This window comes from Bacillus sp. AR8-1 (assembly GCF_008042345.1).
Taxonomy (GTDB): domain Bacteria; phylum Bacillota; class Bacilli; order Bacillales; family Bacillaceae_G; genus Bacillus_A; species Bacillus_A cereus.
In genome coordinates, this window is sequence record NZ_QNUB01000021.1 from 173,014 (window position 1) to 216,640 (window position 43,627).

Consider the following 43,627-nt stretch of genomic DNA (forward strand, 5'->3'; position numbering starts at 1 on the left):
TCCGCTTCTATATTCATCATGTTGATAAATAAATTCTACTTCAATTCCAAATGCTTGAAGCGATTTTTCAAACTCTTTTTCAAAATGCTCCGCATACGAGTTATGACATCCATACGGATCTGGAATATCACAGTATGGCATACCAATATACTTTGCAAAAGATGGATCAATATTTTTTGGAACTTTTCTAAACCTATCATAATCATCCCACGAAAATATAAAACGAGTCTTTTTCCCTAAATCTTGAAGTGCTCTTACTACGAAATAAGTCGTTACGATTTCACGAAAGTTCCCAATATGAACAGAACCTGACGGACTAATTCCAGATGCACAAACAAACATTTCTTTATTTGGATGTTTCCTAATTAATTCATGTGCTACTTCATACGCCCAATGCATATATTACTCACCTCAATTATTTTTTGTTTCTCATTTCCAGTTTTATGCAACAAAAAAACTCCCACCCCCAAGATTATTCATCTTGAGGACGAGAGTTGTTAGCTTCGCGGTACCACCTCAGTTTGTTAATATGTCACCATATTAACCTCTTCAGGTACGGCAAAATATGCTTATACCCTATCTCTATAACGGGAGAACCCGTCGCACCATCCCTAAATAAATTAGTTCCTTGCGCAGCTCCAAGTCTTTTTTCATTAAGATGTATACCGCTCTTTCTCAGCTACCAGAGCTCTCTGTACGTATTCTTTCTTAACTACTCTTCTCTTCTATGCCTTAAATATTAGTTTTTTAATATGATAATTTATAACACTTTTATTGTCAAACTTTTCCGAATCGAAATCGTAAAATTATCTAAAAAAATTCTTTATCGCTTCTAATTGAATTTTGTGGCTACACTCATCACAACAATATGCCCCTTTTGGTTTCTCTTTAAATCGCTTATATTTTTCACTACCTTCGTAAACACGAAATATATTCTTACAAGAAAAGCAAACAATCTCATAAAACATCATATGCATTTTCCCCTCCGTGTTTATAAACCTTTTAATCACTTGAGAAGATTAGTTTTCTAGAGCACAAATCATAATATCCTCTGACTAAAAGGTTTACCTCTATTCTTATCGAATTATATTAATATCTTATAACGCGAGGTGAACATCTTGTTCAGTAATATAGACTTAGCTTTAAATGTTAAAGCAAGTTTAGCTGAAGGACCATGTTGGAATGAAAAAAAGCAACTTTTATATTGGGTTGATATTATGGAGAAAAAATTATGCATATATAATCCTACTACCAATACGAACCGAGTAATCGCTCTCAATCAACAAATTGGCTGTGTTGTTCCATATTTAGAGGACATATTACTCTTAGCTATGGAAAACGGCTTTTATTCTATTAATTTAAATACAGAAAAACTGACACATATTTTTGACCCCGAACCTCATTTAATAGAAAATCGTTTTAATGATGGAAAATGTGATCCAGCTGGTCGTTTCTGGGCAGGTACTACAGATACATACGGTATGAATGCTGCAGGTTCCTTATATTGTTTACATAATAATTTGAGTGTAGAGAAAAAAGTTTCACATGTAAATACTTCAAACGGAATCGCTTGGTCACCTGATCATACATCCCTTTACTTTATAGATACACCTACTAAAAAAGTGGTTCGCTATCAATATAATATACGTACTGGAGACATTCATAATCCAAGTGATGTAATCATTTTCTCTGAAAATGATGGTCTACCTGATGGTATGACAATTGACGAAGAAGGTTGTTTATGGATTGCACATTGGGGAGGTTCAAAAATAACTAGATGGAATCCCTCTACTGGAGAACAAATATTAAGTATTCCAATTCCTGCGTTATATGTAACATCATGTACATTTGGTGGACCTAACTTAACTGATTTATATGTTACAACAGCCAGAACAAGAATGACGGATGACGAATTAAAAGAGTATCCACATGCTGGTGGTATTTTTCGAATTCAAACAAATGTTAAAGGCTGCCCCACCTATTCATTTTGTAATAAAAATATTGGAGCTGAAACAATATGAACCGTATCGATTACATAAGACAAGAAGAAAAGAACTATCACGATCTTTGCTATGAACAATATAAACTATTTGAAACTGGATCTTGGCTTCACAAGCCGGTTAAAACAGTTATAGATTTAATGGACTACTTTGAAGAGAAAAACAAATTACAAGTGCTTGACCTTGGCTCTGGCGTCGGTAGAAATAGCATTCCAATTGCACAAAAGATTAAAAATGCTAGCGGAACTGTTACATGTGTTGATTTACTTAATTCCGCTTTAACAAAGCTACAAATTTATAGCAAAGAACATGACGTATTCGAGGTTATAAAAACAGAACAAGCAGCAATTGAAAACTATCATATTAGACCTAATACTTATGACTATATCGTTGCAGTATCAAGTTTAGAGCATGTTAAATCAGAAGAAGATTTAAAAAACGTGCTCCAATCTATGAAAAGAGGTACAAAAAACGGTGGTATTAATTGTTTAATTATTAACTCTAACATACAAGAAATTGATTTAAAAACGAATGAAGAATTAGAGGCTTTAATTGAAATTAATCTCCTAACTGAAGAAATGATACGCCTATTAAAAAGTATTTATAAAGGATGGAAAGAAGTAAAAGTTGAAATAAAAGAATTAGCTTATAATATAGTTCGTAATGAAAGACACATTCGATTAAAAACAAATGCCATTACATTTGTCATTCGGAAATAATACTATAAAAAGTAAGGATATTTCCTCATATATTCATAGGAATACCCTTACCTTTTATTTTCATAAAATTATTTTGTTATTAGTTTTCGCATCATTTAAAATATAATTTTCTTTCGACATACTACTCAGCTATTAATTGAATTCATTAACTGGAAGAAATATTCTGCTTCATGAGTCTCATTCAATTTATACCATGAATGAAGTGTATCCGGCGCAAATACATCTAATTTTTTCAGTACTTCCATGGCAAATTCTAGAGGCGCTACACCCGATGCAGTAATAAGGTTTCTACTAGACGCTACAGGTCCCACTTCATAAAAATTTTCTCCTTTATAAGTAGGACAAACCATTTTCATATACTCTAAACTATTACTTGTGTGATTTATAGAATCCAAGTAACCGTAATTTGCAAGACCTATAGTTGCACCGCAAATTGCTGCTACAATTGTACCAAGTTTTAAAGCTTCACCAACTGTTTTCAAAATAGGTTTATGTATTTCTTCACTCCAAGTATTCCCTCCAGGTAAAATTAATAAATCGTTACTCTCAAGGATACATTCATCTAGGGAAATATCCGGCTTTATATTCAAGCCCCCCATTGAAATAATCGTTTCTCTATTTATTCCAACTGTAACTACTTTAAAAGGCGCTACATCTTTTTTGAAATATCTCCCTGTATTAAGTTCAGCAATTAAATGTCCGTATTCCCAATCAGACATCGTGTCAAATACATATAGATAGGCTTTTCTTGTTTGCATTCAATAACACTCCATTCATATACTACACTCTTAATTAAAACAAGTGCTCTTTTCAGTTTAACATTTTATTCAATATTTATGGTTTAAAATTCCAAATAAAAGAGCACTTGTTTCCGCAAGTGCTCTTTTGGGGATTTTGAGATACCCTATTAACGAAAGTTAAGGTTACTTAAAGTTAAAAGGTATTTATATTATATGCTTGTCCTTTTTATTTGTGCATAATCAATATATAAACATCTTTAATCATTCTTAATAACTTTTAGTTATCGTTCTTTCTTACATTTTATCATTAAGAAATTGATTGAAGGTTTATTTGCCATGTTCTTATTTGGTTCATCAATTTCCGAAACTTTTACTAATCTATATTGATTAAAATCTTTTTTTATAGATTCAGAATCATAAAAGAACATTTTTACACCTTCCATTATCTCATAATAATCTTTATCCAACTGTTTTCCTTTTCCGTACATGGGAGCTTTTTTAGAAACAGTTGTAAAAACCATATATCCGCCTGGTTTTAACTGATTATAACAATCTTCAATAAATTTCTCTCTTTCCTGTTCATTCAACAAATGAAGAAGTGCATGACTAAATATCCCATCATACAGTTTATTATCAAAAGGCATTTCGTTTACTGAACCGTGATACATACTAACATCTTCTAGTCCGTTTTCTCTTGCTAAATCGATCGCTGTTTTCGAAATTTCAATACCTGTTACATTTATACCATTATCGATAAAAACCTTTGCATTTCTTCCATATCCAATACCCGGAACTAATATATTCTTAACGTTCTTTTCAAGAAAAAAATCTTTTGTCAAAATTGCAGATTCTGTAGGTTCAAATCCCCACATCGTTTGTTTTTCGATAAAACTTGATTCCCAAAATTCCATTATGTATCTATCTCCTTATTTTCAATCCATTTTTAGTATCACATTAAAAACTTATAAATTTTAACGCTGCGTCTACCTATGCCAAATTAGTTTTTTACCACATTCACTATAAGTCCATTGAATATAGCACAATTATAAGCCTATATCTATTATAATGATTGGTTTAAAATCCACCCTATTTTATTAATCCTTACGTTTGTAGAAAAATAAAAAAGCCAATACTTCCGTTATAGTATTGGCTTTTTCTCACGAGAAATTATCTTTTTATATTGTACCGATCTAATACTTTTTCTAACATTTCTAAAGTTATTGGTTGTGCTTCTTTTATTAATTGATAACCAATACGACCATTCGGTTCCGCTGTAACTTGCTGTAAACTCTTTACGTCATGAATCCCTTTTTCTCTTAATTCCATATAAAGTTGTTGTTCCGACATTTTTGCCTGCATCAAATTCTCTTTTACAATCTCTCCGTTTTCAACAATTATAATGCTACTTCCATTTAAAAATTGTTCCACCTTCCTTGATTTCAATTCAAAGAAATGAATGATAAGTAATATGCTTGCAAATATGATAGCCGCAAATATAGATGGGACTACTTTTCTACTTAATACAGGTTCTACAATAATACGGCCAATTGATACAACTATAATGATTTCAGCTCTTGTCATTTGGCTCACAGATGTACTACCTGTCATTTTCAAAACAATTATTCCAGTAAAAGTTAATATAATACTTTCCAAAATTATATTCATAACTACCCAATCCTTTAATGGTGTATTTTACTATCATTCCCATCAAAGGTGTGTTTTACTTACCTATTAAGTTGTTAAATCCTTCAGACCATGATGGAAATAAAGGTGTCCATCCATACTCTTTACGTGCCTTATTATTGGAAGCTCCTCTTTCCCAACTATTTTTCCCATCTTGAACTTTAGGCTGAGGTGCCCCTATCGCTGCTGCATATATTGGTAACCATTCTTTACTAGTTGCTGGATAATTATCTACAATATTTACGATTCCTGAAGGCCAATTAAGGGCTAGCATAGTAGCTCTTGCAGCATCTTCAACATGTATAAACGAGCTTATCCCGTCTGATGCGATAATTTCATTATTACGAACTTGATTTGCTATTAATCCGTTTTCCGCATACCATGTTCCTGGTCCGTATAATGTGCCGTAACGAAGTATAACCGATTCAGGTAACTCAGTAACAGCTTTTTCTAATTTCAATATGCCATTAACAGTGACTTGCCGAGGCATAGAAGCAGTAATATGTAGTGAGTCTTTTTCAGTCGCAAATGTATCCCCTGATTCATACGCCCATGAAATACTTTGAGCGATTATTTTCTGTACCCCTACATTTTTAGCGGCATCGACAAGGTTACGAGTGCCTTTTGTTCTAATTTTTGCATTATCCTCAAAATTCCATGAAGACAATGACGTTAATTGATGAATAACTACATCGGGATTTGTTTCTTCTAATACAGAAAATACAGCCTTTCTATTAAATACATCAGCTATTACTGGTATGGCACCAATCTTTTTCATTGCTTCTACTTGCGAAGTATTACGGATCATCGCAAAAACTGTATGCCCATTTTTTATTAACATTGGCAATAAAGAACGTCCTATTACACCAGTTGCACCTGCTACAAATATTTTCATATATGTTCCTCCTCATTTAGTAATCATAAATGTGACGAAACATTTGTAAGGTATGTGACAAATATTTGCTTATTTTTTTCGTTATTCATATGAAACATATACTTTTAATGGTTTAATTATCCCTAAACTCAATTCATCAAAGCATTCTATGAGTGAAGTATAATGTATTTCATGTTGAAAGATCTCTTCTATAAATGGTGTTTTTCCTATTTCTTTAAAAAACCAATCTGCATGCTTTTGATAATCGTATCCGTCACTTGATCCAATGATTTGCAATTCTTTCTGATAAAAGTTAGCAATTAATGTTAGTTCTTCTATATTACCATCAGACAGTATACATATTTCACCATTAGTTTTAAGAGCTTTTTGCAAAGTATGGAACCCACTATTTGTAGCAGAACATTCAAAACCATAATTATATGTTTCTATTATTTTCTCTTCTGAATCATATATGTTTTTCGCACCAAACTTCTTTGCAAAATCTTTTCTATTTTTATTAGGCTCAACAACATCCACGTGCTCAACGCCTACATAGTATTTTAAGAAATAACAAGCGAGTAAACCAATAACTCCCATTCCAGTTATAAGTACTTTTTCATCCTGTCGCGGGTTTAGTTTCAATACTCCTTTAGCGGCATCACACGAAAGAATAGATAATAAAGCAACTTTAGGTTGTATAGAACTAGGCACTCGAATTACTTTATAACCCTTAACTATCCCTATCGTTTCATGTCCATAAAAAGAAACTACTTTATCGCCTACGTTTACATGTGTTACTTTATTACCAACTTGAATCACTTCACCATAACTTTCATATCCAGTTTTTCTTGGATAAAAAGGATTCGTATCTGTAACATCGGATCCATTATACTGTGGTAACTCGGCCCCAATGCTTATCGCTCCTGCGATTGTTTTAACGATAATTTCATCGTCCTGTATGTCCTTAATTTCATTTGTTTCCCACTCAAGTTGTTTAGGCCCTTTTACAATTAACTTATATTGTTCCATTTATATCCTCTCTTTTTATAAAGATGTTATAAGTAATATTGTTATCCATCTAGATTTCGACTAAATTTATTTACCTAATAGATGATAAATTACCCTTGCCCAAGTTTATACCTTTAATGCTCCTGTACATTTCTGTTCAGCGTCTAATACTTTAAAATTACTATTCTGATAACATTTTAAGAAAAGTTGTTGCCGCCCAAATGAAATACGCAAGTTGTGTCACGATATACATCGTAATTTCAAAACCTGTAAGCTTTCTTTCCCTTTTTATTTTCTTTAAATATCTATAAAAACAAAATGAACATAAAATCAGTAAAACAATAGACATTTGATATAGATTTTCCACTAAAAGAACTGCCATTTATTTCATCACCTTTCCAATAAAGTGAAACTTTAATCAGTGGGGGTTTTGTTCATCCTTCACTGATTATCAGCCCTCACCAGTCGGGATTTAACGGGATAAAAAATATATAGTTCAAGCATATCATTTTAACGGAACGAATTACCACAATTTTCAAATTGAATAAACTTCCTAAGTAAAAGAAGTCACTTTTTGGAAATGTTTCAATACAATATTATGTAATTCAATACTCACTATATAATATTAGATTAGGTTTTCTTTTACTGTACATGCTTAGGAGGAAGTTTTACATGCAATTGATTCATAACATACAAAAAACGTTTAATAACCTATGTAACTACGATACGGTCAATTTAATACACGCTATTCAATCATTAAATATTTCACTTCATAAAATATCTCCTTTTATTACTTCACCAGTTAATCTTGAATACGGAAGGAACGTTATCTATCAGTCTGAATTTGTAGAGATTTTAGTATTAAAATTCCCCAGCAAAGCAAAGACTTTTGTGCACGATCACGGAATATCTGTAGGATGTATACTAATAGTCAATGGTACGCTACAAAATATAACGTACGAAAATAATAGCGAGCGGATTGAAGAGTTTACAGAGGGAAATATTTTCACAGTAAAAAAAGATACTGTGCATAAAATGTATAACGCTACAGATTCAACAGCAATAACATTTCACGTATATTCCCCACCATTAAAAGATGTACAAATATATGAGTAGCCTTTAAAAGGAGGAAATATGCAAAATTTGAAGGATTACTATATAAAGAGCTTACAAGATGGTCGTAACGTTTGGCTCTATGGACAAAAAGTAGATGTAACTACAGACAAACATTTTGCAGGTACATTAAGTACCATTTCTAATTTATTTACATTGTTTGATGACCCCATACGAAGAGATTCTATTGGATATGTGAGCCCAAAAACGAAAGAATTTGTTCATACTGCATTTTTAGTTCCGAATTCCTATAATGAATTATTAATGAGAAGAACTGCATTTGAAACGTGGAGTTATGCTACAGACGGTGTAATGAGTAGATTATCTGATTATGCAAGATCGAGACTTACTGGCTGGTACGTATCAAGATATTTTTATAAAAAATTCGATGCACAGTTTCCAGATAAAATTACATCTTATTATGAAAAAGCGAGAGATAATCACTTGTTCTTAAGTGTAGTTCAACGTGACCCACAAATAAATCGTTCTACAGAATCAATATTGAATGCAAAAAATTTAGGGTTACTAAGAGTTACGAAGGAAACTTCTGATGGAATTTATTTAAATGGTGCAAAAATGGTAGGTACTGCTTCTCCTTATTCAAATGATTTATTAATCTATCCATTAGCAAAACTGACTGATACTCAAAAAGATTTAGCTCACTTTCTCATTGTGGCAGCCAATTCCCCTGGATTACATATGGTTTGTAGAGAACCATTTGCGAATGCAAACTCAAGTACAGTTGATTCCCCTCTTAGCTCACAGTACGATGAAATGGATGCACTATTAATCTTTGATAATGTATTTGTACCATGGGAACGTGTCTTACTGTATAACAACCCTGAAGCATTATGGAAATTAAAGTCAGATATAGCTTCTAGTAGTTTAGCTTATCATCAAGCAATTGTACGATTAGTAGTAAAACTAGAATTTATAACTGCAATTGCTTGTGAAATTGCTGAAGCGATCGGTGCTACTACTTATTTGCATGTTCAAGAGAAGCTTGGGGAATTAATTATGCAAATCGAAACAATTCGCGCACTTTTAATTGCTGCTGAAGTTGAAGGTACTACAAATGAAACGAAAACTTATTTGCCGAATTTTAAATATATCGAAACTGCAAGGAATCTTGGTTCCAAATATTATCCCCGTGCAATAGAAATTTTACAATTAATTGGAGCAGGTGGGTTCATTCAACTTCCTTCGAGCTCAAATGACTTCCAGAGTCCTATAGCTGATTTATTGAAAAAGTACTTTAAAGGAACTAATATAGATGCCGAACAACGCACAAAATTATTTAAGTTAGCCTGGGATACCATCGGAAGCCCCTTAGGATCTAGACACGAATTGTATGAAAGATTTTATGCTGGAGATCCAATACGAAATACAGCTATGCAATATGTAAATTATGATAAAAATCACTTTAAAAAGATGATAAGTAAATATTTACATTGATGAAAAAGAGCACTCTTTGCTAAGAGTGCTCTTAAAAAATATATAATTATCCAATTACATATATAATTGCTCCGGCCACAACTGCTACTTTTCTCTGTAATGGTTTCATCTTATTCACTTTTATTTTTATAATTCAGCTTTATTACTTCTGGTATATACTTCCTACCATATTTTCTCGTATAGATTTCTCTATCAGGAGTAACTAATTGTAAAACAATCTCACCACAAACCCCATCTAGTATTTCAAATTCACCTTGTGCATTTGAAATACTGCGTTCCTTACTTTCAATTGAATCTTCATATATTTTCACATTAAATATAGGTTCGTTATTTTGATCTACGATAATACCTCTTGAATACTTAGCAACTGCTATGCATTGATCCTCTTTTTTATAATATGTAATCACAACAATTGCACCTGCCACTATAGCGCTACATACAAACAAGAGAATGATTTTGCGCCTCACAACGAACCTCCTAATTCAAATTATTCTTTTCTAAACTGAAAATTAAACTGTCTTAATTGCTTGATTTCCTCAATTACTTTACGAATACCTTCTTCAATCTTATCTTCTTTTACATTCGAAACATTTAATTTTAATAGTTTTTCTTTAGGAAAATTCCTCATATAATTCTTATCAATAGTATCGACACTTATTTGCATGTCACCTAATTTTTGTATAAGTGTTTCTGTAACTGTGTTTTTCTGCATTTCTAAACAAGTGTGTATTCCAAATGTGTTTTGTCTATTATATGTAAATAATGATTGATCTTCATTTTGCACTTTTTCTAATGTTTCTGCTAGTTTTATTGATCTATTGTAGTAGGAAGAATTAATTTTACTTTTATGACGTTCAAACATACCGCTCTTTATATAAATTTCTAAAGCCGCTTGAGAAATCATTGGACTATCAATATCTAGTATCTTTTTGTATGTATAGAACGCATTTGCAATGGATGGTGGGATGACTGCAACTCCAACCCGTAAACCAGGAAAAATAATCTTCGAATAACTTTTCAAATATATGATATGACTATAATTATCCAAGCTATATAACGGATCTGCTTTTGAATCAGTTTCTAAATCTGCTAAATAATCATCTTCCACTATAAATACATTGTATTTCTTAGCCAATAGTGCGATTTTTTCTTTCTCATCTTTAGAATAAGAAGTTCCAAGCGGATGATGATATCTCGGTATCGTATAAAAGAATTTTATTTTTCCAGTTTGAAATATTTGCTCCAATTCATTCAAATCGATACCTTCATTCGTACGTTTAATACCGATTACAGGAACTTTATTTATTTCTAGATAATCAATATATAGATGATATGTTGGCTGTTCAATTAATACAGTTTCATTTCCATTCGGAAATGGTATAGAAGTTAATATAGCAAGCGCCTGCTGCACACCTGATGTTATAAAAATATTGTCTTCTTTCGTGAACACTTGATAATTTGCCAACTGTTTTTGAATGACTGGAATTAAAGATGGTAACCCTTTCGGTGTTCCGTATACGAACAAATCATTTTTATAAGTATCAATAGCCTTATTAATGCAATGCTGAAAATCTAAATATGGGAAAACATCTGGATCTGGTGCTGAAGAAGCGAAATCAATTATCTCGTTATTTTCTATGGTACTCCCAGATTTCTTAACAACGTAGTATCCACTTTGAGGGACAGAATATATAATGTGACGCTTTTCTAATTCATGAAGCGCACGTATAACTGTTGCCTTATTACATTCATATTGCGTAACGAGTGACCGTATAGACGGTAATTTCTTTCCTTCTTTTATATCTCCATTTTGAATCTTATTTTCAATGTCATTTAAAATATGTAAATACTTATACATATTACACCTCCTCCAGCAATTCTATATTTGATTCCATCGGTTTTCTATTCATATAGCATTCATTCCTCAATTAGTTAATTTTCCGATCATCTATATCGTAAATCCCAATAGCATATGAATCATTTTCAATCCATTTCTTTACTGCTTCTGTTTTAAGTACACCTTCAACTTCTTTTTCTATTTTCTGTCCAAGTTCTCTCGCCCCTACTTCATCATCGCTAATCTTAGTTTTTATATCAATGGTAACAGGTTGATTCTTTATATAATTTATTTGCTGAATACTAAACCCTTCATATCCGTTTTTTCTGAATGCGTCATCAAATATATGTCCAAAAACTTGATTCCATCTACTCTCTGCCTTTACAACTTCTCTATTTCTTTGAGTTATATTGATTTTATAAGCCATTACACCTTGTATCGCCAACCTTTTATTAATATCATTTTTTATTTCGTTACTATCTTCGCTATCAGCAATCTCTAAATCTACTATCCTTTCTTTTTCATCTCTTATAGCAGCACTAAAAAAAGATTCCTCCTTTATCGCTGCTGTGGCAATATCCATCACTATAGAATCTTCACTTTTAGCATCTTCAATGTCATTCTCACAGGCACATAATAAAGCAAATGGAAATAATAATACAAGTAACTTCTTTCCCTTTCTCATGTAGCACCCCTCCACACATTTTCATTTACGATATTTTTACTTTGACATATAAATACCTTTTTTAATTATTAAATTTAACATTATTTCACATTTTCCCCACTTAACAAGGGAATTACAATTAATAAATAGAATATCTCCATGAATAAATAAAAAGTGAGGGATATATAATGCAACGTGTAAATACGATTGATATTAGTAATGTACTACAATTGGAAAAAACTCTTTCGACTTTATTAAATAAAATGATTTCTTCAAAACTAGACCTTGAAAATTGGTTAAAAGAGCAGTCAAAAGTAATTTGGGACATCGAAGAACAAGTAAAATCACATTACATCGCCTTTCAATGTAATACGGATGATGAAGAAATAAAGGATACTTTTGAACATGATCAACAATTTGTAAAGCCACTTTTAAAGCGGTACCAAAATTTATTGGATAATAAATATTTAGAGTCACCTTTTCGAATGGAATTAGATTCTAACGTATATGGTTTATTAGATACAAAAATAAAAAATGCTCAAAAGTTATTTTGTGAGGAAAATATCGAATTAGAAATAAAGGAAGACAAATTAATCACAGAGTACTTTGAAATCACTGGAGGATTAAGTGGAATTTGGGACGGAGAAGAAAAAACGATAACAGAATTACAATCCTATTTACAAGATTCGAATCGTGACACCCGTAAAAAGGCAAAAACCATTATTTCTGAACAATTTTTATCTGTTGAAAAAGAACTCCAAAACATATTAAATCAATTAATTGAAATTCGCCATCAAAAAGCAAAAAATATTCAACTAGAGAATTATCGCGATTATATGTTCAAAAAATACGAGCGTTTTGATTATTCAACGAAAGATTGCTATGAACTAGCTGAATCCATACGTAAGTATGTTGTGCCTCTTAAAGATAAAATATTGCTAGAGAAAAAAGAAAAACTGCAATTGGATACGCTTCGCCCGTGGGATGTATCAGCTGTAACTCCAGATCAAAAAGTACTTAAACCTATTGCAAATGAAAATGATTTAATTGAAAAGAGCACTCATATCTTTAATAAACTAGATGTTGAATTTTCAGCACTTTTAAACCGAATGTATAAACACAATTGTCTTGATTTAACAAGCCGCAAAGGAAAAGCAGCTGGTGGCTTTTGTGAGTACTTACCAGCTTCACAATTATCTTATATTTTTATGAACTTAAATTATACACAAGATGATATTGTCACTTTTATACATGAAATGGGTCATAGTATTCATAACGAACTCATAAAACCATTAAAATTACGACAGTATATAGAAATTCCAGCTGAAACAGCTGAGCTAGCCAGTATGACAATGGAGTTATTCTCGCTTCATTATTGGGATACATTCTATACAGACAAAAAAGATTTAAAACAAGCAAAAATTAACTTCTTTAAAGATGTTATTTCATATTTACCTGTTATGCTTATTGTCGATCAATTTCAACACTGGCTGTATGAAAATCCAAGTCATACTTCTGAAGAAAGAAATGAAAAATACTTACAACTTCAAAAACATTATCAGTCTAGCGTCATACATATTGATGGCTACGAAAACTGGATAGCAACGAGTTGGTTACCTGTACTCCATATTTTTGAAGTACCATTTTATTATATTGAATATGCAATCGCCCAACTTGGTGCATTACAAATGTATAAACAATATAAAGAGGAACCTAAGCAAGCACTAGAAAATTATAAAAAGGCATTATCACTAGGAAGCTCGCAATCTATAAAAGAAGTGTATGATGCAGCCGGTATTCGTTTTGATTTTTCTGGTGAAACAATTAAAGAACTAATGCTATTTGTAGAAAAAGAATTAGAATTACTTGAGCAATTATAAGAAGAAAGCTGCACCTATATTTTTGGTGTAGCTTTCTTCTTTATTTTATTAATCAGCTCTATGTACTGAGTATCTCCATATCCGATTGTTGGAAAAAGATAAAACAACTTTATTAATAATTCACGAGTTGATAAATCTTTATTTTTAGAGATGAATTTCATTACTGCATTATCTTCTGTTAACATTTCTAAAAATAAGTCTATAGCCTGATACATTACAGGTGGTACCTTATGAGAGGTCTTTTTATGGTTTACTAATACTTCATTGTATATAGAAGAATAATTCCCCAATTCAAGTTCAATTTGATTTACTTTAAATTCATCCTCTCTAAAGCTATTTAAGTATACCTTCCCTTCATAAGCAGACTGTTCAAGGTGAGAAAGTATGGTAAGTAGGTTCATTTGGCAAAACATATCTTCACCAAACCATAGAACAATACATTTATACTTTTTCGTAAAAAGGTTTTCTAACGGATCTATAACCTTTTTTATATAACTTTCTACTGAACTGTTATGTCCTTTCGCTCTTGTTTTAATAAACTCTTCATTAAAAACTTGAGTAGTAGCCGAGTTCACACACATTGCCTCATTAAATGGTGCATAATCAGAATCACCCATTAGCTTTTCGTTTTTAAATTCTTCATACATAACTTGACCATTTAATATGTTAAGTACCTCTTTATCAAATAGCTCACTCTTCCTATTTCGTAACTGTTCAACCTCTATTTTTCTAGAAATATTCATTTTAAACACCCCTTCTTTATTTAAATTTAGTTTAACAAATGATTGAATAGGCATTTTGTTAAGTTGGTATTCTCTTGGATTCATTCCAAAAACATTTTTGAAAGCTCTACTATAAGCCTCTTGGGAAGAGTAATCGTAATCCAACGCTACCTCAATTATCTTCCTACCTTTCTTTAAATCTTCCGTAGATAAATACAACCTTCTAAGAAGAATATAACGTCTAATACTGAAACCCGTTACTTGATGAAATTTAAAAGAGCAATAATAAGGAGAATACCCCATGTAACGAGATAATTCATCTAATGAAAATCTCTTTTTTAAATTGCTCTCAATCCAATTAATCATCTGCTGTATATGTTCATTCATTTCCTTCACTCCTTATTTAAAAGTATAGGAGAAGTGCGTTTCTTTCTTTTGATATTTCTTGTGTTTTATAACATGAGCCTTTCTCTAAAGTCTTTATAATCTATATATAAGTATTAATTTTATATTTTTTCATCTATCTTATTTTGTCATACCTTCTATTCATTTTTCAATTTAGCGTTAATGAGTATGTTGGCAACACCTTACTAATTATTAAAGGTCAATTTACATCATATTTCATTTTAAAGGATTTCAAAAATTAAACACGAATTTTATAAAATAAAATTCTTTTAATTCCCAAGTTAAAAAATTAAGGTTTGGAAAGGACGTTTCAATGAACAAGCTAAAAAAAGAAATACTTCAATTCATAAATGAACAGTATCCGTTGAATTTTATTAACATTAAGCCAATAACAAATGAGATGTATGAATGTCTTACAGAACAAGGTACATACTTCAGTAGAATTACAAACTACAAAACATATGAAGAACAGATAGAGGAAGTTTTATATACAAATTTTTTATATCAAAATGGTTTAGGTGTTCCACCAATAATCCCTTCATTACAAGGGAATTTTGTAGAAAAATTCACATTAGACAAGGAGATTTTTGCTGTATTATATAAAGCTGCTCCTGGTATACATTTACCAAGGTCTGAATGGAATTCTAATATATTTAAAAAACTTGGTAAACAAATTGGAAAATTACATCGTATATCTAAAAGCTTTGAAAAGATTAAACCAGTAAAACATATAAACGATTGGTATGAAAATGAAGAATATAATTTTCTTAAATATATCCCTAAAGAAGAAAATACAATAAGAGAAATTGCATCTGACGTTTTAACTTCCATAAAAGAGCTACCAAAATCCCCTTCAAATTACGGCTTAATACACGGAGATTTATGGTTAGAAAACATTTTAGTCGAAAATAATTCAAACTTAACAATGATAGATTTTCAAGACTGCGAAAAACATTTTTACATATTCGATTTAGCCGTTCCTATTTATAGTGCGATAGAATATTCATTTGCTGGAAATGGGAATATCGTTGACTATGAGTATTCTATTACAAAAGCACTATTTGAAGGCTACCAAGAGGAAAATGAGCTACCAAAAGAGATGAAAGACAAGTTTCCGTTATTTATTAAATTAAAGGAGATTTTTGAATATAGCTTAATGCATATGTATTGGGATAAAGAAGAATTAACGGAGGAACAAGTACGGATTATGAACCTTTATAGGATGAAGATCGAAAATAAGAATACCTATATCAATATTTAAGAATGCTGTTGTTTAACTGCAAGGAAACTTTGGTTAAACAACAGCATTTATTAATTAGCTGACAACCTTTTTTATGACTTATAAATACTGATTCAATAATCTTCTCAAATACACTTCATTTTGCGGTGATACTTTTTCAGAAAATCTAGCTGCAATAATAATAGGAGCCCATTGAAAAACTTCATCTCTTGATATGCCGGTACGACTGCAATATATATGTAAATACATCTCAGCTAATTCTACCGAAGATTGTGAGTACAACAAGTATGTTCGAAATACATCTGCGCGAATATCACCTGAACTAGCATCTACCCAATCTATAACTTTCACTTTCTCTTCCTTACTCAAAATCAAATTAAATGGATGAAAATCTCCATGACATAGCCTAAAATCAAATGTAATAAAATCTAATTTTTGTAATATATCCTTCTTTTTGCGTTCATCCAATTTATGCACAGATTTAATTTGACGCTCTAACCTTCCCCTCATTAACTCCATTTCATCTGTATTCACATGTATAGCATGGATCTTTTTTTGCTCATTAACACAAAGGCTGATATAACGCTCTGCCTCATTTAAATTATTAAGCAGAAGATCACCAATGTTGTCCCCTTTTACATGTTCCATAATAATTGCCTGTCTATTTTGTATCTTTTTCACTTCAAATACGTTTGGAACTGGCAACCCACATGAATACGCATATTTTTGTTTTTTTGCTTCATTCATAGACTCTGTATCTGGGAGGTAATCTTTCAATAATTTTACAACCTTATCATCAGTTAAATAAATTTCTGCTGTATTCCCTTTTGCAATTGGATTACCTAAAACCACTTTATTTCCCCCCTTAACATAAATTAGAATAACACCTTATACTTCTCTTTAAATTCACTATAATCCTAGCTAAAACCTTCTTCACGAATATACAAAAAACTTATCGCTTTCCATCCTTAAATAGAAAGCGGTAAGTTTAATTGTTTAGGAATATCCGAATGAAACTCTGATGTATGCACAATTGAAAATGTATATCCTTGCTCAATAAATGATACTTCATTACGTTTACATTCAAATGATACACTATTTTTCTTAAAGTTATTTTGGATTCGCTGTAAAAATGCGACGTCTGGTGTTCCGAAAGAAACGTATACTTTCGGTGATAGAGCTTTCATCGCGATTGGAATCCAAGGTCGCTGCCACCAAGTCGCGACGATATATGCAGTGCCACCTATAACAAAGTTAAAAATATCCCCATCTTCCATCGTTTTCATATTTAGATTTGATTTTAACCATTCCGTAAAAACAGGTACACTTTTAACAGGAAGACCAATTTCCCTTACGTATAAAATGTTTAAAGGTGAGTGTGGTACTAATACATCCTCTTTAACATAACTATGTGCGATAATTTCGAGTAGATTTCCATCTCCGTCTTTAAAGTATAAATTGAATAGACCATTCTCTTCACCAATTACATTTCCATTTTGCCATTTTACAATGAGTAATCCAGAGTCCTTTAACCATCTTGCTGTTTCATGGAATTTTGAATATGGGATTTCAAAAGCAAAATGTGCAGGTGCAATTGGTTCATACACTTCTTGAAAACTAATTGTTGTATAAGGTGTTACTTCAAATTGAATGAAGGATGTTGTTTCTTTTTTTATTGGAAAAGATAATATGTCCTTATAAACTTGTTTTACCCCTTCTATGGAAACCGTTTGTAGTTTTATATCTGATATATGTGTAATCACTTTACATTCCCCCTCATTTCTTATTATCTATTCGTATTGTATTACACTTATAAATAGATAAAATCAAACGGAAGGATGGATTTTTCATATAGAAACTACAACTTTAGTATGAATATGTTAGCTTCTTTTATTGCTAGTACACTAACGTTTCAAAACAAATATCCTCCATATTTCGGTTTTTAATTAACACTTTACTTATTTCTATTTTTTCAAATTTCCCCTGCATTGTTTCCATATAAAAAAGCTGCCTTTCCTTAAATGAAAAGCAACTTTTACGATAAAATACATTAAGGTTTTACAGCAATAATCATAAATCTTTTTGAATTAGTACGAATCCCTTTTTCAGAACTATACGTATCAATGAACTTTTGTAAAATAGTAAAATCCTCTTCCTGTTCTCCAAATCTAGGAATAATAGGAGTATGTTTTAATAAGAAAATGAGATCTTCAGACCTACTGTAATAATCAGTAACATCATATTCACGTACTTGCACGAGATCAAATCCTGCACTAATAAGTTCATTCATATACTTTTCTTTTAAAGTACCATCCCGTTCACCTAAGCATTGTCCTCTACCAAATGCTTCTTTCAGGTTTAATTTATCATTCTCACTTACTTGTTGTGTTAAGAAAAAGGCACCCTTTTTCATTACTTTTGCTAACTCAGATGCCAGAAATGGGGCATGACAACTTGAAGTAATATCAAAATGTGCATGTGGAAATGTTAAAGCTTCAGAACCCATTTGAAGAAACTCAACATTTTGTACACCTGATTTTTTCAAGTTAGAATGTGCCGTTTCAATCATGCCGTTAGAATTATCAATTCCAATCAACAATTTAGCTGATGATGCTATGTTAAGTACATTTTCTCCTCCGCCTGTACCAACATCAAGTAAAATATGTGATGGTTTACACCTTTCTTTTACCTCACTATAAAAGTCCCATGTATCTCCTACAGTTTCACATTTTATTTTGCTAAAATCCCATCCATTTAATCTTCCTACTTTATCATAGAAGCTTTTATACTCTAATTCGTTCATCTTATTACTTCCCCTTTGTAAAAATAAATTAAATATGTATAATAACCTACGACACTCCTTAATTATATATTATAAAATACAAATTATTAAAACAATACTTCCCTTCACACTATAATAAGTTTACATAACATTTTTATGGTTTATCTTTATCTATATATTCTAAATGCCCTCTTCCCCAACTACACATACTATCCAAAACAGTACTGACTGTTTTTCCATGTTCAGTTAAGCTATATTCTACTTTAGGTGGTATTTCTTGATAAATTTCGCGTTTTATTAGTTGATCTTGCTCTAATTCACGTAATTGCTTTGCTAACGTCCCTTGAGATATATCTGGTATTAATTTCTTTAATTCACCAAAACGTTTCGTTCCATCTGTTAGCAAAATAAATAAAATGAGTGGCTTCCATTTCCCACCGATTATTTGTAATGTTGCTATTACTCCTTTTAACTTCGGTTCTTGTAAATCCATTTTTCTCACCTCTCCTCAGATATCATAAAGTGAAACTTTAATCAGTGGGGGTTTTGTTCATCCCACACTGATTATTAGTTGAACCAATCGGGCTTTTACGGGCAATTGATCTCTTACCTAACTTCCTTACATTTTCCTAACTTTGAGGTGGGAGTTTTACTGCCCGTTAATGCGGGATAAACCATATTTAGAAATTTTTCCTATTACTTATCCGCATGTATAGCGATTAGTACGAAATTTGCGACTATGTACATACAAAGTGCGTACTTTTCACTTGCTACCTTTTAGCGAATAATAAAAGCATAGCAGTTATATTCTAATTTTTTTATTAAAGGAGTGGCTAAAATATGTCTATTACTACATTAAAAGATAGTCGTATCGTTATTATTGGCGGGAGTTCTGGTATTGGATTAGCAACAGCAACACAAGCAATTAAACAAGGTGCACATGTTATTATTGCCGGACGCTCGGAAGAAAAATTAAAAGTTGCTCGAGAAGTAATAAATAACAATCATCTTCAAACTTATATATTGGATAATCAAAATAAAGAGCAATTACAAAATTTTTTCAAGATAGTTGGGAACTTTGATCATTTATTCACACCGGGAGCCTCTTACACACTTGGACCGATTACCTCTACAGAGGAAATTGCTGAAAGTAGCTTCATCGGAAAGTTTTGGCCTCAATATTATGCCGTAAAATATGCAATTCCTTTTCTTTCAAACTCTGGATCGATTGTGTTAATGTCTGGTGCATTTAGTCAAAGACCACTTAAAGGGGCACCTGCTTATGGAGCTTGCAATGGTGCTATTGAAAGTTTAGGGAAAGCTTTAGCTGTAGAATTAGCTCCTATTAGAGTTAATGTTGTTTCTCCTGGAACAATACAAAGAGAGAATGAACAAAACGAAAATAGACTAGCTGCTTATGAATCTTATAAATCTCTTTCTCTTGTAAAAAGGCCTGGCCATAATAATGAAATTGCACATACTGTTCTATATTTAATGCAAAATAGTTTTACTACGGGTAATGTATTGTTTCCTGATGGAGGGTACACATATCATTAAATTATTTAAGACAAAAGCCCCTTATTACGGCGGCTTTTGTTGCTCATTTAAACATTGCTGAAATTTCCAAATAGATGATTACATTACTTTAGTACCAACTGGTTGGTTTTTAGATGATTCATTACAATCCGCTCATTTTGTACATTTGCAAATAAAATTGTGCTAGTAGTTGACGAATCGAATCTCGAAGTAATTTGTCTTGATATTTATGGATAAGTTTCCAAAGAAAAAAGGCATATAATTAATGCCTTTTTTCTTTATCATTATTTAACTGGATAACAAACTTCTGTAACCCACTTATTAGGATCCGATTCCATCGCTGGGCTCACATGATAAATATTAAACATCGGGCCTGCTAATTTGTAACCTTCTGTCTCAATCCATTTTGCCGCAGCCTCATTTACAGCTGTCATCTGTTCATAACTTCCATTAACTGTTATAGAAGCTACATTGGTTGATTTCATATTTTTAAATGTAACGTCTTTTGTATTTTCGTGCTTACCTAGAATACTTAGCTGTATTTCTATATCTACATCATTTTCTTTGTATTCACGATCATGGAAAACCGCAATACTATAACTCGGATGGGCAATACTAATATTTTTCATTTGAATTTCTTGCATTAATACACTCCATAAATCACCTTCGCAATTATACGATGGAATAATCTTTCTAACACTAGCTACAGTTCTTTCTGGAATTTCTTTTATTGAAACATGATAATTCATCTCAACAACATCCTCTCTCATCGTTTTCATTGAGTCTTCGAGGAGACGTAATTGTTTTTGGAGGTTATTCATGTCTTCTTTAATTTGAGCACTACGATTTAAAAATTGCTCTTTTATGCTATCTACATTATCGCATTCTATTATTTCTTTGATGGTAGCAATATTAAACCCCATAGCTTTTAATGTTTGAATTTGATTTACCTTTTTTAATTGGTCAGCTGAATAAAATCGATATCCACTCTGCTCATCGACTTTTACTGGTTGTAATAATTCCACTTTATCGTAGTGTCTCAACATACGTATACTAATGGAAGATAGTTTCGAAAAATCCCCTATTTTAAACATGATTTCCTCCTATAAGTTACATCTACTTTGAAGCTCAACTTCATCATAAACAATGACATTATGTGAGGGTCAACTATTTTTAACGATTTAAATAACAATTTAACATGTTATATTTATATAATTAAAAACCTATATTCCTGTTTTTATGACTACTGCAATTGACAATCCATCACTAGTTATTTTTCTCAAGACATTCATAAACCGCCATCATATCTCGTTTATCCAACTCACGAATACGATTAAAAATTGGTATTTGCCCAACAGCTTCTGTTAATACGCTTTCATTCACAACATCACTTACTTTTCCAGTTAACCACGTTTGTACATCCACGCCCTCGACAACTTCTTTTAACCCTTCGTCATTAATACCACTTGCATTACAAGTTACACATGGAATTGTTAGTTTAAAGACACCATCATGTAGATTATCTTCGGTTATCACTTTCTTACCTTTACAAAATGGACATGGATTACTTTTTTTAATTTTATTAATTTGGGTAAATATTTTTTTGTATCCAAACGCTTCGTATACATACGTAAGTTTTTTATATTTACCATTTGTGAAATACTTATTTATAATGTTTTCTCTCGTTTCATAAACATTAGGGAAATCACAAACAGTTACTTGATTATTAACACTAATGGATTCGATATTTCCTTTTATTTCACCCCAGAATGGTAAAACATTTTGTAACACCATTTCATAGTTTGAAAAGCTTGCTTGTTCTAATTCAAACATTTTCAATGCAACTTGTGCTTTTCTTGGCAATAAAGAAACATCTTCTGTCAATACCATATCGCCACCAACAATAGATTTCAATTTAACAAGTGTCGGTAAATCACCAACTGTTTTCAATACTTCATTAATAGGCTGATTGATTATTTCACGAATATCTACGTTACCAAATTTAAGTGGTTTATGATGATTTAAAACCGTCCCCTCGCAAATTGGACATTTCATCATTTTTTTTGAACTTTTAATTTCTTCTTTAATAGGTGCTTTTGAAATAACAATATATCCACCAATAATTGTATTAAATCCTACCCATGTTCTGCGTGTCTTTCCTTTTTTATCATAAAATGATTTTTCAAAATACCCGTACCAAAACGTATGCTTTTCTTCTTCTGACATATCATTATAGCTCTTTGACAAATCGTGACCAAGCTCATTTTTTATTTCTTCGAATAGAAATTCTATTTTTTCATGCTGATAAAATTTTAATACCTTCATGATTTCTGGATCGAATAGCCCATCCCAAAATGGAACACTTTTATCTTGAATGGCAATATCTTTATCAAAAACTTCAATTTGAAGACGTCCAGAACAAGATGGACAATGATTGTCCTGTGAATAGAAATCAAAACTTCTCGTATCTTTATTAATTGGATGAGCAGCTACAATATGATTAATTAATCCACCAATCTCATATAAGAAACTATATTGACTATATAAATGTCTTTCAAGATTAATAGCAATAACAGGTGCGATTGTATTAGATTCATATTCACCATAAATTAACCTAGCCATTGATGATAAACTTTTTAAAATACCGCCCTTATAAATATTTTCGGCATTTTTAAAATAGTTAATATGATTTTCTTCTAAATAGTGAACCCCTTTTTTCTGCTTAAGCATTGAAGAGATGTGTATTTTCTCTGTGCTATTCACATTACTTTTTTGACGATAGTAATCCTCATGATTGACAACATCCAAATGCTCTATAGATTCATTCTGCCTTTTTCCAAAATCAACTATATAATCAGAGCTTTCTAACATGTAACGATTATGCTCAATCATAATGATCGAAACTGATTCATCTTGCAGAATACCTCTAATACTATCGATAAATTGATTTAAAATATTTTGTGATAAACCTTTTGAAGGCTCATCAAAAATAAATAATGTATGTGGATTTCTAGTGTTTGCAAATAATTCCGAAACTAAATGAACACATTGAAACTCACCTGTCGATAATGTTTGTGTTTTTCTCTCTAATGTTAAATAGCCAAGCCCTAATTTAATTAGTAGGCTCAAACGTTTATAAGCGATATCTTCATTTGGAAGTTCATCAATAATATCCTCAATCGAGCGCTCAAAAATATCATCAATGTCTTCACTATACTTTGTCAGTTTCTTTTTAATATCTAGGAAAGTTGCTACAGTTGATCGACTTGTAATTGATTGATTTCGGTCTTGTCCTACCATAACTAATTTATCTTTTGGATATCGTTTCAAAAAATCTGTAGCTAGACATTCGTTGACAAGTGTAGATTTCCCACATCCTGATTCTCCTGTAACTGTTACAAGCCTGTTTTTAGGAATTTGAAACTCAGCCATTTGGATATTACGGCAATATAAATCATAGAATGTATAATATTCTGTTGGTATTTCTTTATTTCGATCCCACAGTATTGACTTTGGTCTTGGTGATTCTTCCACAATTTTCCCGCCATATTTTCCGCTACCAGGTCCAAAGAACAATTGCTCATCAGTTGTATCTAGTACTGTATCTGAATGATCAATAAGCCAAATTTGATTTTTACACCCTAATCGTTTAATCTCTTCTAAAATTTGTAATAAAGTTTCATGATCAAGTCCAACTGAAATCTCATCAATAATAATTACAGCATTTTCACTTACTGCCATGAATTCGGCCAAATAAAGTCGTGTTAACTCTCCACCTGATAACGTACCCATAATTCGATTTAATGTTAAATAACCAATGTTCATATTAATAATATTTTGCAGTATATGCTGTTTTTCTTCACTAATATTTAACTCTTTTGCTAGTGAAAGAATAGATTCAATACTTAAATCATTAATATTTGAGATTGAATGTGGCTTGTCCAACAAATCAATTTCATGTTGTTCAATTTCTTCACTATAACGTTTTCCCTTACATTTTTTACACTCAACATTTTTTGTAGTACCACGGCCTTTACAACCAGTACACCAGCCTAATTGATTATTAAATGAAAAGACCTCTGGAGAAAGATTAAATACCTCAGCAAGTTTTTCCCGAACCTCTGTAAAAACACCAGTATGAGTACCAATCGTTGAACGCGGATTAGACGAAATCGATGATTTTCCTAGAAAAAGTACTAAAGGTATTTCTTCCATCTTAATGGCACTAAAATTTGTTTCCATAATGTTAGGAAATAAATATTGATATTCAGCCTTTGGCAATAAAGAAACTAATCGTTTTTTTGATTCTTCACCAATTGTTTGGCAAAAAGTTGTTTTACCCGATCCAGATAAACCAGCAATTCCAAACGATTTATTAAACGGTATAGTTGCATCTAATTTATTTATGTTATTAGCAATTAATTGATTTACTTTCATATTAACCTCTATTCTTATTTATTCACAAAAGCATTTTTACAATATAATAATTACATAATGAATATTACCTATTATGCAATTATCCTCTCACTTCATGAATCTTATCCTTGTATATTTCAAACCACTGTTGCCATTCATCTTTAGAAAATTCTTTCTCTTCTCCTTCTAAAACGTAAGAAAAAAGATTTAAACAAATATGCCAACCAGCTATATCTCTCGGTGTATGATCTGTTAATTCATGAATGTACTCTTTTAGGAATAAAAGAGTACCATTTTCCTCTTTATGTATTTCAAATCGGACACGGTCTTTATCCCAAGTAAATTCAAGTACTGAGTTTAGTTGACACTCTAAAATATCAATGTTTATGAATGAACCGTCCATCATGTCGAACTTTATTATTCCACCAGTTTTAAGGCTTTCAATCTGTAAATTGGACATCCATTTTTTCAGCTTACTGTTTTCTGTTAATACAGACCAAACTTCCTCTACCGTATATGGAAATTCGCGTTCAAATTTTACAATATATCCACCAGTTAGTTTCCCAATTTCAGCTATCATTTTAATTGCCTCCTTATATAGAATATATGTTCTCATCTCATTTTACACGAATATAAATATAAAATAAATATTTATGTCAGCGAAGTGTTAATTTAAAGTGAATGGTGCTGAGAAAAACTTAAATATTTTCTAAATCGAGTTATATAATATTGAAAATTAAATATAGATTTGCGTACAAATAAAAAAGCCGCATTTGCGACTTATGAAATCATAGGATTAACTCCTGTTTTGTTGAATGATTAACGCTTAATCGCATCGACAATTAGCGATGGAAAACCAAGTTTATCGCCTTTATTTCTAGAATCATACCTTTTCGAACGGAAAATAACACCGTCGTTTGCATCCCATTCGTTGTAATAAAACCGACCATTTTCATCACAATATTCAAGTAAAACTACCTCGAATCCAGCAGTTTCAAACATTTTCGTTAATGTTATATAATTATGAACGATTTTATGACTTGCTGCTGGATGATCTTTCGGACCGGGTCCCCCTATTTGAACTATATTTTGATATGCCTCATCCTGAAAGAATGCATCAGGGACTCCGCACCGAATATGACCAGATGGTTTTAAAAATTCATAACAAATTTCAGCTGCTCTTACACCTTCTTCAAAAGTAAGGTGTTCCCATACATGCTCAGCTAAAATAGCTGAAATAGAGTTGTATTCAAATCTTCCTTCCCACGTAGCTTTATCTAGTAAGTTAAGTTCATCTTCTTGCGTTTGAATCCAACCTGGATTATTATTAAACACTCCAGCTCCGACAACTACTTTAATTTCGTCTTGTTTTATCGCCACCATGTTCACCTCTTAAATATTTTAATTCATTAATATATTCTATGTTTACTATTATCCTTCCTCCTTCAAAATTTAGTAACATGAGTCCAGTACAATACCGAACTCACGTCCTAAAAACTCTCTAACGCAACGATCTGTCTAACTCTATAAAATTAGTTCATAATATACGATTTTTCTTACAGAAATATAGCACAGCAAACATTAGCATAATACCAATTACGTAAAAAATTGTTGTTCCGCTCCCACCAGTATTAGGAATTACCCAATTATTCTTCGCATTTTTTACTGTTATTTTTTGTGTCTTTACTGCTTCTGTAATTTCTATTTCTATTGGATCCCTAAGTAACATGTATCCGTTCGGTGCTTTTATTTCTTTAATCGTATACTTTCCAATTGCTAATTGGTTGGAAATTACCTTTCCTTTTTCATCCGTTATTAATCTACTAACTTCTTTCCCTTCTTTATCTAACACTTGAAATACAGCGCCTTTTAGCTTTAATTCACTATCCTTATCATCAACTTTTTCAATTTCAAATTGCCCAGTCGGATCTGGCAATTTCTTATTTTCTATTTTAATTTCTACTACTGTATCTTTTTCTATTTTTACAGTTATTTTTTCTTTTAATAATTCGTAACCTTTAGGTGCTTCTACTTCCACTAAGGTATAGTTTCCTTTTGGTAAGTCTTTTGATATCGCTTCTCCTTCTTCATTTGTTACTAGTTCTCCAACTATTTTTCCTTTTGGATCTTCTATATGAAACTTTGCCCCTGCTAGCTTTTTATTTTTATCACTTATGTCTACTTTCACTAACTTCATTTTTCCCCTTGGATCTGGCAATTTCTTATTTCCTATTTTAATTTCTACTACTGCATCTTTTTCTATTTTTACAGCTATTTTATCTTTTAATAATTCATAGTCTTTTGGCGCTTCTATTTCTACAAGGGTATAGTTTCCTTTTGGTAAGTCTTTTGATATCGCTTCTCCTTCTTCATTTGTTACTAGTTCTCCAACTACTTTTTTATTTGAATCTTCTATATGAAACTTTGCTCCGACCAATTTTTTATTATCATTATTACTATCCACTTTTTTTATTTTTACTTTTCCAGTACTAGGCTTGTTCCAATGTTGCCAGTTAAATTTGAAATTGTGAAATTCAAATCCACCAGTTTGTTGTACCGCACCGACAAATGCTTGTCCATTAATCGAACCGCCTTTTGTTTCTAATACAGCATTGGGGGCAAACACACTACCAACGACACCATATCCCTCTGTTATAATTTTTTTCGCATTTGGAAAAACCCAAATCACTTTCCCATATAGCTCAGTAAACGGGGAATTAGGAGAATATGGTTGTGATGTAGGAACTATATCTGTAGCCCTTCCAATATTGTTCGTGTCATATAGAATAGACCCATTTTTAAATGTAACCTCTGTTGCATCCGAATACATAACAATAAAATCTTTGTCCTTAGCATTTGGTAAAAATACATCTCTTATATCTAAATTAATTTCCCCTGTCAATTCTGATGAAACATAAATATTAGGATTGTTTATATCTTTTCCGATTCCATGACTCATATTTGGAATTGGGGTATTTGTTTTATATTGACCTGCATTTTTACTGACTTGGTTCACTATATTGCGAAATTCATTAAATTTCGCGTCAATTTCTAGTTTTTCTTTATAAACGATACGATCATAAGAGGATTGTATGATGCGATCTGGATCACTCTCTTTTGTCATTACTACTATTCCGTTTTGAATGATAAAAGATTCTTCTCTTGATTTCTTAAATTTTCCAGACAACAACAAGGACGGATATCCCTCATCAACCCATTTTTCACCTACTATATTAGATGTTCCCGCTGCAGCACCTACAATTGTATACCCCGATGCATCCATATCACCTTGAACTGCAGTTGCTCCTTCAATGTCGCCACCTATTGCTTTATGGTTACCAAAGACAACTGCATTATAACGCGATATATCACCTAGACCTTCTAAGTTTGTCGTGGATCCATATACTTCTTTTGGTACATATATGACAAAACTTACACTTAACATTAACAAAACAATAAAATGAATACTTACCAGCTTTAATCGTAGCCTCAATTCCTTTGTTCCCACCTTTACCGTATTTTTTCTATAGTCGAATAAAATGACATATTCACCAATGAGGATTTACTTCATCTTTTATATACTTTATATACTTTCTTTACTTATCTCTGAATTTCCGGTCCCACTTCCCATTAATGCAGGATAAATAAATACATTCTATCGAGTTAACCTTTTCTTATAAATTACGACTAGAAACACACATAACAATAGGATTGGAACTATTACAGTCCACTTATTAAATATAAATATCTCTGTACTCACTTTTTGTTTTTCTTTCTCGTTTAACTCCACACGCACACCTCGAACTAGCAACCTATTGGTGTTTACTCCATAAGGCGTACACGTAATTAAAGTTGTATAATCTTTATTTTCTACAATTTGTAGATCGTCCGTTTCGTGTGGTAACACTACTTTAATTCGATCTACTTTATAAGCAAGAACTTTGTCTAAAGAATGAATATAAAAAAGATTTCCTTCACTCAACTTATCTAAATCTGTAAATAATTTTGCTGATGGTAAACCACGATGCCCTGTTAAAATAGTGTGCGTATTTTCTCCACCTATCGGGAGCGAAGAAAAATCTAAATGACCTATCCCGCGGCTCAATACTTCCTCAGATGTCCCTTGATAGATTGGCAGTTTTATATTAATTTTCGATATTTCAATATACCCCATTACATCTCCTAAATTTAACGCATCAGCATATGCTTGATGATTACTTTTTTTTTCAGAAAATGGATCAGTAAATGTTTTCGTGGAAGTGTGAACTTGTTTATTATATTCGGCTGCTTCTTTTTCCCTACGTTCGACTTCTTTCTTTTGTAATGCTTTGATATTCTTATCGTAAGAGCTAATCTCAGAATAATGTGCACGAGTCGCCAACCAATTACTAATAGTAGGATATAAAAAAACACCTAATCCAAATAAAAAAATACCTCCCAAAACAAGATTTCGTTTCATATTTCCACCTCTGTATATGCTTAAATATCGAAAAGAGGGAAGCATTTTGCTTCTCCCCTTTTCCCATAGTTACATGTTCCTAAAATCTTAATTATTAGCAGACTTTTTTCTAAAGAAAACAAATGCCGCTGTAACCATTAACGTAAGACCTATTACAGTAAAAAGAGTCGTTCCTATGCCACCCGTTACCGGAAGAACCCATCCACTTTTATTATTTTCAATCGTTAATTTAACCGTTTGATTATTTTCGCTAATCTTTACATCAATGGGATCTTTTAATAATTGATAAGAAGCTTTTGTACCATCTTCTTTTGTATATGTTGGAGCTTTCGTTTCGAAAATTTGATAGTCTCCATATGGAATGTTAGACCATTTAATAACACCATTTTCATCTGATACACCTGTTACTTCTTTTCCTGCTACAACAACTATTTTTCCATTTTTATCTTTAAGTACAAACTCTGCACCTTTTAATTTATTCTTATTAGCACCATCAATTTTTGTTAACTCAATTATTCCAGTTGTTGGAACAACAACTACAGGTTTAGATTCCTTTTCTCCAATTACATCATTTTTATTTGTAAAATGTATTTTTGCTGTATTTAAAATTTCCGAACCAGATGGTACTCCTTCTTTTACTTGAGATTTAATTTGCAAATGAAATTCTTTTTTACCATCTAATTTTGTGAAATCTTTTACTGTAGCTGTTACCTTTTGACCTTCTATAGCTACCTCTACAATGCTTGCATTTACTTCTGCTCCATCAATTTTCACGATTGGCTTTCCTTGAATCACTAAACGATTATCCAAAGTATCTGTTACCACATATTTTTTGTATTCCTTAATGTCTTCTGGAATTAATGTTTTAATATCATAATTATAATTAGTTAACGGATTGATTGGTAACGCTTCCAATTTTCCGTTAATCTTTTTATCAATTGTTGGTTCTTCATAGTTTTTCACTTCTAATTTAACTACTGTACCAGAAGTAATAGTTCCATCTTCATTAATTGTTCCGGAGTTCTTAATAAAAAACTCACGTTTAGTTGGATCTATTACATAGCCTTTCGGAGCTTTTGTTTCTTGGAAATAGTATTCTCCATACACCAATCCTTGCACGCGAATATGACCATTAGCATCTGTTACTAACTCTTTTTTCACTTCTGTACCGTCTTTTTTAAATAAAGAGAATACTGCACCTGCTAATGCTTTTTCATTTACACCAGTTTTTATTAAATCCACTGCACCACGTTTAATCTCATTTTTTGGATACATGTGAACATCATAGTTTAGCACCTTACCCTCTTTATTCGTTAATGGAATATCCACTGTATACGTATTGGGATTTAGATTCACATGTGGAGGTCCTGCCACTTCTTTCACCTCATAACGTCCTAGCGGAAGATCTTTTAATACAGCTTGTCCGTTATCATCTGTTACTACTTGATTTGGAGTGGCTCCCATTACAGGTTTCACGTCTTCTTTTACGATTTTCCCATCGTTTGAAATTTTTTCAAAAGAAGCAACCCTTTTTACTTCAAACGTTACACCTTTTAATGGTTTCGCATCTTTTGGCACCTCTTGATTTGCAGAACCGTCACCTTCTAGTCCCTGCGCTCCATCTTTTTCTTGTTCATACTTATGAATCGTTAAAGTACCTTTAGATGGTGAATCCGCCTTTACTAATACACTAGACCATGTAGAAAATGTTAAGAAAAACACTAAAAGCACACTAAATATTCTTTTCATTTCTCTTATCCCCTTTACTACTTCTATCATTTTAAAAATCTCTTTATTACTATTACCTTCTTAAAAGCAATAGTGTGCCAAGTATCAGATTTAAACGAATAACATAAAACATAGTCGTCCAACAATCCATTGTTTACAATCACTTATTCACTTTTCTTATCTTCTATTATTACGTTGTCTCTCCACATGATATATGTAATTTTCTCCCCTAAATTACACTTATATCCCTATTTCAAGAATCATTACATTTGTTACATAATAGCTTTCACTACTAATTTCGACTAGTCACTTACTGTCAATCTATTAATTTCTCACTTCCTATCCCTATTTAAAATCCAATCTTAATCATTTTTTAATACATATAAGTAATAACCAACAAATAAGTGTGACGATTCATATTTTACGCTACTGTCCAAAACTATTACCTGTATATTCAAATAATATGTGCTATTCATGTTAAATTATGGTATTATTCTTAGAAGTTTATAACTTTTATTTATATTTTTTATTAATAAAGGTTTTCCGTTTCTACTTATGAAAAAAGGAATATATGTTTATTTAACTATTACGCATAACTGTAAGGAGGAAGAATATGACTAAAAAGCTCAATCTAGTTGAGATAGAGTACATTTGCAATATGTTTTTCCAATCTTTTGAAATTCCAGTTTGTTTTTTAGATTGTAACAAAAATATTCTTTTAGAATTCACATCAAAAAGTGATTCACATTCGTTGTATACATCAAAAATAGAGCAGTTACATGTGCTTTTTCAGAGAAATGATACATATAATTTCCCCATCTTCAGAACTCACGAACATCTAGGGCACTTCATTTTAATTCACATAAAGAGCGATTATATGGTGAACGGTACTGTTATTATTGGGCCCTTGGCACATGTAAATTTTTCTACAAGTAAAACGGATAGTAACCTTAATTTCATTCCAAATTATAAAAGAACAAGAGACCATTATTTTTCATTGTCAGTCAAAGATCAAAATTTCTTTGTAAATATAGCAATATTGTTCTATAACATTTTCTATAAAAAAAATTCAGATGTAAGCACCTTTTCAAATAACAGTGACTCACTTCATATAAGTCATAGCAGAATCTTAAACGAAGATGTATATATTTCAATGCAAAAAGACGAATCCGTTTATCATAATTTGTATATAGAGCAGCAATTACTTGGTTCTATAGAAAACGGGGATAAAGAAACCGTACTCAAATATTATTACGAATTCCAACAAGAGACTCTTTCATCTTTATCTTCATTCCATCAATTAAGACGTCATAAAAACATTTGTATTTCATCCATCACGCTCGCTACTAGGTATGCGATAAAAGGGGGACTTCCATCTGGGATTGCTTACAAAATTTATGATTTACATATTCAAAGAACAGAAGATTTAAAAGACAAAGAATCTGTTTGGGATTTGTTAAAAAATGCTTTTTGTACCTTTGCAGACCGTGTAAAGGCACAAAAAACACAGCAACATTCACAGACTATCGCTATTTGCAAAAACTACATTTTTAAAAACATTTACAATCCAATATCTGTTAAACAACTTGCTAAATTTGCAAATGTGAATTCAGATTATTTATCTATATTATTTAAAAAAGAAGTCGGTATTTCATTAATTGAGTACATTCAACGTGAACGAATCGAAGAAGCAAAGAAATTATTAACTTTCACCACCTATCCCTTATCAGACATATGCGCTTCGCTTAATTTTAGCGATCAAAGTTATTTCACTAAAATTTTTAAAAAATTCACCAATGAAACACCTGGTAAATACCGGAAATCTCATGTTGTCATTTAGAGTGACACTTCCATTAAAACAAAGTGTTTTCAGTAACTTATCAATGGCAAATTAGAAGTACTCCTATATTCATGAGCTATAGGATTTATGCTATTTTCAAATCAAAAAACACGTTACTATTCTTTTATTTTAATGAGAATAGTAACGTGTTTTATATGTAATATAGTTCTGTAGACAGAATAGTATCCAACTGCAAATTTTTATAAAAGCCAAATGTACCGCTTAACTATTAAAATCTTAATAAGTAAAAAATCCATATTTCGTTTTATTTACTTTCTACTTTATTTCTTTTGAATACTCAACTCTTTTCTTCAAACGAATAATCCCTACTATTATTTTTGTATCTTTCTAAATTTGCGAATCAAAGTGAGTACTGTACCTGCAATAATCATCAATATGCCGATTGCTGCACTGTTAGTTGTACTTACACCCGTCTTTGGCAGCTCCTTATATGTATATTCTTTTTTATCGGTATTACTGTTATTTGAGATATTATTGTTATTTGTCTTATTAGCAAGACCATTAGGTTTGCTAGTTTCTTTATCTTTCACTAATACTTTTTGTATTGTATTTACCTCATTACCCACGGAATCTCTTACACTATATATTATTTCATAAGTACCAGCTTTAGTTGTATCTATAGTTCCTTCATACGCTACTTTAGAAGTAAGGTCACCGTCTTCTTTGTCAGTAGCTGATACTCCTACCAACGGATCAAATTGATCACCCTCAGTAATTGAAGTTGTAGCAGGTACTTTTAGTATTGGTTTATCATTTTTAACTTCTTCTCTAACTTTGACCGTTACAGTTTGCTTCGCCGTTACTTCATGACCTTTAGAATCTGTAACCGTGTACGTTAATATGTAAGTACCGGCTTTAGATGTATCTACTTCACCATCAACTTTGATTTTAGAAGTGAGATCACCGTCTTCTTTATCGATAGCTAATACTTCTGCCATTGAAACAAATGAATCTCCTACATGAATTGTCGCTCCAACAGGCACTGTTAATTTAGGTTCTAAATCTGATGTTTCTCCATTTTTCTCTACAATTACAGTCTGTGTTGCCGTTGCATTCCGCCCTTGAGAATCAACAACCATGTATTCCATAATGTATGTACCTGATTTTGAAGTATCTACATCGCCTTTATGCTTTACTTTATTTGTTAAATCACCATCTTCCTTATCAACAGCTTTTACATTTCTCATTGGATCAAACGTATCTCCTACACGTAGTGTAATGGTAATCGGTACAGTTAACTCTGGAGCTTGGTTTTCTACTGTTTTTTCGTTTTCTTTCACTGTTCCTGTAATTTTTGCCGCATCAAAAGCATTTTGGATTGCTTGAACTTCAATTGAGTTCGTTCCATATTTATTAGTTGCAACTGTAAGGCATGCCAATCTCAATTCAGAGAAATCAGAAGTCATGTTTAATTCATCAGTATTTGCATAATAGAAAATATCAAACATTTTATCTTCACCAATACCATTTACATTTACACCGTTATGAGTACCACCTTGTGCAATTAAATACGCAACTTTATTAATAATACTTGAGTTAAAATGAACGCCTCCATAATCCTCTCCATTTAAATCATTATATTTACTATAATCATCAGGATACGGTAGTCCTTCTGAAAAATTAATTGCAGTTGGATTTTTCATATTACGAAAAGTCGATCCAGTTTGTTCTCCTATTGTCCAGTTAAATTCCCCATTATTTATGTATTTCTCTATAGCCGTTCCCATAATATCAGATAATGCCTCGTTAATCGCCCCAGATTCTCCTGAAAATTCAAGGTTAGATTCGCTTGATGTAACTGCATGTGTAAATTCATGACCCGCTATATCGAATGCTTTTACCATAGGATCTCCATATAAAAGCATACTAATGTTATTAATATTAGTACTAAATGCATTCTCCCAATTTTCAGGATCATTTGTTCCTCCAGAATCCCATGCATGTACAACTGAAACTACTTTTTTTCCTTTATTATCAAAACTATTACGCTTATATTTTTCTTTATAAAAATCGTATACCTTTGTTGCTAAGAAATGAGCGCTTACCGCCTTTGGATCATTAAATGTTGTTGAAACACTAGTTGCTAGTATACCAGGATAATAACTTTCTTCATTTGTAATATCTCTATAATTTACATCATATGTCTCAATTCCTTGTCCTCTTGTGTAATCAGCAAGCGCATAATTCCCACTGGTCTGTTTAGAAATACCAAATGTACGAGTTACGCCTAAATCATCTTTTCCTGTTCCAGTTAATGATGTAAAATTGCTAGTTTTATTTTCCTTAACGGATTCAACATACTCTTCACTTATTTTCAAACTTGATTCTTGTACCATATCTTTTAACATTTCACCATTATGAGCATTCACTAAATAAGTTCCAGATACATAATTTGGTGTTGTAGCAGCAAATGTAACTTGATATGCATTGCTAGCCTGCCCATGATTTTCATCAACAAAAATAACTGCCTTAACTTCTGGCTCAGAAATAAATTTAGTATCGTTTCCGTACTTTTTATAAATATATTGTTTTGCTTCTTCTTTTGATAAATTAATAGGTTTCTTTAAATCTTCTTGTGTTAAATTTTGTGCGCTAGCTCCTGAAATGCTTTTAATAATACCTTTTTTATCTACGTGAGCAGTCAACTGGTGGCCATATACTTCTTTTCCTTCATATATTTGTTGCATGCGCACAAGTGTAGTTCCATTATAAGAACCACGTTTTTGAAGAACCTTGTAATCTACTCCTGTTTCTGCACTAACTTGTTTTGGAGACAAAGCATGCTCCGTATTTTCCTTAAGTGCATCTTTCACTACATTCTCTGGTTCCTTTTTTGATGGTTGTGTCAGATCACCTGTACGGAACGAATCCTCTTGAATTTCAACTTGCATTTGACCAGGTTCCTCTGCATGACCTACTCCATATGGTGTTACACTTGTTAAAACGAATCCTGTTGTTAATGCTACTATAGCTATTTCTTTTTTATTTCCCATGATATTTACCTCGTATAAGTTTCTATTATTTATATGAAACTGCTAAAATGTATACAATCTATTCCTAACATAAAAAGATGACTTTTGTAATCTACAAAAGCCACCTCTTCAATATGTAATATCCCTAAAATGTTTTTAATACATAATTTCTATACAAAAAGAAAAAAGCATTCATTAACGAGCATTTTGCAATACTTTTATTAGGTCATTTATATTTTCAACTTTCTGCTGAAACTGATCAAGTCTGCTATGTAGCGATGAAGGATTTTTATCTTCAGTTGAAATAACTTGTTTTAATTCGTTTTCTAATTTATCATACATATCAAAGAAATTATCAAATTCTACACTTACAAGCTCTTCATTTTCGCGATAGAATCTTTTTGCTTCTATATAAGTCATATATGATTTATTTAAAAATCCTAATGAAATTAAATATTTAGAAGTGTTTTCTTGATAAATAGCAATATCACATGCCATTTTAATATCAGAATAAGTCTTTTGAACGAGACAATGCAATTCAAAAATCTTAAACTTTAATCCATTATTCATTTCATCCCCTCCCATCGTATCTATTCTACATAAAATTAGAATATTATACAAAGAAAATTATTAGTATGAAATTGACAATTTAAAAAATAACTTAAGGATAAACAAAATCCCTCGCATTATAAATTATAGTTACGGAGCATTTACCAACATAACAGCAAAATAAAAAGCGAAAAGAATAAATCTTTCCGCTCTTAGAGTAATAAATACATTTCATATTGTGCTAAAGAATTCTTTTCAAATCTACATTTCTTTAAAAAACCCTCCAGTAAATTATTGTTAGGAAACCCAATTGATAAACTTGATAAATGTAATTCTTCTCTTGCTACTTCTAATAATTTCATCCCAACACCAATATTTCTATAATCTTTATCTACGAAAATAAAACTAATTTTACCTTCTTCATTTACACATAGAGAGCCTTTTAAGTCATTAGTGACATATGCACCATAAAATACATTATTTGTTTTTTCGATATAATCAACATCATTTTGCCAATTTATATGGAAGTTTAACCATTTCTGAATTTCATCTTTAAAAGTTGGAAATTCTAATTGTTTTACTTCAATATCCTTACAATCTTTATTCATTATTTTAGTCAAATCATTTAAATTATAATAAGAAAGATCGTACACTTTTTCATAGCCCAACTTATTATAAAAATGAATCGCTCGGTCGTTTCCTACAATGACTTCGAGAAAAAGTTGCTTACATCCATGTTGAATCGCCTCTTCTTTATGCAGTTCAAATAATTTTTGACTCACACCAATACCTCGGTAATTAGGATGAACCGCTAATGTTCCACAGCGCATAGTCTTTATACTTTCATAATCCTTTATACCACCTAATATTACGCCAACTGATTTGTCACCGTCTAAAGCAAGAAAAGAATGTTCTAGCAAATTACCTTCTGGTCCCAAAAAACGGTGTATAAAATCACCTTTTGAAACTTCCATCTTAATAATATAATCGGAAAATCCATCTTTAAAAGCTTCATATACTAAATCAATATTTACTTCACTACATCTTTTATATTGAATCATATAAAATTGCCCTCCAATTGCTTGTATTAACCGCAACATGTACCCATATAATATATTCCATCTATTATAAATTTCAGCTCTTAATTTGAAATGAACGGACATTTCCCTACATATAACCCACTATTAATTTGTTTTATAACAAACTATCTATTATTTACTACATTAATCTCATAAACACGCAAAAAAGCAATTAAATGCTCACATGCTCTTTCGCATGCTAGCATTTTAAAGATTTTTTGTTCTTCTTTCGTTTTATCATTTGCTTGATCTGAAGCAGCTTTTAAACATAGAAATGGTTTTTTATTTATTTGGCATACATAGGCGAAAGCTGCTACTTCTTGATCAACTGCCAATGCTCCATATACGGTATGGAGTAAATATCTCATTTCTGAACTGCGAATACGTTGATCTCCGGATAAAAATGTACCGAAATGTATTGGATCATATGATCGTATTTTTTTTATTCTTCTTACAAGTGATTTTGTTGTTTCAATAGGTGCTGTTCTACCGTTATATAAATTAAAAACATCTTCCCCTGAGCCAGCTGCAGTAACATCGTGTTGTATTGCGTTTAGTGCCACTACAATATGACCGTTTTTCACCTTATTTGATAAACTTCCGCATATTCCTGTCATAAACAACTCATCTGGCTGAAACTCACTAATTAACAATTGTACACAACTAGCGCAGCTTACTTTACCAACACCAGTAACAACTGATATAATTTCCAGCTCATTAATAGTATGAAAATGAAATTCCCAAGCTGCTCTTTTTTCAACACGTTCACTCGGATAATGTTGATGCAAATACGTCAGTTCTGGTTCCCATGCAGATACTATTGCAATACGTTTCATTACACGCTTCACTTCCCCTATTGTCATTTAAATAAGTTATCTATACTTTCTCGTTCATAATCTGGAATCCATTCTTTGTATTTCTTATATAAATCTCGTATTATTTCTTTATTCTTCGCAATTACTTTACATCCTCTATCATCACACATAAACATGACAATATCTTTCGTTGCATTTATGAGAAATACATCTGGATAAGAAATTTCTTTTTTTCGTCCAAATCGAGGATACAGAGCAGAGAAATCCTCGTGATTAGCAGCTTGTATAAGCAATTCATACTTAATATCTTCCGCAAGACATTTTAAAGAAAAATGATATGTACAATATAAATCTGCTTCTTCATCTTCAAATAGAAACGGTAACGTTTCTTGTCTTATATGAAATCTTAAATCTCTTTTCTTAATATATTTATTGTATACATTTATTTTCTGTGGAGTTTTTATGTTTTCCTTTTTAAATCTATAAACATTTGTCACTACAAACACTACATCTTCTTTTGAAAATATGTCTTCAAATAAGAATTTATTATATGTATATAGTTGAGAAAAGTATTCCATATTTAAATCGTCGGTTCCTTCTACAATTTGATATTTATCTTTTCCGAAATCAAAATGTAAATGATTTCCCCACTGAGAATATAAGTAGGGTCCTAATGTAACTCCTGGAAATGTTTGATTCATATATTCTTTTAATTGCATTTCCTTGTCCTTTCTACTGTAAAATTCCTTTTAAATCCCAGTATGCTTCTTCTAGCCACGGATGTATAACTTTCAATGTATCTTTCCTTTCCCACAAATATGAAATATATACAAAAGCTGCTTTTTCCAAAGATTTTTCCAATCCTTTTTTTATTTCTATTAAATATGGTGGTGTCCCGTTTTGATCCCATTCTATTTTATCTGCAACAAATAATACTAAATCCATCTTCGTTGCATGTTTACGCAACGTTGTATGGCAACAAATTGCATTTAAAATTTCTTCATTTTCTACTTTAAATATTTCTTTTGCGATTACTCTCGATAATTTTTGATGAATAATCATAGGAAACTTTTTTCTGCTTCCACTATCTCTACCCCAAACTCTTCAGCAACTGCAATCCTCTCCTCGTTCGGAAAAATGCCACTAATATCATGTAAATATCCTGCAATTGCTGCTTTTTCTTTATCTACGTGAAACTTTTCTGCAATCTTTTTTGCCTCATTTGCCACACGAATTGAATGTTTATATGTAAACTCTTTATTATATTTTAGTAGAAAGGCTTTAATATCATTTTCTATTTTTCCAGTTGGAGTAAATGAATATATATCACTATATAACATAGAAAATCCCCCTTATAACTAACTTACATTATAATGTAGAATCTAAATATCCTTTTTATTTTATATTCGATATTAATCTTTTTACTCCTTTTTAATACGTTACATGAAATTTTATACAAAATCATCGCTACAAGTACATAAATGTTTGATATTATAGTAATGTTGATGATTTGTAAGGAAAGGAACTACACAATGAATAAAAACATATTAATTATTGATGATGATAAAGAAATTGTTGAATTACTTGCTGTTTATTTGCGAAATGAAGGCTATAACATTTATAAAGCTTATGATGGCGATGAAGCATTGCAAAAGGTTTCTACATATGAAGTTGACCTTATGATTTTGGATATTATGATGCCAAAACGAAACGGATTAGAAGTTTGTCAGGAAGTACGTGAAAATAATACTGTACCAATTCTAATGCTTAGTGCAAAAGCAGAAGATATGGATAAAATATTAGGCCTTATGACAGGTGCCGATGATTATATGATCAAACCATTCAATCCATTAGAATTAGTAGCTAGAGTGAAAGCTTTATTACGAAGATCCTCTTTCCAAAATGCTACTTCGCAAAAGAATGAAGATGGTATTATTCGTATTCGCTCTGTTGAAATACACAAACATAATCATACAGTTAAAGTAAATGGAGAGTATATTAAACTAACCTCTATTGAATTCGATATTTTATATTTACTTGCGAGTAATACAGGAAGAGTATTTAGTTCAGAAGAAATTTTCGAACGCGTTTGGAATGAAGATGGTTATGGTTCAAATAAGACGGTAATGGTCCATATTAGCAACTTACGAGATAAACTTGAAACAGTAATGAATGGAGAAAAATTGATTCATACTGTTTGGGGAGTTGGCTATAAAATTGAGAAATGAAGCATTTGATATATTAAAAGATATTCCTAAATGGAAACTTATTTTTTGGCTTTTATTAGCTATCACACTCACTCCTATTACTGAACTAATTATTTATCGCCTCGTTACGAGTGTAATTGAGAGTTCACTTACTCTAACTGAACTCGGTAAAGAATTCATTCGAATTTTTGGTTATGAAAAGTATAAAGGGATTAAAGAGTCTTTATGGATGATGATTGTATCTTATTTGTTTTTATTTTCTATTTTTTCATCCTATCTTTACATTTTTTATCGTCACGAGAAAAAACTTTATTATGAAACTTGTATAAAAAAAATGATAGAAGAAATTCGTTATATTGCAAATGGAAACTTCAATCATAAAGTTTCTATTGTAAATCATAATTATCTAGAAGAATTAGCAATCGGGGTCAATGAAATTGTTGAACAATTAAAAGTCTCCATTGATGAAGAAAGACAAGCGGAACAAGCAAAAAGTGAACTTATTACAAATGTATCACATGACTTACGCACCCCTCTTACTTCTATAGTTGGATACGTAAATTTAATCCATCATGATAATTATAGAGATGAAGTGGAATTGCGATACTATATTCAAGTCATTTACGATAAAGTAACTCGTCTTAATGCATTAATGAATGACTTGTTCGAATATACACGTGTTCAAAATAAAGAATTAAGCTTGTATTCTGTTCCTATTGATATTGTAGAGTTACTTGGACAATTAACTGTTCAATTCCGCATACAGGTTCAAGAAGCTAATATAGAATGTCGGCCTTCTTTCCCGTCTCAAAAGCTTATGGTATTAGCTGATGGTGACAAATTAGTGCGTGTGTTTGAAAATCTTATTATAAACGCTATCGCTTATGGAAGCGAAGGTCGCTATATTGACCTTACTGCTTATGAAAGCAATAATATGATTACAATTGATATAACAAATTACGGACAACCTATTCCTAGTACGGATTTACCTCATATTTTTGAACGTTTTTACCGCGTTGAGAAATCTCGCTCTACAAACACTGGTGGATCTGGACTTGGATTAGCAATTGCAAAAAGTATAGTCGAGTTGCATAAAGGAACAATTGAAGTATATAGTGATGACGAAAAAACAACATTCACTGTAAAACTACTTCCATACAAATGTTAATATTACAAATAAAAAGTTCAATTTCTTATCATATAAGAAATTGAACTTTTTCTATTATTTCCCTAAATTTAATAATCCTTTATAATTCTTTAGAAATTCTTTACCTTTTCTTTCTTCCTAATTAAGCATTCCTTTTTACAATACTATTATTGATGTCATAATAGGAGGATCACTTATGCAATTCTTAAAAAAATTCGCTATTTTATTATTATCTTTTTTCATTACTGCACTTATCGTTTTATATTTTTATCTTTATGTAAATGGTCCGATTATTCAAGCTAAATCAGCTATTTTAATAAATGCTAATTCAGGTGAAATTGTTTATAAAAAAAATGAAGAAACCCCAGTACAATCAGCTACTTTATCTAAATTAATGACGGAATATATCGTATTGGAACAACTAAATGATAGAAAAATACAGTTAGATGACTTCGTACAAATAAGTAACGAAGTTTTCCGAGTAGAAACAAGCCCTATACAAGTAACATCGAATGATAAAACAACGGTTCGTGATTTACTTCATGCATTGCTACTGGCAGGGAATAATCGTTCTGCACTCGCTCTAGCAGAACACATTGCTGGAAATGAAGATAACTTTACAATATTAATGAATAAAAAAGCAAAAGAACTACAGTTATTACAACCATCTCCATTTCTAAACTCTACTGGAATTAATCATGATACAAATAAACAATCAACTACAACAGCAATAGACGCAGCTAAACTAGCTGCACGATTAGTAAAAGATTTTCCAGATGTATTGAATATTACGAAACTAACCTCTTACCAATTTACCTTCAAAGATTCCCAGGTTTTCAATACGAATAAAATGATATATTCCCTTAATGAAAACATTAAACTTCAAGGTGTTGATGGCTTACAAACTAGTTTTTCAACTAACGGTAATTATAGTTTTGTCAGTACAGCAAAACTAGGAGATACTAGACTAATTTCAGTAATATTAGATGCAGATGAAGAAAACATCTCATTTATTGAAACAAAAAAGTTGCTACAGTATGGTTTTGATCCTTCCTCGTACTCTGCACTCCAAGCTTTTAAAGACACCCTTACATCTTGGACAATATTGCTTCAGTTTAAAAACTTAATTATACAAACTATAATGATTTTCTTAATCATTACCACCTTAATGTTTTTACATATACGTCAGAAAAAATCCGAGGATTTCAATTAAGAAATCTTCTTATATATAAAAACCGACTTGCGCTTGAGATGCAAGTCGGTTTTTAATTCTATCATCCTCGTCCAATCAAATTTGCTGAAACTGGTTGCAAGTTTAACTCCCTCGCCCATATAGATAGCTGACCAATATGATAGATTTCATGTACGATTACATGTCTTAAAACCTATGTTTTTTGAGGCATACATCCATCTCTGTTTCCTTTCGTTGTATTCGTTTGTTTAGTTTAAATGGGTTAATCTATTAATTCTATTAAATCCAACAATTGAACTATTACACTTTAAAGTTCTATTCATATACTATAGTAGATTACTAGAAAGGAGGTTTAACTATGGATAGTTGCGTTGTATTTGTAAACGGACAACCTTTTTTAGTTCTTTCAGTAGCTGGTATTGAAATTGCTAGATTAGAGATTTCCCTTCAAGTAGCATTAGCTCTAAGAGTGCTTGGGATACCAATCTGTGATTAATTACCAAATTAATAAAAAAAGAGGGCATTTGGTCATCTCCCTGTCAAG

General features: G+C 31.4%; 40 protein-coding genes, 2 pseudogenes and 1 other annotated feature (1 of these 43 cut by a window edge). Of the genes and pseudogenes, 12 read left to right on the forward strand and 30 right to left on the reverse strand.

Features of this window, described 5'->3' with window-relative positions:
- A protein-coding gene (gene lysS / locus DN400_RS17605; RefSeq protein ID WP_098256093.1) for a lysine--tRNA ligase crosses the window boundary here: on the reverse strand, nt 1–399 show its 5' portion. 1,155 nt of this gene lie to the left of the window's left edge; only the first 399 of its 1,554 coding nucleotides appear in the window; the start codon lies at nt 397–399; its stop codon lies off the left edge, out of view.
- Nucleotides 400–480: 81 nt separating this feature from the next.
- Nucleotides 481–737 (reverse strand) — a binding site (T-box leader).
- 69 nt (nt 738–806) lie between these two features.
- On the reverse strand, nt 807–977 hold the full coding sequence (locus DN400_RS17610; protein WP_000551042.1) for a DUF2197 domain-containing protein: 171 nt from the start codon (nt 975–977) through the stop codon (nt 807–809).
- Nucleotides 978–1,118: 141 nt separating this feature from the next.
- On the opposite strand from DN400_RS17610, the gene DN400_RS17615 reads away from it, so the two are divergent.
- Nucleotides 1,119–2,021, forward strand: a complete 903-nt coding sequence (locus DN400_RS17615; RefSeq protein WP_098256092.1) for an SMP-30/gluconolactonase/LRE family protein — start codon at nt 1,119–1,121, stop codon at nt 2,019–2,021.
- Nucleotides 2,018–2,719 (forward strand): class I SAM-dependent methyltransferase, encoded by a 702-nt coding sequence (locus tag DN400_RS17620; RefSeq protein ID WP_061660664.1) that lies wholly within the window; start codon nt 2,018–2,020, stop codon nt 2,717–2,719. The genes DN400_RS17615 and DN400_RS17620 overlap by 4 nt, the downstream gene beginning before the upstream one ends.
- Before the next feature lie 125 nt (nt 2,720–2,844).
- Here DN400_RS17620 and DN400_RS17625 read toward each other — a convergent pair whose 3' ends face one another.
- From DN400_RS17625 to DN400_RS17650, 6 genes are all read right to left on the reverse strand, one after another.
- A complete protein-coding gene (locus DN400_RS17625; RefSeq protein WP_061660663.1) occupies nt 2,845–3,477 on the reverse strand; it encodes a type 1 glutamine amidotransferase family protein in 633 nt (210 codons plus the stop codon).
- Between the two features lie 263 nt (nt 3,478–3,740).
- Nucleotides 3,741–4,370 (reverse strand): class I SAM-dependent methyltransferase, encoded by a 630-nt coding sequence (locus DN400_RS17630; RefSeq protein ID WP_000397611.1) that lies wholly within the window; start codon nt 4,368–4,370, stop codon nt 3,741–3,743.
- 256 nt (nt 4,371–4,626) lie between these two features.
- Complete coding sequence (locus DN400_RS17635; RefSeq protein ID WP_001021414.1) at nt 4,627–5,124, reverse strand: DUF421 domain-containing protein; 498 nt, start codon at nt 5,122–5,124, stop codon at nt 4,627–4,629.
- 55 nt (nt 5,125–5,179) lie between these two features.
- Nucleotides 5,180–6,037 carry an NAD-dependent epimerase/dehydratase family protein gene (locus DN400_RS17640; protein ID WP_072938510.1) on the reverse strand — a complete coding sequence of 286 codons (858 nt, stop codon included), beginning with the start codon at nt 6,035–6,037 and terminating at the stop codon, nt 5,180–5,182.
- A gap of 81 nt (nt 6,038–6,118) precedes the next feature.
- Nucleotides 6,119–7,045: a zinc-dependent alcohol dehydrogenase gene (locus DN400_RS17645; RefSeq protein ID WP_016512790.1), complete on the reverse strand. Its 927-nt coding sequence runs from the start codon at nt 7,043–7,045 to the stop codon at nt 6,119–6,121.
- A 160-nt stretch (nt 7,046–7,205) separates the two neighbouring features.
- The gene (locus tag DN400_RS17650; RefSeq protein WP_000279697.1) at nt 7,206–7,406 is read right to left on the reverse strand and encodes a hypothetical protein; all 201 of its coding nucleotides are present in this window, start codon (nt 7,404–7,406) and stop codon (nt 7,206–7,208) included.
- A gap of 290 nt (nt 7,407–7,696) precedes the next feature.
- On the opposite strand from DN400_RS17650, the gene DN400_RS17655 reads away from it, so the two are divergent.
- Nucleotides 7,697–8,140: a cysteine dioxygenase gene (locus DN400_RS17655; protein ID WP_001176002.1), complete on the forward strand. Its 444-nt coding sequence runs from the start codon at nt 7,697–7,699 to the stop codon at nt 8,138–8,140.
- 18 nt (nt 8,141–8,158) lie between these two features.
- Nucleotides 8,159–9,592 (forward strand): 4-hydroxyphenylacetate 3-hydroxylase family protein, encoded by a 1,434-nt coding sequence (locus DN400_RS17660; protein ID WP_061660659.1) that lies wholly within the window; start codon nt 8,159–8,161, stop codon nt 9,590–9,592.
- Between the two features lie 110 nt (nt 9,593–9,702).
- On the opposite strand, the gene DN400_RS17665 is transcribed toward DN400_RS17660, so the two are convergent.
- The 3 genes from DN400_RS17665 to DN400_RS17675 form a co-directional block, all read right to left on the reverse strand.
- Nucleotides 9,703–10,059, reverse strand: a complete 357-nt coding sequence (locus DN400_RS17665) for a serine/threonine protein kinase (protein WP_098256091.1) — start codon at nt 10,057–10,059, stop codon at nt 9,703–9,705.
- 20 nt (nt 10,060–10,079) lie between these two features.
- Complete coding sequence (locus DN400_RS17670; protein WP_098256090.1) at nt 10,080–11,450, reverse strand: aminotransferase-like domain-containing protein; 1,371 nt, start codon at nt 11,448–11,450, stop codon at nt 10,080–10,082.
- Between the two features lie 70 nt (nt 11,451–11,520).
- The gene (locus tag DN400_RS17675; protein WP_098256089.1) at nt 11,521–12,114 is read right to left on the reverse strand and encodes a DUF4030 domain-containing protein; all 594 of its coding nucleotides are present in this window, start codon (nt 12,112–12,114) and stop codon (nt 11,521–11,523) included.
- A 167-nt stretch (nt 12,115–12,281) separates the two neighbouring features.
- Here DN400_RS17675 and DN400_RS17680 point away from each other — a divergent pair, with 167 nt between their 5' ends.
- Nucleotides 12,282–13,973 carry a M3 family oligoendopeptidase gene (locus DN400_RS17680; protein ID WP_098256088.1) on the forward strand — a complete coding sequence of 564 codons (1,692 nt, stop codon included), beginning with the start codon at nt 12,282–12,284 and terminating at the stop codon, nt 13,971–13,973.
- A gap of 14 nt (nt 13,974–13,987) precedes the next feature.
- On the opposite strand, the gene DN400_RS17685 is transcribed toward DN400_RS17680, so the two are convergent.
- Nucleotides 13,988–15,082, reverse strand: coding sequence for a helix-turn-helix domain-containing protein (locus tag DN400_RS17685; protein WP_098256087.1), 1,095 nt, complete (start codon nt 15,080–15,082; stop codon nt 13,988–13,990).
- Nucleotides 15,083–15,413: 331 nt separating this feature from the next.
- Here DN400_RS17685 and DN400_RS17690 point away from each other — a divergent pair, with 331 nt between their 5' ends.
- Complete coding sequence (locus DN400_RS17690) at nt 15,414–16,361, forward strand: phosphotransferase enzyme family protein (protein WP_097912801.1); 948 nt, start codon at nt 15,414–15,416, stop codon at nt 16,359–16,361.
- A gap of 78 nt (nt 16,362–16,439) precedes the next feature.
- On the opposite strand, the gene DN400_RS17695 is transcribed toward DN400_RS17690, so the two are convergent.
- The 4 genes from DN400_RS17695 to DN400_RS17710 all read right to left on the reverse strand — a co-directional run bounded on the left by DN400_RS17695 (nt 16,440) and on the right by DN400_RS17710 (nt 19,615).
- Nucleotides 16,440–17,192, reverse strand: a complete 753-nt coding sequence (locus tag DN400_RS17695) for an aminoglycoside phosphotransferase family protein (RefSeq protein WP_016512795.1) — start codon at nt 17,190–17,192, stop codon at nt 16,440–16,442.
- A 116-nt stretch (nt 17,193–17,308) separates the two neighbouring features.
- Complete coding sequence (locus DN400_RS17700; RefSeq protein WP_097912803.1) at nt 17,309–18,103, reverse strand: VOC family protein; 795 nt, start codon at nt 18,101–18,103, stop codon at nt 17,309–17,311.
- A gap of 287 nt (nt 18,104–18,390) precedes the next feature.
- Nucleotides 18,391–19,143, reverse strand: a complete 753-nt coding sequence (locus DN400_RS17705) for a class I SAM-dependent methyltransferase (protein WP_090976669.1) — start codon at nt 19,141–19,143, stop codon at nt 18,391–18,393.
- Between the two features lie 133 nt (nt 19,144–19,276).
- Nucleotides 19,277–19,615 carry a winged helix-turn-helix transcriptional regulator gene (locus DN400_RS17710; RefSeq protein WP_000365523.1) on the reverse strand — a complete coding sequence of 113 codons (339 nt, stop codon included), beginning with the start codon at nt 19,613–19,615 and terminating at the stop codon, nt 19,277–19,279.
- Nucleotides 19,616–19,962: 347 nt separating this feature from the next.
- Between DN400_RS17710 and DN400_RS17715 the strand changes: the two genes are divergently transcribed.
- On the forward strand, nt 19,963–20,679 hold the full coding sequence (locus DN400_RS17715; protein ID WP_016512798.1) for an SDR family oxidoreductase: 717 nt from the start codon (nt 19,963–19,965) through the stop codon (nt 20,677–20,679).
- Nucleotides 20,680–20,942: 263 nt separating this feature from the next.
- Here the strand turns inward: DN400_RS17715 and DN400_RS17720 are convergent, their stop codons facing one another.
- From DN400_RS17720 to DN400_RS17750, 7 genes are all read right to left on the reverse strand, one after another.
- Nucleotides 20,943–21,752, reverse strand: coding sequence for a MerR family transcriptional regulator (locus DN400_RS17720; protein WP_000472642.1), 810 nt, complete (start codon nt 21,750–21,752; stop codon nt 20,943–20,945).
- Nucleotides 21,753–21,924: 172 nt separating this feature from the next.
- Nucleotides 21,925–25,095 (reverse strand): ATP-binding cassette domain-containing protein, encoded by a 3,171-nt coding sequence (locus tag DN400_RS17725; RefSeq protein ID WP_098256086.1) that lies wholly within the window; start codon nt 25,093–25,095, stop codon nt 21,925–21,927.
- Nucleotides 25,096–25,174: 79 nt separating this feature from the next.
- Nucleotides 25,175–25,654, reverse strand: coding sequence for an SRPBCC family protein (locus DN400_RS17730; RefSeq protein ID WP_016512802.1), 480 nt, complete (start codon nt 25,652–25,654; stop codon nt 25,175–25,177).
- 239 nt (nt 25,655–25,893) lie between these two features.
- The gene (locus tag DN400_RS17735; RefSeq protein ID WP_000225731.1) at nt 25,894–26,457 is read right to left on the reverse strand and encodes a class I SAM-dependent methyltransferase; all 564 of its coding nucleotides are present in this window, start codon (nt 26,455–26,457) and stop codon (nt 25,894–25,896) included.
- A gap of 154 nt (nt 26,458–26,611) precedes the next feature.
- Entirely contained in the window at nt 26,612–28,567 is a 1,956-nt protein-coding gene (locus tag DN400_RS17740; RefSeq protein WP_147801796.1) for an MSCRAMM family protein, read from the reverse strand.
- 162 nt (nt 28,568–28,729) lie between these two features.
- Entirely contained in the window at nt 28,730–29,533 is an 804-nt protein-coding gene (locus tag DN400_RS17745; protein ID WP_098256099.1) for a class C sortase, read from the reverse strand.
- A gap of 87 nt (nt 29,534–29,620) precedes the next feature.
- Nucleotides 29,621–31,282: an LPXTG cell wall anchor domain-containing protein gene (locus tag DN400_RS17750; RefSeq protein ID WP_098256100.1), complete on the reverse strand. Its 1,662-nt coding sequence runs from the start codon at nt 31,280–31,282 to the stop codon at nt 29,621–29,623.
- Between the two features lie 592 nt (nt 31,283–31,874).
- On the opposite strand from DN400_RS17750, the gene DN400_RS17755 reads away from it, so the two are divergent.
- On the forward strand, nt 31,875–33,101 hold the full coding sequence (locus tag DN400_RS17755) for a helix-turn-helix domain-containing protein (RefSeq protein WP_141527846.1): 1,227 nt from the start codon (nt 31,875–31,877) through the stop codon (nt 33,099–33,101).
- Nucleotides 33,102–33,433: 332 nt separating this feature from the next.
- Here the strand turns inward: DN400_RS17755 and DN400_RS17760 are convergent, their stop codons facing one another.
- From DN400_RS17760 to yqeK, 6 genes and pseudogenes are all read right to left on the reverse strand, one after another.
- Complete coding sequence (locus DN400_RS17760; protein ID WP_098256084.1) at nt 33,434–36,115, reverse strand: M4 family metallopeptidase; 2,682 nt, start codon at nt 36,113–36,115, stop codon at nt 33,434–33,436.
- Nucleotides 36,116–36,289: 174 nt separating this feature from the next.
- Complete coding sequence (locus DN400_RS17765; protein ID WP_001059026.1) at nt 36,290–36,664, reverse strand: hypothetical protein; 375 nt, start codon at nt 36,662–36,664, stop codon at nt 36,290–36,292.
- Nucleotides 36,665–36,855: 191 nt separating this feature from the next.
- Entirely contained in the window at nt 36,856–37,704 is an 849-nt protein-coding gene (locus DN400_RS17770; protein WP_000617067.1) for a GNAT family N-acetyltransferase, read from the reverse strand.
- A 143-nt stretch (nt 37,705–37,847) separates the two neighbouring features.
- Complete coding sequence (mtnN, locus tag DN400_RS17775) at nt 37,848–38,585, reverse strand: 5'-methylthioadenosine/S-adenosylhomocysteine nucleosidase (protein ID WP_000151939.1); 738 nt, start codon at nt 38,583–38,585, stop codon at nt 37,848–37,850.
- The gene (locus DN400_RS17780; protein WP_100910247.1) at nt 38,582–39,256 is read right to left on the reverse strand and encodes a DUF3885 domain-containing protein; all 675 of its coding nucleotides are present in this window, start codon (nt 39,254–39,256) and stop codon (nt 38,582–38,584) included. The genes mtnN and DN400_RS17780 overlap by 4 nt, the downstream gene beginning before the upstream one ends.
- A 13-nt stretch (nt 39,257–39,269) precedes the next feature.
- A pseudogene (gene yqeK / locus DN400_RS17785) lies at nt 39,270–39,877 on the reverse strand (bis(5'-nucleosyl)-tetraphosphatase (symmetrical) YqeK).
- Between the two features lie 192 nt (nt 39,878–40,069).
- Between yqeK and DN400_RS17790 the strand changes: the two are divergent.
- From DN400_RS17790 to DN400_RS17800, 3 genes are all read left to right on the forward strand, one after another.
- Nucleotides 40,070–40,765, forward strand: coding sequence for a response regulator transcription factor (locus DN400_RS17790; RefSeq protein ID WP_001038809.1), 696 nt, complete (start codon nt 40,070–40,072; stop codon nt 40,763–40,765).
- On the forward strand, nt 40,755–41,912 hold the full coding sequence (locus DN400_RS17795; RefSeq protein WP_001243312.1) for a sensor histidine kinase: 1,158 nt from the start codon (nt 40,755–40,757) through the stop codon (nt 41,910–41,912). Before DN400_RS17790 ends, DN400_RS17795 begins: the two co-directional genes overlap by 11 nt.
- 175 nt (nt 41,913–42,087) lie before the next feature.
- Entirely contained in the window at nt 42,088–43,104 is a 1,017-nt protein-coding gene (locus DN400_RS17800) for a D-alanyl-D-alanine carboxypeptidase family protein (protein ID WP_001160060.1), read from the forward strand.
- Between the two features lie 61 nt (nt 43,105–43,165).
- Here DN400_RS17800 and DN400_RS17805 read toward each other — a convergent pair.
- Nucleotides 43,166–43,276 (reverse strand): annotated as a pseudogene (locus tag DN400_RS17805) (DinB family protein); the annotation flags it as partial.
- A 165-nt stretch (nt 43,277–43,441) separates the two neighbouring features.
- Between DN400_RS17805 and DN400_RS17810 the strand changes: the two are divergent.
- Nucleotides 43,442–43,579 (forward strand): DUF3956 domain-containing protein, encoded by a 138-nt coding sequence (locus tag DN400_RS17810; protein WP_000376554.1) that lies wholly within the window; start codon nt 43,442–43,444, stop codon nt 43,577–43,579.
- Nucleotides 43,580–43,627 lie beyond the last annotated feature (48 nt).

Excerpts from the sequence above, each read along its gene's own strand:
- DN400_RS17625 (WP_061660663.1), bottom strand. The coding sequence starts at position 3,477 with ATGCAAACAAGAAAAGCCTATCTATATGTATTTGACACGATGTCTGAT.
- DN400_RS17735 (WP_000225731.1), bottom strand. The coding sequence starts at position 26,457 with ATGGTGGCGATAAAACAAGACGAAATTAAAGTAGTTGTCGGAGCTGGA.
- DN400_RS17620 (WP_061660664.1), top strand. The coding sequence starts at position 2,018 with ATGAACCGTATCGATTACATAAGACAAGAAGAAAAGAACTATCACGAT.
- DN400_RS17635 (WP_001021414.1), bottom strand. The coding sequence starts at position 5,124 with ATGAATATAATTTTGGAAAGTATTATATTAACTTTTACTGGAATAATT.
- DN400_RS17755 (WP_141527846.1), top strand. The coding sequence starts at position 31,875 with ATGACTAAAAAGCTCAATCTAGTTGAGATAGAGTACATTTGCAATATG.
- DN400_RS17690 (WP_097912801.1), top strand. The coding sequence starts at position 15,414 with ATGAACAAGCTAAAAAAAGAAATACTTCAATTCATAAATGAACAGTAT.
- DN400_RS17655 (WP_001176002.1), top strand. The coding sequence starts at position 7,697 with ATGCAATTGATTCATAACATACAAAAAACGTTTAATAACCTATGTAAC.
- DN400_RS17745 (WP_098256099.1), bottom strand. The coding sequence starts at position 29,533 with ATGAAACGAAATCTTGTTTTGGGAGGTATTTTTTTATTTGGATTAGGT.
- DN400_RS17645 (WP_016512790.1), bottom strand. The coding sequence starts at position 7,045 with ATGGAACAATATAAGTTAATTGTAAAAGGGCCTAAACAACTTGAGTGG.
- DN400_RS17710 (WP_000365523.1), bottom strand. The coding sequence starts at position 19,615 with ATGGATTTACAAGAACCGAAGTTAAAAGGAGTAATAGCAACATTACAA.
- DN400_RS17630 (WP_000397611.1), bottom strand. The coding sequence starts at position 4,370 with ATGGAATTTTGGGAATCAAGTTTTATCGAAAAACAAACGATGTGGGGA.
- DN400_RS17770 (WP_000617067.1), bottom strand. The coding sequence starts at position 37,704 with ATGATTCAATATAAAAGATGTAGTGAAGTAAATATTGATTTAGTATAT.
- DN400_RS17675 (WP_098256089.1), bottom strand. The coding sequence starts at position 12,114 with ATGAGAAAGGGAAAGAAGTTACTTGTATTATTATTTCCATTTGCTTTA.
- DN400_RS17720 (WP_000472642.1), bottom strand. The coding sequence starts at position 21,752 with ATGTTTAAAATAGGGGATTTTTCGAAACTATCTTCCATTAGTATACGT.
- DN400_RS17730 (WP_016512802.1), bottom strand. The coding sequence starts at position 25,654 with ATGATAGCTGAAATTGGGAAACTAACTGGTGGATATATTGTAAAATTT.
- DN400_RS17765 (WP_001059026.1), bottom strand. The coding sequence starts at position 36,664 with ATGAATAATGGATTAAAGTTTAAGATTTTTGAATTGCATTGTCTCGTT.
- DN400_RS17790 (WP_001038809.1), top strand. The coding sequence starts at position 40,070 with ATGAATAAAAACATATTAATTATTGATGATGATAAAGAAATTGTTGAA.
- DN400_RS17650 (WP_000279697.1), bottom strand. The coding sequence starts at position 7,406 with ATGGCAGTTCTTTTAGTGGAAAATCTATATCAAATGTCTATTGTTTTA.
- DN400_RS17685 (WP_098256087.1), bottom strand. The coding sequence starts at position 15,082 with ATGAATGAACATATACAGCAGATGATTAATTGGATTGAGAGCAATTTA.
- DN400_RS17715 (WP_016512798.1), top strand. The coding sequence starts at position 19,963 with ATGTCTATTACTACATTAAAAGATAGTCGTATCGTTATTATTGGCGGG.
- DN400_RS17640 (WP_072938510.1), bottom strand. The coding sequence starts at position 6,037 with ATGAAAATATTTGTAGCAGGTGCAACTGGTGTAATAGGACGTTCTTTA.
- DN400_RS17780 (WP_100910247.1), bottom strand. The coding sequence starts at position 39,256 with ATGCAATTAAAAGAATATATGAATCAAACATTTCCAGGAGTTACATTA.
- DN400_RS17670 (WP_098256090.1), bottom strand. The coding sequence starts at position 11,450 with ATGTATAAGTATTTACATATTTTAAATGACATTGAAAATAAGATTCAA.
- DN400_RS17705 (WP_090976669.1), bottom strand. The coding sequence starts at position 19,143 with ATGAACGAATTAGAGTATAAAAGCTTCTATGATAAAGTAGGAAGATTA.
- DN400_RS17725 (WP_098256086.1), bottom strand. The coding sequence starts at position 25,095 with ATGAAAGTAAATCAATTAATTGCTAATAACATAAATAAATTAGATGCA.
- DN400_RS17750 (WP_098256100.1), bottom strand. The coding sequence starts at position 31,282 with ATGAAAAGAATATTTAGTGTGCTTTTAGTGTTTTTCTTAACATTTTCT.
- DN400_RS17680 (WP_098256088.1), top strand. The coding sequence starts at position 12,282 with ATGCAACGTGTAAATACGATTGATATTAGTAATGTACTACAATTGGAA.
- DN400_RS17760 (WP_098256084.1), bottom strand. The coding sequence starts at position 36,115 with ATGGGAAATAAAAAAGAAATAGCTATAGTAGCATTAACAACAGGATTC.
- DN400_RS17810 (WP_000376554.1), top strand. The coding sequence starts at position 43,442 with ATGGATAGTTGCGTTGTATTTGTAAACGGACAACCTTTTTTAGTTCTT.
- mtnN (WP_000151939.1), bottom strand. The coding sequence starts at position 38,585 with ATGACAATAGGGGAAGTGAAGCGTGTAATGAAACGTATTGCAATAGTA.
- DN400_RS17610 (WP_000551042.1), bottom strand. The coding sequence starts at position 977 with ATGCATATGATGTTTTATGAGATTGTTTGCTTTTCTTGTAAGAATATA.
- DN400_RS17660 (WP_061660659.1), top strand. The coding sequence starts at position 8,159 with ATGCAAAATTTGAAGGATTACTATATAAAGAGCTTACAAGATGGTCGT.
- DN400_RS17800 (WP_001160060.1), top strand. The coding sequence starts at position 42,088 with ATGCAATTCTTAAAAAAATTCGCTATTTTATTATTATCTTTTTTCATT.